General features: G+C 65.7%; 56 protein-coding genes and 1 tRNA gene (1 of these 57 running past the window's edge). 39 read left to right on the forward strand and 18 right to left on the reverse strand.

Going from position 1 to position 55,627, the window contains the following annotated elements:
- Positions 1 to 110 precede the first annotated feature (110 nt).
- Positions 111 to 2,165: a capsular polysaccharide biosynthesis protein gene (locus D580_RS0107925; RefSeq protein WP_231363521.1), complete on the forward strand. Its 2,055-nt coding sequence runs from the start codon at positions 111 to 113 to the stop codon at positions 2,163 to 2,165.
- 103 nt (positions 2,166 to 2,268) lie between these two features.
- Here D580_RS0107925 and D580_RS16165 read toward each other — a convergent pair whose 3' ends face one another.
- A complete protein-coding gene (locus D580_RS16165) occupies positions 2,269 to 2,553 on the reverse strand; it encodes a type II toxin-antitoxin system RelE family toxin (protein ID WP_081617259.1) in 285 nt (94 codons plus the stop codon).
- The gene (locus D580_RS15335; protein WP_038043402.1) at positions 2,543 to 2,794 is read right to left on the reverse strand and encodes a type II toxin-antitoxin system Phd/YefM family antitoxin; all 252 of its coding nucleotides are present in this window, start codon (positions 2,792 to 2,794) and stop codon (positions 2,543 to 2,545) included. The genes D580_RS16165 and D580_RS15335 overlap by 11 nt, the downstream gene beginning before the upstream one ends.
- Positions 2,795 to 3,139: 345 nt before the next feature.
- Between D580_RS15335 and D580_RS16170 the strand changes: the two genes are divergently transcribed.
- From D580_RS16170 to D580_RS0107950, 5 genes are all read left to right on the forward strand, one after another.
- Positions 3,140 to 3,421: a type II toxin-antitoxin system Phd/YefM family antitoxin gene (locus D580_RS16170; protein ID WP_231363522.1), complete on the forward strand. Its 282-nt coding sequence runs from the start codon at positions 3,140 to 3,142 to the stop codon at positions 3,419 to 3,421.
- Positions 3,421 to 3,849, forward strand: a complete 429-nt coding sequence (locus D580_RS0107935) for a type II toxin-antitoxin system VapC family toxin (protein ID WP_018953874.1) — start codon at positions 3,421 to 3,423, stop codon at positions 3,847 to 3,849. The genes D580_RS16170 and D580_RS0107935 overlap by 1 nt, the downstream gene beginning before the upstream one ends.
- Before the next feature lie 249 nt (positions 3,850 to 4,098).
- Positions 4,099 to 4,638 carry an REP-associated tyrosine transposase gene (locus tag D580_RS16175; RefSeq protein ID WP_081617260.1) on the forward strand — a complete coding sequence of 180 codons (540 nt, stop codon included), beginning with the start codon at positions 4,099 to 4,101 and terminating at the stop codon, positions 4,636 to 4,638.
- 195 nt (positions 4,639 to 4,833) lie between these two features.
- A complete protein-coding gene (locus tag D580_RS0107945) occupies positions 4,834 to 5,073 on the forward strand; it encodes an antitoxin (protein WP_026289815.1) in 240 nt (79 codons plus the stop codon).
- A complete protein-coding gene (locus D580_RS0107950; RefSeq protein WP_018953877.1) occupies positions 5,070 to 5,492 on the forward strand; it encodes a type II toxin-antitoxin system VapC family toxin in 423 nt (140 codons plus the stop codon). Before D580_RS0107945 ends, D580_RS0107950 begins: the two co-directional genes overlap by 4 nt.
- A 237-nt stretch (positions 5,493 to 5,729) precedes the next feature.
- Here D580_RS0107950 and D580_RS0107955 read toward each other — a convergent pair.
- From D580_RS0107955 to motA, 4 genes are all read right to left on the reverse strand, one after another.
- Positions 5,730 to 5,804, reverse strand: a tRNA-Val gene (locus D580_RS0107955).
- Between the two features lie 68 nt (positions 5,805 to 5,872).
- Positions 5,873 to 7,957, reverse strand: coding sequence for a SulP family inorganic anion transporter (locus D580_RS0107960; RefSeq protein WP_018953878.1), 2,085 nt, complete (start codon positions 7,955 to 7,957; stop codon positions 5,873 to 5,875).
- A 484-nt stretch (positions 7,958 to 8,441) separates the two neighbouring features.
- Positions 8,442 to 9,314, reverse strand: a complete 873-nt coding sequence (gene motB, locus D580_RS0107965; RefSeq protein ID WP_018953879.1) for a flagellar motor protein MotB — start codon at positions 9,312 to 9,314, stop codon at positions 8,442 to 8,444.
- 6 nt (positions 9,315 to 9,320) lie between these two features.
- Positions 9,321 to 10,178 carry a flagellar motor stator protein MotA gene (motA, locus tag D580_RS0107970; protein WP_018953880.1) on the reverse strand — a complete coding sequence of 286 codons (858 nt, stop codon included), beginning with the start codon at positions 10,176 to 10,178 and terminating at the stop codon, positions 9,321 to 9,323.
- A 158-nt stretch (positions 10,179 to 10,336) separates the two neighbouring features.
- Between motA and D580_RS0107975 the strand changes: the two genes are divergently transcribed.
- The 3 genes from D580_RS0107975 to D580_RS0107985 all read left to right on the forward strand — a co-directional run bounded on the left by D580_RS0107975 (position 10,337) and on the right by D580_RS0107985 (position 14,010).
- A complete protein-coding gene (locus D580_RS0107975; protein ID WP_018953881.1) occupies positions 10,337 to 11,767 on the forward strand; it encodes an HDOD domain-containing protein in 1,431 nt (476 codons plus the stop codon).
- 209 nt (positions 11,768 to 11,976) lie between these two features.
- Positions 11,977 to 13,548 carry a PAS domain-containing methyl-accepting chemotaxis protein gene (locus D580_RS0107980; RefSeq protein WP_018953882.1) on the forward strand — a complete coding sequence of 524 codons (1,572 nt, stop codon included), beginning with the start codon at positions 11,977 to 11,979 and terminating at the stop codon, positions 13,546 to 13,548.
- Between the two features lie 39 nt (positions 13,549 to 13,587).
- Positions 13,588 to 14,010 (forward strand): gamma-glutamylcyclotransferase family protein, encoded by a 423-nt coding sequence (locus tag D580_RS0107985; protein ID WP_018953883.1) that lies wholly within the window; start codon positions 13,588 to 13,590, stop codon positions 14,008 to 14,010.
- Between the two features lie 240 nt (positions 14,011 to 14,250).
- On the opposite strand, the gene ispG is transcribed toward D580_RS0107985, so the two are convergent.
- Positions 14,251 to 15,480, reverse strand: coding sequence for a flavodoxin-dependent (E)-4-hydroxy-3-methylbut-2-enyl-diphosphate synthase (gene ispG / locus D580_RS0107990; RefSeq protein WP_026289816.1), 1,230 nt, complete (start codon positions 15,478 to 15,480; stop codon positions 14,251 to 14,253).
- Between the two features lie 279 nt (positions 15,481 to 15,759).
- Here ispG and D580_RS0107995 point away from each other — a divergent pair, with 279 nt between their 5' ends.
- The 23 genes from D580_RS0107995 (at position 15,760) to D580_RS0108105 (ending at position 35,301) form a co-directional block, all read left to right on the forward strand.
- The gene (locus tag D580_RS0107995; protein WP_018953885.1) at positions 15,760 to 16,263 is read left to right on the forward strand and encodes a flagellar basal body-associated FliL family protein; all 504 of its coding nucleotides are present in this window, start codon (positions 15,760 to 15,762) and stop codon (positions 16,261 to 16,263) included.
- Positions 16,264 to 16,270: 7 nt separating this feature from the next.
- Positions 16,271 to 17,251, forward strand: a complete 981-nt coding sequence (gene fliM, locus D580_RS0108000) for a flagellar motor switch protein FliM (protein ID WP_018953886.1) — start codon at positions 16,271 to 16,273, stop codon at positions 17,249 to 17,251.
- A 27-nt stretch (positions 17,252 to 17,278) separates the two neighbouring features.
- On the forward strand, positions 17,279 to 17,755 hold the full coding sequence (fliN, locus tag D580_RS0108005; RefSeq protein ID WP_018953887.1) for a flagellar motor switch protein FliN: 477 nt from the start codon (positions 17,279 to 17,281) through the stop codon (positions 17,753 to 17,755).
- 6 nt (positions 17,756 to 17,761) lie between these two features.
- Complete coding sequence (gene fliO, locus D580_RS0108010; protein ID WP_018953888.1) at positions 17,762 to 18,214, forward strand: flagellar biosynthetic protein FliO; 453 nt, start codon at positions 17,762 to 17,764, stop codon at positions 18,212 to 18,214.
- Positions 18,215 to 18,222: 8 nt separating this feature from the next.
- On the forward strand, positions 18,223 to 18,954 hold the full coding sequence (gene fliP, locus D580_RS0108015) for a flagellar type III secretion system pore protein FliP (RefSeq protein WP_026289817.1): 732 nt from the start codon (positions 18,223 to 18,225) through the stop codon (positions 18,952 to 18,954).
- Positions 18,955 to 18,966: 12 nt separating this feature from the next.
- On the forward strand, positions 18,967 to 19,236 hold the full coding sequence (gene fliQ / locus D580_RS0108020) for a flagellar biosynthesis protein FliQ (RefSeq protein ID WP_026289818.1): 270 nt from the start codon (positions 18,967 to 18,969) through the stop codon (positions 19,234 to 19,236).
- Positions 19,237 to 19,256: 20 nt separating this feature from the next.
- Positions 19,257 to 20,030 carry a flagellar biosynthetic protein FliR gene (gene fliR / locus D580_RS0108025; RefSeq protein WP_018953891.1) on the forward strand — a complete coding sequence of 258 codons (774 nt, stop codon included), beginning with the start codon at positions 19,257 to 19,259 and terminating at the stop codon, positions 20,028 to 20,030.
- A gap of 3 nt (positions 20,031 to 20,033) precedes the next feature.
- Positions 20,034 to 21,188: a flagellar biosynthesis protein FlhB gene (gene flhB, locus D580_RS0108030; RefSeq protein ID WP_018953892.1), complete on the forward strand. Its 1,155-nt coding sequence runs from the start codon at positions 20,034 to 20,036 to the stop codon at positions 21,186 to 21,188.
- Positions 21,189 to 21,191: 3 nt separating this feature from the next.
- Entirely contained in the window at positions 21,192 to 23,285 is a 2,094-nt protein-coding gene (gene flhA, locus D580_RS0108035) for a flagellar biosynthesis protein FlhA (RefSeq protein WP_018953893.1), read from the forward strand.
- 127 nt (positions 23,286 to 23,412) lie between these two features.
- Complete coding sequence (flhF, locus tag D580_RS0108040) at positions 23,413 to 24,687, forward strand: flagellar biosynthesis protein FlhF (protein ID WP_018953894.1); 1,275 nt, start codon at positions 23,413 to 23,415, stop codon at positions 24,685 to 24,687.
- 34 nt (positions 24,688 to 24,721) lie between these two features.
- The gene (locus D580_RS0108045) at positions 24,722 to 25,570 is read left to right on the forward strand and encodes a MinD/ParA family protein (protein WP_196799730.1); all 849 of its coding nucleotides are present in this window, start codon (positions 24,722 to 24,724) and stop codon (positions 25,568 to 25,570) included.
- A 5-nt stretch (positions 25,571 to 25,575) separates the two neighbouring features.
- Positions 25,576 to 26,301, forward strand: coding sequence for an RNA polymerase sigma factor FliA (locus tag D580_RS0108050; protein WP_018953896.1), 726 nt, complete (start codon positions 25,576 to 25,578; stop codon positions 26,299 to 26,301).
- Between the two features lie 122 nt (positions 26,302 to 26,423).
- Positions 26,424 to 26,804, forward strand: coding sequence for a chemotaxis response regulator CheY (gene cheY, locus D580_RS0108055; RefSeq protein WP_081617262.1), 381 nt, complete (start codon positions 26,424 to 26,426; stop codon positions 26,802 to 26,804).
- Between the two features lie 20 nt (positions 26,805 to 26,824).
- A complete protein-coding gene (locus tag D580_RS0108060) occupies positions 26,825 to 27,586 on the forward strand; it encodes a protein phosphatase CheZ (RefSeq protein WP_018953898.1) in 762 nt (253 codons plus the stop codon).
- Positions 27,587 to 27,622: 36 nt separating this feature from the next.
- A complete protein-coding gene (locus D580_RS0108065; RefSeq protein WP_018953899.1) occupies positions 27,623 to 29,653 on the forward strand; it encodes a chemotaxis protein CheA in 2,031 nt (676 codons plus the stop codon).
- A gap of 66 nt (positions 29,654 to 29,719) precedes the next feature.
- Positions 29,720 to 30,805 (forward strand): protein-glutamate methylesterase/protein-glutamine glutaminase, encoded by a 1,086-nt coding sequence (locus tag D580_RS0108070; protein ID WP_018953900.1) that lies wholly within the window; start codon positions 29,720 to 29,722, stop codon positions 30,803 to 30,805.
- Between the two features lie 31 nt (positions 30,806 to 30,836).
- Positions 30,837 to 31,577, forward strand: a complete 741-nt coding sequence (locus D580_RS0108075; protein WP_018953901.1) for a flagellar motor protein — start codon at positions 30,837 to 30,839, stop codon at positions 31,575 to 31,577.
- Between the two features lie 47 nt (positions 31,578 to 31,624).
- Entirely contained in the window at positions 31,625 to 32,542 is a 918-nt protein-coding gene (gene motD, locus D580_RS0108080; protein ID WP_018953902.1) for a flagellar motor protein MotD, read from the forward strand.
- Entirely contained in the window at positions 32,542 to 33,330 is a 789-nt protein-coding gene (locus D580_RS0108085; RefSeq protein ID WP_018953903.1) for a ParA family protein, read from the forward strand. Before motD ends, D580_RS0108085 begins: the two co-directional genes overlap by 1 nt.
- Positions 33,327 to 34,061, forward strand: a complete 735-nt coding sequence (locus tag D580_RS16180) for a chemotaxis protein CheW (protein ID WP_081617261.1) — start codon at positions 33,327 to 33,329, stop codon at positions 34,059 to 34,061. The genes D580_RS0108085 and D580_RS16180 overlap by 4 nt, the downstream gene beginning before the upstream one ends.
- Positions 34,062 to 34,156: 95 nt before the next feature.
- The gene (locus D580_RS0108095; protein WP_018953905.1) at positions 34,157 to 34,636 is read left to right on the forward strand and encodes a chemotaxis protein CheW; all 480 of its coding nucleotides are present in this window, start codon (positions 34,157 to 34,159) and stop codon (positions 34,634 to 34,636) included.
- Positions 34,637 to 34,690: 54 nt separating this feature from the next.
- On the forward strand, positions 34,691 to 34,897 hold the full coding sequence (locus D580_RS0108100) for a hypothetical protein (RefSeq protein WP_018953906.1): 207 nt from the start codon (positions 34,691 to 34,693) through the stop codon (positions 34,895 to 34,897).
- The gene (locus D580_RS0108105) at positions 34,894 to 35,301 is read left to right on the forward strand and encodes a DUF2802 domain-containing protein (RefSeq protein ID WP_018953907.1); all 408 of its coding nucleotides are present in this window, start codon (positions 34,894 to 34,896) and stop codon (positions 35,299 to 35,301) included. The genes D580_RS0108100 and D580_RS0108105 overlap by 4 nt, the downstream gene beginning before the upstream one ends.
- Positions 35,302 to 35,369: 68 nt before the next feature.
- On the opposite strand, the gene D580_RS0108110 is transcribed toward D580_RS0108105, so the two are convergent.
- Positions 35,370 to 35,723 carry an EscU/YscU/HrcU family type III secretion system export apparatus switch protein gene (locus D580_RS0108110; RefSeq protein ID WP_419581642.1) on the reverse strand — a complete coding sequence of 118 codons (354 nt, stop codon included), beginning with the start codon at positions 35,721 to 35,723 and terminating at the stop codon, positions 35,370 to 35,372.
- Positions 35,651 to 36,892 carry a flagellar hook-length control protein FliK gene (locus D580_RS0108115; protein WP_018953909.1) on the reverse strand — a complete coding sequence of 414 codons (1,242 nt, stop codon included), beginning with the start codon at positions 36,890 to 36,892 and terminating at the stop codon, positions 35,651 to 35,653. The genes D580_RS0108110 and D580_RS0108115 overlap by 73 nt, the downstream gene beginning before the upstream one ends.
- A 383-nt stretch (positions 36,893 to 37,275) precedes the next feature.
- On the opposite strand from D580_RS0108115, the gene D580_RS0108120 reads away from it, so the two are divergent.
- Entirely contained in the window at positions 37,276 to 37,752 is a 477-nt protein-coding gene (locus D580_RS0108120; RefSeq protein ID WP_018953910.1) for a low molecular weight protein-tyrosine-phosphatase, read from the forward strand.
- Positions 37,753 to 37,822: 70 nt separating this feature from the next.
- Here D580_RS0108120 and D580_RS0108125 read toward each other — a convergent pair whose 3' ends face one another.
- The gene (locus tag D580_RS0108125) at positions 37,823 to 40,669 is read right to left on the reverse strand and encodes an Rne/Rng family ribonuclease (RefSeq protein WP_018953911.1); all 2,847 of its coding nucleotides are present in this window, start codon (positions 40,667 to 40,669) and stop codon (positions 37,823 to 37,825) included.
- Positions 40,670 to 41,107: 438 nt separating this feature from the next.
- Between D580_RS0108125 and D580_RS0108130 the strand changes: the two genes are divergently transcribed.
- The 3 genes from D580_RS0108130 (at position 41,108) to D580_RS0108140 (ending at position 43,953) form a co-directional block, all read left to right on the forward strand.
- Positions 41,108 to 42,079, forward strand: a complete 972-nt coding sequence (locus D580_RS0108130) for an RluA family pseudouridine synthase (protein ID WP_018953912.1) — start codon at positions 41,108 to 41,110, stop codon at positions 42,077 to 42,079.
- A gap of 163 nt (positions 42,080 to 42,242) precedes the next feature.
- The gene (locus tag D580_RS0108135) at positions 42,243 to 42,929 is read left to right on the forward strand and encodes an HAD family hydrolase (protein WP_038043412.1); all 687 of its coding nucleotides are present in this window, start codon (positions 42,243 to 42,245) and stop codon (positions 42,927 to 42,929) included.
- 88 nt (positions 42,930 to 43,017) lie between these two features.
- Positions 43,018 to 43,953 carry a S49 family peptidase gene (locus D580_RS0108140; protein ID WP_018953914.1) on the forward strand — a complete coding sequence of 312 codons (936 nt, stop codon included), beginning with the start codon at positions 43,018 to 43,020 and terminating at the stop codon, positions 43,951 to 43,953.
- A 216-nt stretch (positions 43,954 to 44,169) separates the two neighbouring features.
- Here D580_RS0108140 and D580_RS0108145 read toward each other — a convergent pair whose 3' ends face one another.
- The 7 genes from D580_RS0108145 to D580_RS0108175 form a co-directional block, all read right to left on the reverse strand.
- Positions 44,170 to 44,913, reverse strand: coding sequence for a CsiV family protein (locus D580_RS0108145; RefSeq protein ID WP_155999778.1), 744 nt, complete (start codon positions 44,911 to 44,913; stop codon positions 44,170 to 44,172).
- A 29-nt stretch (positions 44,914 to 44,942) separates the two neighbouring features.
- A complete protein-coding gene (gene mfd, locus D580_RS0108150) occupies positions 44,943 to 48,416 on the reverse strand; it encodes a transcription-repair coupling factor (RefSeq protein WP_038043414.1) in 3,474 nt (1,157 codons plus the stop codon).
- 165 nt (positions 48,417 to 48,581) lie between these two features.
- Positions 48,582 to 48,779, reverse strand: a complete 198-nt coding sequence (locus tag D580_RS0108155; protein ID WP_012637927.1) for a YgaP family membrane protein — start codon at positions 48,777 to 48,779, stop codon at positions 48,582 to 48,584.
- A 173-nt stretch (positions 48,780 to 48,952) separates the two neighbouring features.
- Entirely contained in the window at positions 48,953 to 49,624 is a 672-nt protein-coding gene (locus D580_RS0108160) for a Crp/Fnr family transcriptional regulator (protein WP_026289819.1), read from the reverse strand.
- Positions 49,625 to 49,771: 147 nt separating this feature from the next.
- A complete protein-coding gene (locus tag D580_RS0108165) occupies positions 49,772 to 50,647 on the reverse strand; it encodes a carbon-nitrogen hydrolase (protein WP_018953918.1) in 876 nt (291 codons plus the stop codon).
- Positions 50,648 to 50,795: 148 nt separating this feature from the next.
- Positions 50,796 to 51,830, reverse strand: coding sequence for an agmatine deiminase family protein (locus D580_RS0108170; protein WP_018953919.1), 1,035 nt, complete (start codon positions 51,828 to 51,830; stop codon positions 50,796 to 50,798).
- Positions 51,831 to 51,839: 9 nt separating this feature from the next.
- Positions 51,840 to 52,139 carry a hypothetical protein gene (locus D580_RS0108175; RefSeq protein WP_026289821.1) on the reverse strand — a complete coding sequence of 100 codons (300 nt, stop codon included), beginning with the start codon at positions 52,137 to 52,139 and terminating at the stop codon, positions 51,840 to 51,842.
- A 163-nt stretch (positions 52,140 to 52,302) separates the two neighbouring features.
- Here D580_RS0108175 and sfsA point away from each other — a divergent pair, with 163 nt between their 5' ends.
- The 3 genes from sfsA to lolD all read left to right on the forward strand — a co-directional run bounded on the left by sfsA (position 52,303) and on the right by lolD (position 55,031).
- Positions 52,303 to 53,016, forward strand: a complete 714-nt coding sequence (gene sfsA / locus D580_RS0108180) for a DNA/RNA nuclease SfsA (protein ID WP_018953921.1) — start codon at positions 52,303 to 52,305, stop codon at positions 53,014 to 53,016.
- A 73-nt stretch (positions 53,017 to 53,089) separates the two neighbouring features.
- Positions 53,090 to 54,337: a lipoprotein-releasing ABC transporter permease subunit gene (locus D580_RS0108185; protein WP_018953922.1), complete on the forward strand. Its 1,248-nt coding sequence runs from the start codon at positions 53,090 to 53,092 to the stop codon at positions 54,335 to 54,337.
- A 1-nt stretch (position 54,338) separates the two neighbouring features.
- Positions 54,339 to 55,031, forward strand: a complete 693-nt coding sequence (lolD, locus tag D580_RS0108190; protein ID WP_018953923.1) for a lipoprotein-releasing ABC transporter ATP-binding protein LolD — start codon at positions 54,339 to 54,341, stop codon at positions 55,029 to 55,031.
- A gap of 203 nt (positions 55,032 to 55,234) precedes the next feature.
- Here lolD and D580_RS0108195 read toward each other — a convergent pair whose 3' ends face one another.
- Positions 55,235 to 55,627: the 3' portion of a DUF2062 domain-containing protein gene (locus D580_RS0108195; protein ID WP_018953924.1), read on the reverse strand. It continues 132 nt past the right edge of the window; the window shows 393 of its 525 coding nt (coding positions 133–525); its start codon lies off the right edge, out of view; it ends in the stop codon at positions 55,235 to 55,237.

Raw genomic sequence — 55,627 nt, forward strand, 5'->3', positions numbered from 1 at the left:
CCTAACTCCTAACTCCTAACTCCTAACTCCTAACTCCTAACTCCTAACTCCTAACTCCTAACTCCTAACTCCTAACTCCTAACTCCTAACTAACAACGAGCGTACATACCTTGGTTGCTGTTCTCGGCGTCTGTTCCCGGAAGTTGAGCCGCGATGGCGCCGCGGCGGCGTTGCTGGGGGCGCAGTTGAAATATGTCGCACCGGGACGGGCCCCCGCCGGGGTTTCGGCCATGGTCGGCTGGGGTCGAAAGACGCCTGCACTTTGCGCCCGCGTCCTGGCCGAGAAGCACGGCCTGCCTTTCATCTCCGTCGAGGACGGCTTCCTGCGCTCCTTCGGTCTCGGCGTGACAGGTGCGCGGGCCCTCTCGGTGGTGGTGGATGATCTGGGCATCTATTTCGATGCCCGTTCTCCCTCGCGGCTGGAGCAGTTGCTGGAAAAAGGGGACTTCGGAGCCGAGCTGATCCGGGATGCCGAACGCGCCCTGGAGCTCCTGCGCTCCGATCACCTGACCAAGTACAACACGGGCACGGACGTGCCGCCGGGGACCTTTGCGCCCGGCGTTCCCCGCGTTTTGGTGGTGGACCAGACGGCAGGCGATGCGTCCATCGCCGGGGGGTTGGCCGCCGCAGATTCGTTTGCCCGGATGCTCGACGCGGCGGTGACCGAAAATCCCGGTGCGGAGGTGTGGATCAAGACCCACCCAGATGTGCTGGCCGGAAAACGCGAGGGGTGCCTTGGCGGGGCGCGCGCGCGTTCCGATGTCCGCTGGATCTCGGAGGACTGGCATCCCCATTCGCTGCTGGCCCATTTCGACCGCGTCTACGTGGTGAGCTCCCAGATGGGTCTGGATGCCCTGATTGCGGGGCGTCCCGTCACCTGCTTCGGTGTGCCGTTCTACAGCGGCTGGGGGCTGACCGACGATCGTGTGACCTGTGAGCGCCGCACCGCAAGGCGCAGCCTCATCGAACTGATCGCGGCCGCCTACCTGCTCTATCCACGCTACCTTGATCCAGAAACAGGCGGGGCGGGGGATTTTTTCCAGGTGGCCCGTTTCATCCGTCGCCAGAAGGCGGTCCGAGCAGGGTTCCCGAAGCGGGTCTTCTGCGTCGGATTCGAGTTCTGGAAACGGCGCTACGTGCGTCCATTCCTGCCGGCGGATGAGGTGCGGTTTTCGCGCTCCGTTGCCGCCCTTGCCCGGTCGGATGTGACGGAAAAGGATGTGCTGCTGTGCTGGAGTGCGCCATCCCCGGAACTGCTTGAATGTGCGGAGACGATGGGCATCCCGCTGTGGCGCATGGAAGACGGGCTCTATCGGTCCGTGGGTCTGGGTTCCGATCTGATCCGGCCGATGTCGCTGGTCGTCGACAAGCGGGGCTTGTACTTCGATCCGCGCGGGCCATCCGATCTCGAGCAGCTGCTCGATGCGGGCTGCTTCACGCCGGAGGAGCTGGAGCGGGCCCGGGAGGTCCGCGAACTGATCCTCAGGCATGGCCTGACCAAGTACAACATCGAGCCCCGCGAACCCGTGAGCTGGCCGAGCGGCGGGAGGCCGGTGGTGCTCGTGCCGGGCCAGGTGGAGGACGATGCGTCAATCATGTACGGCTGCGAGTCGGTGCGCACGAACCTGGGACTGCTGGAGGCGGCGCGGGCGGCCTGCCCGGAAGCGTTCATCGTGTTCAAGCCCCATCCCGACGTGGCGTCCGGCAACCGACGCGGGTACGCGCCTGAGGCCACGGCGTTGCGCCATGCGGACCTGATCGAAACGCGGGCGAGTGTCGTTTCGTGCATAGAGGCGTCGGACGCGGTGCACACCATGTCCTCGATGGCGGGTTTCGAGGCATTGCTGCGTGGGAAGAGGGTGGTGGTCTATGGTCGGCCCTTCTATGCGGGCTGGGGACTGACGGAGGACAGGCTTTCGATCCCTCGGCGAACGCGCAAGCTTACGCTGGAGGAGTTGGTCGCAGGTGCTTTGTTGCGGTATCCCCTGTATTGGGACTGGGAGCTTAAGGGGTTTACGAGCTGCGAGGTGGTGTTGCGGCGTTTGATTGAGGAACGTGACGCGTTGGCTGCAACGGGTGAGCTTGAAAGACTCAGGACAGGTTGGTTGCGACGACAAGGGCGTAAAATTCGTGCGCTGCTGGCTGGTCTCAGGTCGGTCGCTTGATGGGTGCGCTGCGCTTCACCCATCATACGGGTTCGGTTGGGTTTGTAGGATGGGCAAAGCGATAGCGTGCCCATGCGGTTATGTTCAGTCTGCTTCGCTGCAATCAGGTACGCTTTCTGAGCGACGCGTAAACTTTGCCTTTTTCTCGTTTCCCAACGGCAAGAACATATACAAGTAACTCGTCATCCACAACTTCGTACACTAGCCGGTAACCTGCTGAGCGAAGTTTGATTTTGTACACCGAGTCGTAACCGCTTAACTTATCCGCAGGCACTCGGGGATTGTCTAATCGTTCTGCCAACTTCTTCTTGAATTGGCTCCTGATAGGTGCGCCAAGCTTTTCCCATTCTTTGAGCGCGGCTGGAAGAAACCGCAGCTTATAGATCATCCAACGACACCGCTATTGCTTGGTCTTTGTCACCACGGCGTTCCTCGACAAGCTGCGCGAGCTCGTAGTCTTCGAGCATGTCTATCAGTGCTTCGTAGGTTTCCGCAGGAATGAGGTAGGCTGCTGGTTTGTTGTGATTTAGCACAGCGATGGGCGATCCGCTGGCCTGGGCAAGCAATGCGGATGGATTTTTCTTTAATTCTGAAATGCTTACGGAGAAATCTGCTAAAACTTGACGCATATTAATAGACCACTATTTAGACCTAATTATGGGTTTTATGTTAGTGCAAATTGAGCGGCGGTACAATCAGCGGCGCAACACAACAATGACAATCTGATGGGCGCGCTGTGCGCTTCGCCCATCCTACGGGTTCGGGGTGTTTGTTGGTTTGTAGAGATGGGCAAAGCAGAGCGTGCCCATGTGGTTATGGAACCCGATGGGCGCGCTGCGCTTCGCCCATCCTACGGGACTGGATTTGGGATATTGGTCGGGTGTAGGTGGACAAAGCACCGCGTGCCCAGGCGGCCCCGAGACGTTTCCCTGGCCTTGTATCGCAACCTGTAGGTTTGCCAGGAGTTATAAGGTGTGTACAATAAACGTGTACACATTGCCGGGTCCAAGGTTATCGCAATGAAAACGATCAATGTTCGGGAAACCAGGGAAAGGCTTTCTCACCTCTTGGATGCTGTGGCTACCGGTGAGGAGATTGTCATTCTTCGACATGGAAAGCCTGCCGCTCGCTTGACAGCGCCACAACCTGAGCCGGTTCGCTTCCTCGACCGCTCCTCGCTCAGGAGCGCGTTGCCGCCGTCCAAGGAAAATGCCGCCGCTGTAGTACGTCAGCTTCGGGACGAAGAGCGTTACTAATGCTTTACTTTGATACCAGTGCTTTGTTGCCCTATTACCGCCAGGAGCAGGCCAGTGAACAGGTTCAGGCACTGTTGCTCGCTCAGTCGGAGCCAGTGCTCATCAGCCATTTAACTGAGGTGGAAGTTGCCAGTGCCTTGGCGCGATGGGTGCGTGTGGGGGAACTGAATGAGCCTGATGCCAACCGGATTGAAAGTGCGTTTTGTGATGATGTTCGCCAAGGACGTTTTGTGCGTTGTCCTATTGATACCGCACATTATCAACGCGCCATCCATTGGATTGGCATGCACAAGACAAGCCTGAGTACCCTGGATGCGCTTCACCTCGCCTGTGCCGAGTATTATCAGGCCTGTTTGATCACAGAAGATGATGCGCTATTGAAAGCTGCTTCCTTCTTTGGTTTGGATGCCAAGCGTGCGGATGGTTAGAAATATAATGGGCGCGCTGTGCTTCGCCCATCCTACGGATTCGGCGTGTTGGTTGGATTTGTAGGATGGGCAAAGCGATAGCGTGCCCATGCCGGTAAGGTCTGATGGGCGCGCTACGCTTCGCCCATCCTACGGATTCGGGGTGTTGGTTGGATTTGTAGGATGGGCAAAGCAAAGCGTGCCCATGAGTCTTGAGGCCCAATATCCACCATAATCTAACTACCCACTCAGCAGACAAGGAGGTCTGTTATGACTGGCTATCGAAGGCTTTATATCCCCGGCGGTTGTTACTTCTTCACGGTTGTCACGCAGGATCGCAGTCCCATTCTGACTGCACCTGCCGCGATTCATCGGTTACGCGAAGCGGTCCGCAGGACCATGGCTGCGCATTCGTTTCAGATCGATGCCATGGTGATCCTCCCTGATCATATTCATGCAGTATGGCGCCTTCCGGATGGTGATCAGGATTTCCCCGTGCGCTGGCGCAAGATCAAACATTTCTTCAGCATTGGCCAGGCTCCAGGTTTACAGCGGAAATCTTTGGCAAGACGCAGGGAGAAGGGTGTCTGGCAGCGCCGGTATTGGGAACATGCCATTCGGGATGAACTGGATTGGCGACGGCATGTTGATTATGTGCATTACAACCCTGTGAAGCACGGCTATGTGGCCAGTCCTGGGGATTGGCCACACAGTTCATTTGCCAAGGCTGTGCGTATGGGGTGGTATCCCGAAGGGTGGGGGACTTCGGTACCCGTGGTATTGAAGGGCATGAGGTGTGTGGGGGAATGATGATGGGTGCGCTGCGCTTCACCCATCCTACGGGTTCGCCGAATTTGTTGGATTTGTAGGAGGGACAAAGCAACGCGTGCCCATGCGGTCGAGGAAACCAGATGGGTGCGCTGCGCCCATCCTTCTCTGCTCGGTTTGCCATTCCATGGATTAAGGCATATGCTAAGCATATGCCATTTTGGGTGGAGGATTCTCATGTCTGCAGAGCGTCATGTCAGGTTGTTTCGTAATGGACGTAATCAGGCCATTCGGATCCCCCGGGAATTTGAACTCGATGTGCAGGAGGCGATTATCCGACGCGAGGATGATCGCTTGATTATCGAGCCCGTACGGAGAGTGAGTTTGTTGGCCGTGTTGGCAACCTTGCCGCCAATCGAGGAGAAATTTCCGGATGTCGATGCGGGGTTGCCGGCGTTGGATGATATTGATCTATGAGTTCGCCGCGTTATTTGCTGGACACAAATATTATTTCGGAGCTGGTTCGCCATCCGCAGGGCGTTGTGGCCAAGCAGATTGCCGCAGTTGGCGAAACAGCGGTGTGTACATCGATCGTGGTAGCCGCCGAATTGCGGTTTGGGGCGGCGAAGCGGGATTCGGTACGCCTGACAAATCAGGTGGATGCAATCCTGGGGGCGATGGATGTATTGCCGCTTGATGCGCCAGCCGATAGCGCATATGCGCGATTGCGAGCGGCGCTTGAGAAATCCGGTCGGCCGATCGGTCCTAACGATATGTTGATCGCCGCACATGCCCTGGCTGCGGAGTGTGTTCTGGTTACGGCTAATGCGGATGAGTTTTCCCGGGTGCCGGGTTTACAGGTGGAAAATTGGCTTGCCGGTTTGGTTGGTGAATAGTGCGCATGATGGGTGCGCTGCGCTTCACCCATCCTACGGGTTCGGCATGGTTGATGGGCTGTAGGATGGGCAAAGCAACGCGTGCCCATGCGGTCGAGGAAACCCGATGGGTGCGCTGCGCTTCACCCATCCTACGGGATGATCGTCACGTTGGCGTCACGTTCATCGGTTGTTGTTCTGCTGAAACAAAAACGGCGACTCGGATTGTTCCGTAAGTCGCCGTTTTTGCATCATTTTTGGTGGGCGGTAGTGGGATCGAACCACTGACCCCTGCCGTGTGAAGGCAGTGCTCTACCGCTGAGCTAACCGCCCAGAAAGCGCTGCATCATAGCCATAGTTCCGGCTTGCGTCAATGCCTCCGCTAGGGTGCGGGCGCCCGATCAGGCGCCCGCTTTTTCCTCGCCGGATGTGCTGGCTTTTTCTTCCGCCTCGATCCACTCCTGCACCGCCTTGATGGAGGCGTCGGTGGAGCGGAACACGTACTTCTCGCCGATCACGTCGTACAGGCCGGTGCGCTTCATGAGGTCCAGGACCTGGGCCTTGACGCCGGCGATCACCAGGGTCACGTCGCGTTCGCGTAGGCGGCGGGCGAGGCCACGGATGGACTCCTCACCGGAGGCGTCGATCTCGTTGATGCCCTTGGCCACGATGACCAGGTAGCGGGCGTTGGGATGGCGCGCGGCCAGGTTGAGGATGGCGTCCTCGAAGAAGGCCACGTTGGCGAAGTAGAGCGAGCCGTCGAAGCGCATGATGCAGACCTTCTCGGTGGTCTGAAGGCCGTAGAGCTGGGCGTCGCGCAGGGTGCCGTCCTCGTAGCGGGCTAGTTCGGAGACCCGGGGGTGCATGCGCCGGTACAGGAACAGGATGATGGCCAGGCCCGCTCCGGCAATGATGCCGAAATCCAGGTTCGGGGCCGCGGCCAGGGTGACGATGAAGGTGATGATGGCAGCCACACCGTCGTGCTTGTGCGCCTGCCAGGCGTGGTGCACGGCGTGGAAGTTCACCAGGCCCACCACCGCCATCATGATGATGGCTGCCAGCACTGCCTGGGGCAGGTGGTAGAGGAGGGGGGTGAGGAACAGCAGGGTGGCCAGTACCACCAGGCCGGTGATTACCGAGGACAGGCCGGTCTTGGCGCCTGATGTCAGGTTCACCGCCGAGCGGGAGAAGGAGCCGCTCACGGGGTAGGCCTGGCTGGCGCTGCCGACGATGTTGGCCAGGCCCTGGCCCACCAGTTCCTGGTTGGGATCCAGGCGCTGGCCGGTCTTGGCGGCCATGGCCTTGGCAATGGCGATGGCCTCGGTGAAGCCCACCAGGGCGATGACGAAGGCGGAGGTAATCAGGGCCGTGAAGGTGCTCCAGCCGAGGCTGGGTATGCTTAGGCTGGGCAGGCCCTGGGGCACGTTTCCGACCACGGCGCCGCCGCCGTTGAGCAGCACGCTGTCCTCGCTGCTGCGTGCGATGCGCCAGGTGGGGCCGCGGGTTTCAGCGCCCTCGGGGACGGTCTCGCGCTGGTAGTAGAGGGTGGGCTCACCGGGCACGGCGCGCAGTTCCAGGTCGCGCAGGCGACGCTCCAGCAGGGTGGCCCGCTCGCGTACCTCCTGGGCCTCCAGGCGGGTGCGGTCCATCTCGTAGCGCAGGTTCAGGGCCTCCATGCCTTGCAGGCCGCGCAGTTCCTGTTCTGCCCGACGTACTTCATCCTCCAGCAGGTCGGCCCGCTGGTCGTATTCCTTGGCCTCGCGCACCAGTTCGCGCACCTCGGCGTCCGCCAGCGCGTCCAGGGGCACCTGCAGCTTGCGCTCGAAGCCGGTGGCCCAGCTGATGATGATGGCCACCGCCACCACCAACAGCACGCCTGGGAAGCGAGGGTAGTACTTTTTCAGTGCCCACATGGCGACGATGGCGCCGACGCCCATGGCCAGGGTGGGCAGGTGGGTGTCACCGACGCGCAGCAGCATGTACCAGATGTTGACCATGAAGGCATGGTCGGTATCCAGGGGCAGGCCGAAGATCTTGTTGAGCTGGGACAGGCCGATGATGATGGCCGCGGCATTGGTGAAGCCCACGATCACCGGGTGGGAGATGAAGCTCACGAGGGCACCCATGCGGAACACGCCCATGGTCAGCTGGATCAGGCCGACCAGCAGGGCCAGCACGATGGCGAGCGCGATGTATTCCGACGAACCCTCCGCCGCCAGGGGGATCAGGGCGGCGGCGGTGAGCAGGGAGACCACGGCCACCGGGCCGGTGGCCAGCTGGTTGGAGGATCCCCACAGGGCGGCCACCATGACTGGCAGGAAGGCGGCGTACAGGCCATAGACCGGGGGCAGGCCAGCCAGCTGGGCATAGGCCATGGACTGGGGGATGAGCACCAGGGCCACGGCGATGCCGGCCATCAGGTCGGCCCGGACGTTCGTTCCGGTCAGGGGAAACCAGTTCAGGAAGGGAAAGATGCGCTTGATCATGGAAGGAAGTCGCCTGGTTATTTTGAATTCTTTTGCACAGCCCCCGGCCATCGCGGGTCAAGCGCGACGCGCCAGGGACGTTTCCGGGTCCAGGAGCCTGTCGGGCTTAGGTTACACCTACTGCGCCGGTGGGAGAGCGAGGCTCGCTACGGGCACCTAAGTCTGACCGGCTCCTAGGCCGGTGAATCTTTCAGTGTTCTGTGGACGCTCGACCCTCTGCGGGGCCTTGTCTGCCGTGGTGCCTGGCTTCTAGCCAGGGGGCGCGGCTCGGTGTCGGCATCGCGCTTGCGCCGCGCAACGGCCCTTGTCCGAGGGGGCGGGAGCCACTGTGCGCAGCGCCCGGCACATGTCCCGAGCACATCGTGGGCGCACATATTAACAAAATCTGATCTAAGGCTGAATCGGCGGGACCGGTCGCCCGCCGGACCGGGTCAGGTTCGTAGGATGGGCACGCTGCGCTTTGCCCATCCTACGGGGGTGCGGGTCAGTCGCGCAGTTCATAGACTGCGGCCTCGCTTTCCTTGGCAATGGCCGCCTCGGTCTCCCGGGTCATGACGATGATGCTGATGCGCCGGTTGATGGGGCTCTCGGGGTTTGCCTTGTCGAACAGCACCGTGGAGGCCAGCCCCACCACCCGGCCGATCTTGGCCTCCTCCATGCCACCGGCCACCAGGGCGCGCCGTGCGGCATTGGCCCGGTCCGTGGACAGCTCCCAGTTGCTGTAGTTGGGGCGCAGGAACGGGCGGGCATCGGTGTGCCCGGTGATGCTGATCTTGTTGGGCACCTGGTTGATGAGTCCGCCTAGCTCCTGGAGGATGGCGGCCGAGTAACTGCGCAGCTGGGCGCTGCCCAGGTCGAACATGGGGCGGTTTTCCTTATCCACGATCTGGATGCGCAGGCCCTCGGGTGTGATGTCCAGCAGCAGCTGGTCCTTGAAGGGCTCGAGCGCCTGGCTGCGCTCGATGGCCTCTTCCAGGGCCTGCATCAGGGCTTCCAGGCGTTCCTTCTCCTGCTGCGCAGCCAGCTCTTCAAGGGTCTCGGCGTCCAGGTCAGCCAATTGCTCGGGGGCCATGTCAATGGCGCCTTCGAAGTCGATCAGCGACGGTGAGGTGCCGGTACCAGCTTCAAAGGCGGGGGTGGGGCTGGCTCCCATGAAGGCTGAGGGGTTCTGAAAGAACTCGGAGATGGCGGCCTTCTGCTCATCGTCGGTGAAGCCGAGGATCCACAGCAGCAGGAAGAACGCCATCATGGCGGTGGCGAAGTCGGCGAAGGCGATCTTCCAGGCCCCACCGTGGTGGCCGCCCTTCTTGATGATCTTCTTGACGACGATCGGCTGCTTTTTGTCATCCAGCGCCAAGGCGCATCACTCCTTGGTGCCGCGCAGATGCTGTTCCAGTTCCTGGAAGCTGGGGCGCAGGGTGGAGGCCATGGTCTTGCGGCCGAACTCCACCGCCACCTGGGGGCTGTAGCCCTGCACGTTGGCCAGGATGCAGGCCTTCAGGCAGGCGTAGAACTTGGCCTCGTCCTCGGCGCGGCGCTCCAGGGCCGTGCTCATGGGGCCGACGAAGCCATAGGCCAGCAGGATACCCAGGAAGGTACCCACCAGGGCAGCGGCCACCTTGCCGCCGATCTCCTCGATGGGGCCACCCAGGGAGTCCATGGTGTTCACGATGCCGAGCACCGCCGCCACGATACCGAAGGCGGGCAGGGCATCCGCCACCCGCTGCACCGCATGCCCGGGCTCGCCCACCTCGTGATGATGGGTCTCGAGCTCGATGTCCATGAGGTTGTCCAACTCGAAGGGGTTCATGCTGCCGCTGACCACCAGGCGCATGTAGTCGGAGATGAACTCCACCACGTGATGGTCCTTAAGGATGCTGGGATATTTCTGGAAGATCGCGCTCTCGTGGGGCTCCTCGATGTCCGGTTCGATGCCCATCAGGCCTTCCTTGCGGGCCTTGGTGAACAGGTCATAGAGCAGGGCGAGCAGGTCCAGGTAGTGGCTTTTCTTGTACTTGGGGCCGCCCATCAGGGCGGGGATGCCCTTGAAGACCTTGATGATGGTCTTCATGGAGTTGGAGATGACAAAGGCGCCTAGTGCGGCACCGCAGATGATGACCACCTCGTAGGGCTGCCAGATGGCCAGCAGCTGTCCGCCATGGGCAACGAAGCCGCCGAACACGGCGACCACGACGATGATGGCGCCAAGGATCAGGTTCACGAACAGACTCTCCCGTGTCGTTGATGCGTTTGGGGCGCACAGGCCGGTGGATCGGCTTGAGTGTCCCGGCGCCGGAGCCAATAATACCCAACAAACCCTCACGGCGGGTACCGGTCAGATGCGGTTTTCCACCCTCCGTCGCTTACGGAACATGCCCCTTGGACAAGCCGATAACCCCTGCCGTCTCGCATCTTGCCGGTGAAGCGGCGGCCGCCAGTCCCGACGAACTCCCCCTGCTCAAGGGCACCGCGGCCCGGGTGGCGGAGCTCTCGGGCGACAGCCGAAGCTCGGTGAAGACGCTGGCCGCCGCCGTGATGGGCGATCCCGCCCTTGCCCTGCGCCTGCTGCACAAGGCCAATGCCGTGCCACACCGGCATTTTCGCAATGAGGTCTCCACCCTGGAGGACGCCGTGCGCATGCTCGGCACCCAGGCGTTGATCCGCATGGCCACGGATGCGCCGGTGGCCGACGAGCGCCTGGATGCAGCCAGTCTGCCGCGCTACCGACGCAGTGCCGGGCAGGCCCTGCTGGCCGCGCGCCTGGCCACCGAGTGGGCCGAGAGCCGCCATGACATGTCACCCCCGGAGGTGGCCCTGGCCGCCCTGATGTACAACCTGGGAGAGCTCTTTCTGCTGGCCCATGGCGATCGGCGTATCGGCCGTTACCTGGAACTGGTGGGCGACAGCCACGTGCTGCCCCACGAGGCGGAATATGTCTCACTGGGCGAGAGCCTGGAGGAGCTGGGGCTGGTGCTGGCGCGGCACTGGAAGCTGCCGGAGATGGTGCGTGAATCCATGCGTGCCCGGAACGCGCAGCACCTGCGCACCCTGGGCGTGATGCTGTCCGCGCAGATCGCCCGGGACGCCCTCTCCGGGTGGCGCCATCCCATGCTGACGGCGGACCTGCGCCTGGTCGGGGCCTTCCTGGACGAACCCGCCAAGCGGGTGGTCGAGCGCATCAACGACGTGCTGGAAGGCTTCAACGGCGATGCGGCCTATTACGGACTGGAGCCGTTGCCGGCGCTGGTGCTGGACGAACAGGGCCGGAGCATCGCCCAGGACGAGACCTGGCAGGCCCATTTTTGTCTTGCACCCAGGGCCGACGATTTCGCCGCCTGCCTCAAGGCCCTGCGTGGCGGGGCCGCGGACAGGACCCAGGTCCTCAAGGCCCTGGTGCGCGGCCTGCACCACGGGCTGGGGCTCAACCGCGTGGCCTTCGCCGCCCTGTCGGCGCAGCGGGAATACCTGGTGGGGGAGCATCTCCAGGGCACGGACTTTGAGCCCGAGTTCAACCGTTTCCACCTCCCCCTGGCGGAGGCCGGCCTGTTTGCCCGCCTGATGGACAAACCCGCCGCCTTCTGGCTCAAGGCCGACAACCAGGCCAAGGCCTGGCCCCAGGTGCCGGAGCGGGTCCGGGATCTGGTGGGGGTGCGCAGCTTCTTCGCCATGTCCCTGTTCGTGGGGGACAAGCCCCTGGGGCTGGTCTATGCCGATCGCCGCAGCAGCGAGTGCGAACTGGACGCGCGCAGCTACGAGGCCTTCCGTCTGCTGGTGCGCATGGCCGGGCAGCGCATCGAGCAGCTGCTGTAGGCTCAATGGCAGTGAATTCCAGATGAGCGGATATACCGGACTGACCCGCATCAATACCCTTCCCCCGGCCTTCTGTAATACTGCGCTCCTGATTCAAGAATCCTGATCGGCGGCCGATTCATTCTGATAGGGCGCCATCGCGCAACATCCCTTAATCCTGATCATGGCCAGCCCCGTGGGCGGTCAAGCAGCCCTTTTGCGGAGAAGACATGAAGAAAAACCTGCCCGTGACCGGTAAGGAGATCCCCATTCCCCAGGGGAGAACCCTTATTTCATCCACCGACCTCAAAGGGATCATCACCTACGCCAACGACACCTTCGTGCAGGTGAGCGGCTTCAGCTGCGAGGAACTGCTGCACAAGAACCACAACGTGGTGCGTCATCCGGACATGCCGCCGGCGGCCTTCGAGGATCTCTGGAAGACGGTAAAATCCGGCAAGGCCTGGATGGGCATCGTCAAGAACCGCTGCAAGAACGGCGACCACTACTGGGTGGATGCCTACGTCACCCCGGTTTACGAAAACGGCCAGATCGCCGGCTACGAGTCGGTGCGCGCCATCCCGCGCCGGGAGGACATCGGCCGTGCCGAGCGTCTCTACCAGAAGCTCTGGAAGGGCAAGGTGAATCTGGCCCGGCGTTTCTACCATGGCGTGATCCCGCGCATGGTGGCCGGTCAGTTGCTGATCCTGCTGGTGGCCTTCCTGCTCGTCTCCGCGGGCCTGGGCCTCGCAGGCACCCTGGGCGTGTTCGCCGGCGCGGGTGTGCTGTCCGCCGCCCTGGCCGTCTGGTTGCTCAACCCCGTGACCCGGGTCGCGGCACAGGCGCGCAAGATCGTCGACAACCCGGTGATGGAGGCGGTCTACACGGGCCGCCGCGGCGAGGCAGCCCAGATAGAGACCGCGCTGCATTTCCTGGAGGCGCGCCTGCGCACGGTGCTGGACCGCATCAGCGTGAGTGCCGAGGACCTGGAAAAGGCCGGTCGCGAGACCTCCAGCACGGTGCACGAGACCGTACAGGGTATCGACCGCCAGCGGGGCGAGACCGATCAGGTGGCCACCGCCATGAACGAGATGAGCGCCACGGTGCACGAGGTGGCCTCCAACACCGCGCTCGCCGCCGAGTCCGCGCGCCAGGCGGACAACGAGGCCCGCGCCGGCAAGGCGGTGGTGCACGAGACCGCCCGCGCCATCGAGAAGCTCGCTGACGAGGTGGAGCAGACCGCCCACGCCATCGAGAAACTGGAGAAGGACAGCGACGAGATCGGCAAGATCCTGGACGTGATCCGGGGCATCGCCGAGCAGACCAACCTGCTGGCGCTGAACGCCGCCATCGAGGCGGCCCGGGCCGGCGAGCAGGGCCGGGGCTTCGCGGTGGTGGCCGACGAGGTGCGCACGCTGGCCAGCAAGACCCAGGAATCCACCCACACCATCCAGGAGATGATCGAGCGCCTGCAGGCCGGCGCCCATCAGGCGGTGCAGGTGATGGAGTCCAGCCGCAACCAGGCCCGCAAGGGCGTGGAGCAGGCGGAGGAGGCGGGCCAGTCCCTGGACCGCATCGCCGAGGCGGTGACCCGCATCAACGACATGAACGCCCAGATCGCCACCGCCGTGGAAGAGCAGAGCGCCGTGGCCGAGGAGATCAACCGCAACGTGGTCAACATCCGCGACGTGGCGGAGAACAACAACGAGATCGCCGCGCGCACCGAGTCGTCCAGCGAGCGGCTGGTGAGTCTCTCCCGGGATCTGCATGCCCTGGTGCTGCGCTTCGGGGCAAGCCGATAATGCCGTGAGGCGTGAGGCGTGAGGCGTGAGGCGTGAGGCGTGAGGGAGTATCTGTTCGTCTATGGCACCTTGATGGGGGAGACGCCGGATGCCGGTGTGAACCGCCTGCTGCGCAGGTACTGCGAGGACGCGGGGGAGGGCTGGGTGCCCGGGCGGCTGTATCGCCTGGGCTGGTATCCGGGGCTGGTGCTTGAGACCCGCTCGAGGGCCAGGCGGGTGCCGGGGCGCTTGCTCAAGCTCAAGGCACCGGCACGCTGCTGGCCGGTGCTGGATGCCTACGAGGGCTATCGGCCCGAGGCACCGGCGCACGGCGAGTACCGGCGCTGCAGGGTCCGGGTAGAGCGAGTGCCCGGCGGTCGGCCGCTGCTGGCCTGGGTCTATGTCTACCAAGGGCCGCTGTCACGGGGCGAGCCCATCGAGCGCTGGCCACCGCCTGTGCACGCCCGTGTCATGCCGTCGTGAATGAGAAACCCGGGTTTGCCGCAGAGGCGCGAAGACGCAGAGTTAATCTGGGAAAAATCGACAGGATTAACATGATTAACAAGATTTGAGACTTTGTCTCGCAACGATCAGTGTTCGGGTTTTTTGCAATCCCATAAATCATGTTAATCTTGTCAACATTTCTGTTTTCTCAGTGACGCGATGGGCGCGCTGCGCTTCGCCCATCCTACAGGCTACGCCTCACCCTTCACGCCTGACCCCTCACGCACGGCCATACGTGCGCTTCACATACGCATCCACCAGGGCCTGGAATTCCTCGGCGATGTGATCGCCTTTCAGGGTCACGGTCTTTTCCCCGTCCTCGTAGACCGGCGCCACCGGTACCTCGCCGGTGCCGGGCAGGCTGATGCCGATGTTGGCGTGCTTGCTCTCGCCGGGGCCGTTCACCACGCAGCCCATCACCGCCACGGTCATCTCCTCCACGCCGGGATAGGTCTTGCGCCAGTTGGGCATCTGGTGGCGGATGTAGGTCTGGATGTCCTGGGCAAGCTGCTGGAAGTACTCGCTGGTGGTGCGTCCGCAGCCGGGGCAGGCCACCACCGAGGGCAGGAAGCTGCGCAGGCCCAGGCTCTGCAGGATCTCCTGGGCGACGATCACCTCCTGGGTGCGGTCACCGCCGGGCTCCGGGGTCAGCGAGATGCGGATGGTGTCACCGATGCCCTGTTGCAGCAGCACGGCCAGCGCGGCGGTGGAGGCGACGATGCCCTTCACGCCCATGCCCGCCTCGGTGAGGCCCAGGTGCAGGGGGTAGTCGCAGCGGCTGGCCAGCTCGGTGTAGACCCGGATCAGGGGCTGCACGCCGCTGACCTTGGCGGAGAGCACGATGCGGTCGTGGGGCAGGCCGATGGCCTCCGCCTGGGCGGCGCTGTCCAGGGCCGAGGTGATCAGGGCCTCGCGGGTGACCTCGTCCAGTGCCAGGGGCTCGGGACGGGCGGCGTTTTCGTCCAGCAGGCGCGCCAGCAGGGCCTGGTCCAGGCTGCCCCAGTTCACCCCGATGCGCACCGGCTTGTCGTAGCGGCAGGCGATCTCGATCATCTGCGCGAACTGGGTGTTGCGCTTGGCACCGCGCCCCACGTTGCCCGGGTTGATGCGCAGTTTCGCCAGGGCCTCGGCGCAGGCGGGATGCTTGGTGAGCAGCTTGTGGCCGTTGAAGTGGAAATCCCCCACCAGGGGCACCGGGATGCCCATGGCGTCCAGGCGCTCGCGGATTTCGGGCACCGCCGCGGCCGCTTCCTCTGTGTTCACCGTGATGCGCACGATCTCCGAGCCGGCCCGGGCCAGTTCCGCCACCTGCACGGCGGTGCGTACCGCGTCGGCGGTATCGGTGTTGGTCATGGACTGCACCACCACGGGGGCGTCGCCACCCACGGTGACGTTGCCCACCCGGACGGGGACGGTGCGGTGTCGATTCACGGACGGTGTCTGGCTCATGGCGGCGGGTGTCGCAGGGGTTGGAAAGGCAGGCATTCTAACGTATTTACCGCCGGACTCGGCCAGGGTGCCCTGCCGGTTCGGGCCCGGATCCTGTGATGCCAGGCGGTTGCGAATGCGTCGGGTTTCCGGCGGGTGCCGCCGGGCGGGGACGTCAAAAGCCTGTCACGGCATTCGGGGCTATGCTCCAATCTATTGAATCTCATCGGAATATTTTTCGATTATCCGTTGGCACGCGGATTGCTAGTTACCACTCACTCAAAGGAGCGCTTGCAAGACATGGCCAAGAGAGACGAACTCAATCTGGACGTAGATACCCCGCCTGCCAAGGGCGGCAAGATGAAGCTGATTCTGATCGTGGTCCTGGCGGTGCTGCTGGGCGGCGGCATTGCGGGTGGTGTGCTGTTCTTTCTCATGGGGGGTGAGCCCAGGGAGGAGGTCGAGGCCGGTCCGGCCGTGCTGCCGCCGCCCATCTACAAATCCCTGGAACCGGCCCTGGTGGTCAATTTCCAGGGCCCGGGCCGGATCCGCTACGTGCAGGTGGGCGTGGTCATGTCCGCCCGGGATCCCAAGGTCATGGACGCGGTGGACGCGCACATGCCGGTGATCCGCAACAACCTGATCATGCTGCTGAGCGGCAAGACCTACGAGGAACTCAACACGCGCGAGGGCAAGGAACAGGCCCGCGAGGAGGTGCTCGACACCATCCGCCGCGTGCTCGAGGAGCGTACCGGCGAGGCGGGGATCGAGTCCGTCTACTTCACTTCATTCGTGATGCAGTAGGAAGCCCATGGCCCAGAGTGACCTGTTATCCCAGGAAGAGATCGATGCCCTGCTGCACGGCGTGGACAGCGGGGACGTGGAGACCGAGTCCGATCTCCAGGCCCACGACGGCGTGGCGCGGGGCTACGACTTCACCAGCCAGGACCGCATCGTGCGCGGTCGCATGCCCACCCTGGAGATGATCAACGAGCGCTTCGCGCGCCAGATGCGCATCAGCCTGTTCAACCTGCTGCGCCGCTCCGCGGAGATCTCCGTGGGCGGCATCAAGATGACCAAGTTCTCCGAGTACGTGCACACCCTGTTCGTGCCCACCAGTCTGAACATGGTCAAGATCAAGCCCCTGCGCGGCACCGCCCTGTTCGTGGTGGACCCGAAGCTGGTGTTCATCCTGGTGGACAACTTCTTCGGCGGCGACGGCCGTTATCATGCCAAGATCGAGGGCCGTGAATTCACCCCCACGGAACTGCGCGTGATCCGCATGACCCTGGACCAGGCCTTCACGGATCTGAAGAAGGCCTGGGCGCCGGTGATGGACCTGGAGTTCGAGTACATGAATTCCGAGGTCAATCCCCAGTTCGCCAACATCGTCAGCCCCACCGAGGTGGTGTGCGTCTCCTCCTTCCACATCGAGCTGGACGGCGGTGGCGGCGACCTGCACGTGACCATGCCCTATTCCATGATCGAGCCCATGCGAGAACTGCTGGACGCGGGCATCCAGAGCGACCGATCCGACGTGGACGAACGCTGGATCCGCGCCCTGCGCGACGAGGTCAAGGCGGCGGAGGTGGAGCTGTCCTCGATGCTCACCGAGACCACCCTGAGCCTTCAGGACGTCATGCGCCTGAAGCCCGGCGACATCATCCCCATCGACCTGCCCGAGCAGGTCCTGCTGCGAGCCGAGGGCATCCCGGTGCTGCGCGGCAAGTTCGGTGTCTCGGACGGGCACAACGCAATCAAGGTGACCGAGCGCATCCGGCGCGCGGACTGACATTTTTACAGGCGGGAGTCAGCAGTCATGAGTGACGACAAGAAACCGGAAACCGATCAGGACGCCATGGCCGACGACTGGGCCGCCGCACTGGCGGAACAGGCCGAGACCGAGGCCAAGCCCCAGGATCAGCCCGAGGACAAGCCCGCCAAGGGCAAGGGTGCCAACGCCGAGAACGAATCGGTGCAGAAGGCCAGCTTCGATTCCCTGGCCTCGGAGAGCCGCGGTCCGGCGACCCAGGAGGACGTGAACTTGGACGTGGTGCTGGACATCCCGGTGACCATCTCCATGGAGATCGGCCGCACCCGGATGCCCATCCGCAACCTGCTGCAGCTCAACCAGGGTTCCGTGGTGGAACTGGACCGGCTGGCCGGCGAGCCCCTGGACGTGTTCGTCAACGGCACGCTCATCGCCCACGGCGAGGTGGTGGTGGTCAACGAGAAATTCGGCATCCGCCTCACCGACGTGATCAGCCCCACCGAACGGGTCAAGAAGCTCAAGTAAGCCGCGATGCTGCCACGTTCCTGCCTGTCCCGTTTCTTCATCCGCCTGCTGGCGGTATCCGCGCTCTGCCTGCCCGCCACGGTGCTGGCCGAGGGTGCGGGCTCGCCCCTGGCCGGCGGCGGCGCCGCCTACCTGGCGCAGCTGGTGGTGGGCCTGATCATCGTGCTGGCGGCCATCGTGGTGCTGGCCTTCTTCATGCGCCGCATCACCGGCGTGCAGTCCCGTCTGGGCAGCGAGTTCCGGGTGGTGAGCGGCATCTCACTCGGTGCCCGTGAGCGCATGCTGCTGGTGCAGGTGGGTGACAAGCAGCTGCTGGTGGGCGTGGCGCCGGGGCGGGTGCAGACCCTGCACGTGCTGGATGAGCCCATCGCCACCGAGCTGCCCAAGGCCCCGAGTGCCTCGGAATCTCCCTTCGCCAGCCGGCTGCGCGCCGCCCTGAACCGGGGACAGTCCTCGTGAAGCTGCTCATGTCTTTGCTGGGCGTCGCGGCCCTGTGGCTGCTCGCCGGGCCGGCGGCCGCCCAGGGCCTGGACGTGCTCAACGTGACCACCGCCCCCGACGGGTCGCAGACCTACTCGGTCACGTTGCAGATCCTGATCCTGATGACGCTGCTGAGCCTGCTGCCCTCGGCGCTCATCATGATGACCTCCTTCACCCGCATCATCATCGTGCTGGCCATCCTGCGCCAGGGCCTGGGCACCACCCAGACGCCCTCCAACCAGATCCTCATCGGCCTGGCCCTGTTCCTGACCCTGTTCGTGATGACCCCGGTGTTCGACCGCATCCACGTGGAGGCGATCCAGCCCTACATGGAGGAGTCCTTGTCCATGGAGGAGGCGGTGCAGACCGCCAGCCAGCCCATCCGACAGTTCATGCTGGCCCAGACCCGGGAATCGGACCTGGCCATGTTCGCGCGTATCAGCGGACGCCAGGGCTTCGAGTCCCCGGAGGACGTGCCCTTCACCCTGCTGATGGCCTCGTTCCTGACCAGCGAGCTGAAGACCGCCTTCCAGATCGGCTTCATGCTGCTCATCCCGTTCCTGATCATCGACCTGGTGGTGGCCAGCGTGCTGATGTCCATGGGTATGGTGATGCTCTCGCCGCTGATCATCTCGCTGCCCTTCAAGATCATGCTGTTCGTGCTGGTGGACGGCTGGGCGCTGATCATGGGCACGCTGGCCGCCAGTTTCTTCACCTAGGAGTTTGCAGACATGACACCCGAAATGGTCGTTGACCTTGGACAGCAGGCGCTGATGGTGATCGTGCTGCTGAGTGCGCCGGTGCTGCTCACCGCCCTGGTGATCGGTCTGGCCATCGGCATGATCCAGGCCGCCACCCAGATCCAGGAGATGACCCTGTCCTTCATTCCCAAGCTGCTGGGCATGTTCGCCGCGCTGCTCATCGCCGGGCACTGGATGCTGGACCTGGTGGTGGATTACACCCTGCGCATGTACGAAAGCATCCCGGCGCTGATCGGCTAGCAGAGGCACACGGGCGAACCATGCACTTCACCAGCGCCGAAATCACCGCCTGGATCGGGTCACTGCTGTGGCCCTTTCTGCGTATCGGCGCCATGCTGCTGGCCGCGCCCCTGTACGGCGCGGGTACCGTGACCGTGCGCGTGCGGGTGGCCATCGCCTTCATCCTCGCCCTGGTGGTGGCGCCGCTCATTCCGCTGCCGCCGGCGGTGGAGCCCCTGAGTCTGGCCGGGCTGGTGATCAGCGTGCAGCAGATCCTCATCGGGCTCACCATCGGCTTCGTGCTGCAGATGGTGTTCGCCGCGCTCACCCAGGCGGGCGAGGCCATCGCCCTGTCCATGGGTCTGGGCTTCGCCTCCATGGTGGACCCCCAGTCCGGCGTCCAGGTGCCGGTGGTGTCCAGCTACTTCGTCATCATGTCCACGCTGCTGTTCTTGGCCCTGAACGGCCACGTGGCCCTCATCGAACTGACCTTGCTGAGCTTCCAGGCACTGCCGGTGGGCGTGGAAGGTATCACCCGCGAGGGACTCTGGGCCCTGGTGAGCTGGGGCAGCACCATGTTCCTGTTCGCCCTGCTGGTGGCCCTGCCGGCGGTGGCCTCCATGCTGCTGGTGAACCTGTCCATGGGCGTGATCACCCGCGCCGCGCCACAGCTCAACATCTTCGCCGTGGGCTTTCCCATGATGATCCTGCTGGGCTTCATCCTGCTGATGCTCACCACCCCAGTGCTGCTGCCCCAGTTCACGGAACTGCTGGCCAGCGGCTTCGACCTGATGGGCATCCTGACGAGGCAATAGGCCATGGCTGAGAACGACGACAGCTCGCAGGAGAAAAGCGAACAACCTACCCCCAAACGCCTGCGCGAGGCGCGGGAGAAGGGGCAGGTCGCCCGTTCCCGGGAGCTCAACACCACCCTGGTGCTGCTCGCCGGGGCCGGCGCCATGCTGGTGCTGGGCGGCGGCATGCTGTCGCGCATCCAGGAGCTGGTACGGCGCAGCTTCACCCTGGAGCGGGAGGTGATCTTCGACACCGGCATGATGCACGCCCTGCTCACCCTGCGCATCAGCGAGGCGTTGCTCATGCTGCTGCCCCTGTTCGGCATCCTGCTGGTGGCGGCGGTCGCCGGGCCCATCGCCATGGGCGGCGGAGGCTTCTCCGGCAAGGCCCTGGCGCCCAAGTGGAACAAGCTCAATCCCATTGCCGGGCTCAAGCGCATCTTCTCCTGGCAGGGACTGATGGAGTTCGGCAAGACGCTCGCCAAGTTCATGCTCATCGCCGCCATCGCCGGCTCCCTGCTGTGGGGGCTGTCCGGTTCCCTCATGGGCCTGGGTTACCAGTCCCTGGAGCAGGGCCTGGGTCGCGCCGCCTGGATCGTGGGCTGGACCTTCCTGCTGCTGGCCGCCTCGCTGATCCTGGTGGCGCTTATCGACGTGCCCTTCCAGTTATGGAATCACAACAAGCAGCTGCGCATGACCAAGCAGCAGGTCAAGGACGAGTACAAGGAGACCGAGGGCAAACCGGAGGTCAAGAGCAAGATCCGTCAGACCCAGATGGAGATCGCCCGCCGGCGCATGATGGCCGAGGTGCCCAAGGCGGATGTGGTGGTCACCAACCCGACCCACTACGCCGTGGCCCTGCGCTACGACCAGAATGGCTCCGGTGCCCCGAAGGTGGTGGCCAAGGGCGCCGACCTGGTGGCCGCCGAGATCCGCGAACGGGCCCGCGAGGCCGGCGTGCCCCTGTTCCCGGCACCGCCCCTGGCCCGCGCCATCTTCTACAGCACCCGCCTGGATCAGGAGATCCCGGCGGGACTCTACGTGGCCGTGGCCCAGGTGCTGGCCTACGTCTACCAGCTCAAGGCCGCAGGACGGGCCGGGGCCCGCGCCCCCGTGCCGCCCGGCGACCTGCCCGTACCCGATGAACTGTTGCGGCGCGCGCCGCCCGGGGAGTACTGATCCATGGCTGCCTTTCTCGACAGTCTGAAGAACGTGGGGCGTGCCGGCATGGTCACGCCGTTGCTGCTCATGGCCATGCTGGCCATGATGGTGATCCCGCTGCCGCCGCTCGCGCTGGACGTGCTGTTCACCTTCAACATCGCCCTGTCCCTGGTGGTGATCCTGGTGGCCATCTACACGCCACGGCCCCTGGAGTTCGCGGTATTCCCCACGGTGCTGCTGGTGGCGACCCTGTTGCGCCTGGCCCTGAACGTGGCCTCCACCCGTGTGATCCTGCTCAACGGCCACACCGGCACCGACGCCGCCGGCAACGTGATCCAGGCCTTCGGCGACTTCGTGGTGGGCGGCAACTATGCCGTGGGTCTGGTGGTGTTCCTGATCCTGGTGATCATCAACTTCGTGGTGGTCACCAAGGGCGCCGGGCGCGTCTCCGAGGTGAGCGCGCGCTTCACCCTGGATGCCATGCCCGGCAAGCAGATGGCCATCGATGCCGACTTGAACGCCGGCATCATCACCCAGGACGAGGCCCGCAAGCGCCGCGAGGAGATCGCCCAGGAGGCGGACTTCTACGGTTCCATGGACGGTGCCAGCAAGTTCGTGCGCGGCGACGCCATCGCCGGCATCCTGATCCTGGTGATCAACATCATCGGCGGCCTGACCATCGGCACCCTGCAGCACGGCATGGCCCTGGCGGATGCCGCCACCAACTACGTGCTGCTGACCATCGGCGACGGCCTGGTGGCCCAGATCCCCTCCCTGCTGCTGTCCTCGGCCACCGCCATCATCGTCACCCGCGTGTCCGCCGCCCAGGACATGGGCAAGCAGGTGTTCCAGCAGATGTTCGCCAGCCCCCGTGCCCTGTACGTGGCCGCCGGCGTGGTGGGTTCCCTGGGCCTGGTGCCGGGCATGCCCAACATGGTGTTCCTGTCCCTGGGCGCCCTGATGGCCGCCAGCGCCTATCTCACCGCCCAGCGCCGCGCCGCGGAGGAGGCGGCCCTGCTGGAGCCGTCCATCGAGGCGGCCGCCGCCGCGCCCAGCCCCGAGACCAAGGAACTGTCCTGGGACGACGTGCCGCCCGTGGACCTGGTGGGCCTGGAGGTGGGCTACCGGCTCATCCCGCTGGTGGATCGCAGCCAGGGCGGCCAGCTCATGGGCCGGATCAAGGGCGTGCGCCGCAAGCTCTCCCAGGAGCTGGGTTTCCTGATCCAGCCGGTGCACATCCGCGACAACCTTGATCTGGGTCCCAACAGCTACCGCATCGCGCTCATGGGCGTCACCGTGGGCGAGGGCGAGGTCTTCCCGGACCGGGAGCTGGCCATCAATCCGGGCCGGGTGTTCGGCCAGATCGCCGGCACCCCCACCAAGGACCCCACCTTCGGCCTGGACGCCGTGTGGATCGATCCCGCCAGCCGCGAGCAGGCCCAGGGCCTGGGCTACACGGTGGTGGACGCCGGCACCGTGGTGGCCACCCACCTGTCCCAGCTGCTCAAGGAGCATGCCCACGAGATGCTGGGCCACGAGGAGGTGCAGCACCTGCTGGACGTGCTGGGCAAGCACTCGCCCAAGCTGGTGGAGAACCTGGTGCCCAAGACCCTCTCGCTGGGGGTGGTGCTCAAGGTGTTGCAGAACCTGCTCGCCGAGCAGATCCCCATACGCGACATGCGCACCATCGCCGAAACCTTGGCGGAACACGGTGCCAAGAGTCAGGATCCCGGCGTTCTCACCGCCGCCGTGCGCGTGGCCCTGTCCCGCTCCATCGTGCAAAACATCATCGGTACCGCGCCGGAGCTACCTCTGATCGCCCTCGATCCCTCCCTGGAACAGATCTTGCAGAAGTCCTCCCAGGGCGCCGGTGGCGGCGGTCTCGGCATCGAGCCGGGGCTCGCCGAACGGCTGCAGAAGTCCATCGCCGAGGCGGCACAGCGCCAGGAGATGGCCGGAGAACCCTCGGTGGTGGTGGTCTCCCCGGATATCCGCGCCTGGATGTCCCGGTGGCTCCGCTCGGCGGTGCGCGGCCTGCACGTGCTGGCCTACACCGAGATCCCGGACAACAAGCGCATCCGGGTGGTGGCCACGGTGGGACGGGAAGGCAAGTAGGAAGGTTGAATTGGGAAGTGAGAAGTAATGGCAAACATAGCGAGCGAGGTGTGAATCGGCAGGCTGGGGGTTGTTCCCACTTCCCGATTCACACTTCTCACTTCAAAGAACGATCGAGTGACATGCGATGAAGATCAGACGATTTTTTGCACGGGACATGCGCCAGGCCATGCGGATGGTGCGCGAGGAGCAGGGCGACGATGCGGTGATCCTCTCCAGCCGCAAGGTGGAGGGGGGCATCGAGATCGTCTCGGCGGTGGACTTCGACGAGGAGCTGCTGAGCGACATGAGCCGAGAGCCGGCACCTGCCGCTGCGAAGGCCGCGCCCGAGCCGCCCCTGGCCGCCCTGCGCGAGGCGGCCCCGGAGGTGGTGGAGCCCATCATGATCCCGACCCCCGCACCCGCCCCCGAGGCGCGCCCACGCCGTGAGCCCGCCCGGGAGATCGTCTGGTCCCAGGATCCGGCCCTGGTCGCCATGCAGCAGGAGATCGAGACCCTGCGGGGCATGCTCCAGGACCAGCTGGCCAGCTTCGCCTGGAACGACCTGAAGCGTCGTGATCCACACCGCGCACAGCTGATCAAGCGTCTCGGCGCCCTGGGTCTCGACGAGGCCCTGGCCCGCGAGATCGCCGAGGGCGTGCGCCAGATCCAGAGCCCGGAGCAGGCCTGGCGCGAGGGGCTCTACGGTCTGGCCACCCGGATTCCGGTGGCCGGCGAGGCCCTGCTCGAAGGGGAGGGTGTCATCGCCCTGGTGGGACCGAGCGGCGTGGGCAAGACCACCACCGTGGCCAAGCTCGCGGCCCGTCACGTGCAGCGTCACGGGCGCGGCTCCATCGCCCTGGTGACCACCGATGCCTATCGCATCGGCGCTTATCGTCAATTGCAGACCTTCGGTCAGATCCTCGGCGTACCAGTCCATTTGGCGCAGACAGGGCGCCAGTTGGGCGATATCCTATTGGGGCTTGGCGACAAGCAACGGATCTTCGTGGATACCGCCGGCATGAGCCAGCGGGACCTGCGCCTGGCGGAGGAGTTGGCTGGGCTTGCGGCCATACCGCGGCTGCGCACGCTGCTGGTGGTGGCCGCCAATGCCCAGCAGGCGGTGCTGGAGGAGACCTTCCGCGCCTTCGCTCACCTGCCGCTCACCGGCGCCGTGCTCACCAAGGTGGACGAGGCCGCCAGCCTCGGTCCGGTGCTCTCCGCCCTGAGTCACGGCGATCTGCCCCTGCTCTACGTGAGCGATGGGCAGCGGGTACCGGAGGACCTGCAGCCGGCCCGGGTGCAGCGCCTGGTGAGCCGCGCGGTGTCCCTGGCCTCGGACCGACAGCAACGCGCCCGCGGGCATCGCCCGTCCATGGCGCCCCGGAAAGTGAATCGACACGCCCATGCCCAGATACAATGACCCGATCAACGATCAGGCCGAAGGCTTGCGCCGCATGAGCGCACCCCGCCCCGTGCAGGTGATCGCGGTGGCCAGCGGCAAGGGCGGCGTGGGCAAGACCAACGTGTCCGTGAACCTGTCCGTGGCGCTCGCCCAGGGCGGGCGCTCGGTGATGCTCATGGACGCGGACCTGGGGCTCGCCAATGTGGACGTGCTGCTGGGCCTGCAGCCCCGGGCCAATCTCTCCCACGTGCTCAAGGGTGACCTGGGCCTGGACGAGATCCTGGTGGAAGGGCCCGCCGGCATCACCATCGTGCCCGCCGCCTCCGGCGTGGCGCGCATGGCCGGGCTGGATCCGGCCGAGCACGTGGGCATCATCCGCGCCTTCAGCGAGCTGAGCCGTCCGGTGGACGTGCTCATCGTGGACACCGCCGCCGGCCTGCACGACAGCGTGCTGAGCTTCTGCCGCGCCGTGCAGGAGGTGCTGGTGGTGGTCTGCGACGAGCCGGCCTCCATCACTGACGCCTACGCCCTGATCAAGGTGCTGAGCCGGGATCATGGCATCAACCGCATGCGCGTGGTGGCCAACATGGTGCGCGGGCCCGACGAGGGCCGGCAGCTGTTCGCCAAGCTGGTGACCGTGTGCGACCGGTTCCTGGACGTGACCCTGGACTACGCCGGGGCCATCCCCCATGACGAGTATCTGCGCAAGGCCGTGCAGCGCCAGAAGGCAGTCACCGAGGCCTATCCGTCCAGCCCGGCTGCGCGCGCATTCAAGGAATTGGCCCGTAAGGCCGATACATGGCCCATACCCGCCGGTGGAAGCGGGCGCATCGAGTTCTTTGTTGAGCGCCTGGTGGGTTCGGGCTCTAATGACAGGGAGGCCCTGTCATTAACGGACTAGCCGCCATGTACTCGAGCGAACTCCTGGACCGCAACCGCCTGGTGGATGCGCATGTGCCGCTGGTCAAGCGCATTGCCTACCACCTGCTGGGGCGGCTGCCCTCCAGCGTGCAGGTGGACGACCTGATCCAGGCCGGCGTGGTGGGCCTGCTCGAGGCGGCCCAGCAGTACGATGCAACCCAGGGGGCCAGCTTCGAGACCTATGCGGGGATCCGCATCCGTGGCGCCATGCTCGACGAGGTGCGACGCTCCGACTGGACGCCGCGCTCGGTGCACCGCAACGCGCGCCGGGTGAGCGAGGCCATGCGCCTGGTGGAAAACCGCCTGGGCCGTGAGGCACAGCCTGCGGAGGTGGCCGCGGAACTGGGCGTGAGCCTGGACGAGTACCAGCACATGGTCAGCGATGCCGCCTCCTGCAAGGTGTTGAGCTTCGAGGATATCTTCGAGCCGGACTCCGAGGGCGAGGACCTGCTGCCCGGGGACGAGCCGAGCCCCTTCGAGGCCCTGCAGTCCGATGGTTTCAGGGCGGCGCTGGCACGGGAGGTGGGCGCGCTGCCGGAGCGTGAGCGGCTGGTGATGTCGCTCTACTACGACGACGAGCTCAACCTGCGCGAGATCGGCGAGGTGCTTGGTGTCAGCGAATCCCGGGTCTGCCAGCTCCATGGCCAGGCCCTGGTGCGGCTGCGGTCACGCATGAGCGACTGGACCGGTCATTCGGGTGAGCAGGAATGAATTATCGACCTGCGCGGCAGTGATGCCGCGCGGGGCGTGAGATTGGATCACTTCAACCCCCGGTACCCCCAGGGTCAGCCGGATGCAATCTGAATTAGGCGGAGGTCAGTGTGGACAAGAACATGAAGATCCTGATCGTGGACGATTTCTCCACGATGCGACGCATCATCAAGAACCTGCTTCGGGATCTCGGCTTCAACAACACCAGCGAGGCCGATGACGGCAGCACGGCCCTGCCCATGCTGCAGAACGGCAATTTCGACTTCCTGATCACCGACTGGAATATGCCCAACATGCCGGGCATCGACCTGCTCAAGGCCGTGCGCGCCGACGACAAACTCAAGACCATGCCGGTGCTGCTGGTGACCGCCGAGGCCAAGCGCGAGCAGATCGTCGAGGCCGCCCAGGCCGGGGTCAACGGCTACATCATCAAGCCGTTCACCGCCGAAACCCTGCGCGAGAAGATCGAAAAGATCTTCGAACGCATCAACGCGGGGGGCTGAGCGTGATGGACACGCCTGGAGTGGAGGAGAAGGCCGCCGAGCTCAAGGCCCAGCAGCTGGAGAAGGCCCGTCAGCTGGTCAGCCATATCGAGGCCGGTGACGAGGAATCTGCCGCCCGGCTGATCGAGGAGCTGGGTCGCATGCACGAGAGCCTGCTGTTCCAGGAACTGGGCAAGCTGACCCGTGACCTGCACGAGGCCCTCAATGCATTCCGTCTGGACTCGCGTCTCTCCGAGCTGACTCAGACCGACATCCCGGACGCCAAGGAACGACTCAACTACGTGGTCAGCCTGACCGAGGATGCGGCGCACCGCACCCTCAATGCCGTGGAGGCGAGCCTGCCCATGTCGGAGCAGCTCTCCAGCCGGGCCGGCGATCTGGCCCAGAGCTGGCAGCGTTTTCGTGCGCGCGAGCTCTCCGCCGAGGAGTTCAGGCAGCTGAGCGGCGAACTGGGTGAGTTCCTGGCCGTGGTGCACGGCGATGCCGAGGCGATCCGCCGTAACCTGTCCGACGTGCTCATGGCCCAGGACTTCCAGGACCTCACCGGCCAGGTGATCCGCCGGGTCATCAACCTGGTGCAGGACGTGGAGCAGAACCTGGTGGGCCTGGTGCGCATCTCCGGCGAGCGTCTCTCCACGCCGGACCAGAAAAAGATGCAGGAGAAGCGCGCCGAGGATCAGAACAAGGGCATGGGGCCGGCGGTGCCGGGCACGGCCGGTGCCAGCGACGTGGTCAGCGGCCAGGACGACGTGGATGACCTGCTTTCCAGCCTGGGATTCTGAGCGCGTTGCCAAGCGCATAACGAGAAGGGGTAGGGGATGAGTCTGGATACCGATGACGAGATTCTGCAGGACTTCCTGGTGGAGGCCGGGGAGTTGCTGGAAGGACTCAACGAGCAGTTGGTGGAACTGGAGCGCAACCCCACCGACCGCGACCTGCTCAATGCGGTGTTTCGCAGCTTCCACACCATCAAGGGCGGTGCGGGCTTCCTCAATCTCACCCACCTGGTGGCGGTGTGCCACCGGGCCGAAGACGTGTTCAACGTGCTGCGCCAGGGCCAACGTCAGGTGGATGGCGCGCTCATGGATGCGGTGCTGCAGGTACTGGACGTGGTCAACCGCATGTTCGGCGAGATCCGCGGCGGCGTCGAGCCGGGACCCGCGGATCCCGAGCTATTGACGCGTCTGGAATCCATGACCGGGCCCGCGGACGCCGCGCCTGCACCGCCTCCCGTCGCCGAGGCGCCTCCGCCCGCCCCCGAGCCTGCCCCGCCTGCATCCGCCAGCCCTGCCGTGCCGGCCGGCGATGGCGACATCACCGACGAGGAGTTCGAGGCCCTGCTCGATGCCATGCAGTCCGGTGGCAGCGCGCCCGCCCTGGCCTCAGCACCGGCCGCTTCGCACAAGAGCGACGAGATCAGCGAGGACGAATTCGAGCACCTGCTGGACGAACTGCATGGCAAGGGCAAGGCGCCTGCCGAGAGCAAGGCCGCAGCCCCGGCCGCAGGCAAGTCCGCGGACCCCGATCTGATCAGCGAGGACGAGTTCGAGAACCTGCTGGACGAACTGCACGGCAAGGGCAAGGCCCCGGTCGTGGCGTCTGCCAAGGCCGCGCCCGCCGCTGCTGCGCCTGCCCCTGCCGCCCCCCCCGCGGCTGCCGCCGCCCAGGCACAGCCCGCCGCAGAGACCTCGGTGCGCGTGGACACCAAGCGTCTGGACGACATCATGAACCTGGTGGGTGAACTGGTGCTGGTGCGCAACCGGCTGGCGACCCTGCGCTCCAAGATGTCCGATGAGCAGGTGGCCAAGGCCGTCAGCAACCTGGACATCGTCACCGCCGACCTGCAGGCGGCGGTGATGAAGACCCGCATGCAGCCCATCAAGAAGGTGTTCGGGCGCTTCCCCCGAGTGGTGCGCGACCTGGCCCGCAGCCTCAACAAGGAGATCGATCTGGAACTGCGCGGCGAGGAGACCGACCTGGACAAGAACCTGGTGGAGGCCCTGGCCGATCCGCTGGTGCACCTGGTGCGCAACGCCGTGGATCACGGCATCGAGTCCCCCGAGGAGCGGGTGGCCGCCGGCAAGTCCCGCACCGGGCACGTGGTGCTGTCCGCCGAGCAGGAGGGCGATCACATCCTGCTGACTATCGCCGATGACGGTAAGGGAATGGACCCGGACGTGCTGCGCGTAAAGGCGGTTGAGAAGGGGCTCATGGATGAGGATGCGGCCCAGCGCATGAGCGACCAGGATGCCTTCAACGTCATCTTCATGGCGGGCTTCTCCACCAAGGACGCCATCTCCGACATCTCCGGGCGCGGCGTCGGCATGGATGTGGTGAAGACCCGTATCGCACAACTGAACGGCACCATCGAGATCGATTCCAAGAAGGGTCAGGGCAGCACCCTGCGCATCAAGGTGCCGCTGACCCTGGCCATCCTGCCCACCCTCATGGTGGTGCTGGGTAACCAGCGTTTCGCCCTGCCGCTGGCCAATGTGAGCGAGATCTTCGACCTGGATCTGTCCCGCACCAACCACGTGGACGACCAGGAGGTGATCATGGTGCGCAACCAGGCCCTGCCGCTGTATTACCTGCGCCGCTGGCTGGTCCGCCACGATGCACCCGTGGCGAACCGCGAGACTCAGCACGTGGTGGTAGTGTTCGTGGGCAACCGGCGCGTGGGTTTCGTGGTGGACAGCCTGATCGGCCAGGAGGAGGTGGTGATCAAGCCCCTCGGCGCCTCGCTGCACGGCCTGCCGGGTTTCGCTGGGGCCACCATCACCGGCGATGGCGGCATTGCCTTGATCCTGGACGTGCCCAGCCTGCTCAAGGCCTATGCGCGGCGTTTCTGATGACAGCATCCATGCCGCGTGACGCGCGTGCGACACGCAAGCGGCAACATTGAGGAGATGGTTTAGATGGCGGTACGTGCACTGGTGGTGGACGATTCGGGATTCTTCCGACGTCGTATCGTCGAGATCCTCGATGCTGATCCGGGCATCGAGGTGGTGGGTACGGCCGCCAACGGTCAGGAGGCCATCGACGAGGCCGCCAAGCTGCGTCCCGACGTGATCGTCATGGACATCGAGATGCCCGTGATGGACGGCATCACCGCCGTGCGTCGCATCATGGCACGCCAGCCGACCCCGATCCTAATGTTCTCCTCGCTCACCTTCGAGGGGGCCAAGGCCACCCTGGATGCCCTGGATGCCGGTGCCGCTGACTTCCTGCCCAAGCGCTTCGAGGACATCTCCCGGGACCAGCAGGAGGCACGCCAGGTGCTTTGCCGGCGGGTCCGCACCCTCGGCATGCGCCGGGCCCGTCCTGCCCCGGCAGTGCCCGGTACGGCGGCCACGGCCACGGCAAGACCCGCCACCACGGCCCCCGCGACGGGTGCCGTGCCTGCGCGCGTCGATCGCAGCCCGGTACGCATGCGGGATTTCCGCGCGGTGCTGATCGGCACCTCCACCGGCGGACCGGTGGCGCTGCAGAAGGTACTCACCGCACTGCCGGCCAATTTCCCCTTGCCCCTGCTGCTGGTGCAGCACATGCCGGCCAGCTTCACGCCGGCCTTTGCCCAGCGCCTGGATTCCCTGTGCGCGATTCGCGTCAAGGAGGCCGCCGACGGTGATGTCTTGCAGCCGGGCCTTGCCCTGCTGGCACCCGGCGGCATGCAGATGGTGGTGGAGTCCCGGGGCGGTCAGCAGCGGGTACGAATCGTTGAGAGCGAAGCGGGCCAGCACTACCGTCCCTGCGTGGACGTGACCTTCAAGTCCGCCGCGCCGGTGTTCGGCGGCCAGGTGCTGGCGATCATCATGACCGGCATGGGCGCCGATGGCCGCGAGGGCGTGCGTGCGCTCAAGCAGCTGGGCGCCAAGGTCTGGGCCCAGGATGAGGAGAGTTGCGTGGTCTACGGTATGCCAGCCGCGGTGGCCGAGGCCGGCCTGGCGGACCGTGTCCTGCCTCTGTCCCAGATCGGGCCCCTGATGGCCAACGGTGTCTGATGCCTGAGTCATATCACAACGAGATGAGCCCATGGACATCCTGAGTCTCATCGGCGTGTTGCTGGCCCTGGTGGCCATCATCGGCGGCTCCATCGCCAAGGGTAGCGGTCTCGAGGCCCTGTGGAACGCGGCTGCCTTCGTGATCGTGGTGGTGGGCACCATCGCAGCCGCCCTGATGCAGACCCGGCTCAAGGTGTTCATGCACGCGCTCAAGATCTTTCCCTGGGTGTTCATGGCGCCGCGCATCGAGACCGAGGCGGCCATCCAGAAGCTGGTGAACTGGAGCCAGATCGCGCGCAAGGAAGGCCTGCTGGGACTTGAGACCCTCGCCGAGCAGGAACCGGACCCGTTCTCCGCCAAGGGCCTGCAACTGCTCGTGGACGGCACCGAACCGGAGGCCATCCGCAACATCCTGGAGGTGGATCTCAACACCCGCGAGCAGTTCGACCTGCAGGGTGCCAAGGTCTACGAAAGCATGGGGGTCTATGCGCCCACCCTGGGCATCATCGGTGCGGTCATGGGTCTGATGGCGGTGATGCAGAACCTGGCTGATCCGAGCCGCCTGGGCGCGGGCATCGCCGCCGCCTTCGTGGCCACCATCTACGGCATCGCCTCCGCCAACCTGTTCTTCCTGCCCGTGGGTAACAAGCTCAAGAACACGGTGCAGAGTCAGAGCGCGTATCGGGAGATGATCATCGACGGGATCATCTCCATCGCCGAGGGCGAGAATCCGCGCAACATCGAAACCAAGCTCAGGGGCTACATGCTCTGAGGCCGGATCCGATCCTGCCCCGGGCGCGACCCCGAGACTGACACGATATGTCGAGACGCAGCAGAAAGCATCACGAGGAGCACGTCAACCACGAGGCGTGGGCGATCCCCTATGGGGATCTGATCACCCTGTTGCTGGCCTTCTTCGTGGTGATGTACGCCATCTCCTCGGTGAACGAGGGCAAGTACCGGGTGCTGTCCGATTCCCTGGTCGCCGCATTCCGGGCGCCACCCAAGTCCACCGAGCCGATCCAGATCGGCGAGGTCGGCCGGCCCGCGCCAGAAATGGAACAGCAGCAGACCCGCAGCCTCGCGCCGCTAGATCTGGGGGCGGCACCCGCGCAGCCGGGCGTCATTGACCGGGGCATGGATGACCTGCTGCGCGATGCGGAACTGGACGCCGACGAACTGCAGGCCGCTGCCGAGGGCATGAGCCGTCTGGCGGACGAGATCGAGCGGGCGATGCTGCCGCTCATGGACGCGGACCTGATCCGCATGCGCCGGGATCGTTTCTGGATCGAGGTGGAGATCAACACCAGCCTGTTGTTTGCCAGCGGCAGCGCCCAGCTGTCCAGCGAGGCCGTGCCGGTGCTGCAGCGTCTGGCCACCATCCTGCGGGATTTCCCGGCGCGCATCCAGGTGGAGGGGTTCACGGACACGGTGCCCATCAACACGCCGATCTTCCCGTCCAACTGGGAACTCTCCGCGGCCCGGGCCGCCAGCGTGGTGAACCTGTTCAGCCGCAATCAGCTGGACCCGACGCGCATGGCCGCCATCGGTTACGGGGAGTATCGCCCCATTGCCGACAACGACACCGCTGAGGGACGTCGCCAGAACCGGCGCGTGACTATCGTCGTACTGGCCGAGCGCCGGCCACGCACGGATCGAGCCGTCGAGGCCGAGGATCTGCGCGATGACCTCAACGAGATGGTCGATCCCCAGGACCGCAACGGAGGCACGTTCTGATGCGCGTCTGGGCCGTGGCCAATCAGAAAGGCGGCGTGGGCAAGACCACCACCGCGGTGAGCCTGGGCGGACTGCTGGCTGCCCGCGGCGAGAACACCCTGCTGGTGGACCTGGATCCCCACGGATCGCTGACCGCCTATTTCGGCATGGACCCGGAGAGCGGTACCGCCGGTGTCTATGACCTGTTCCGCCAGACCACGGCCGGCAGCGTGCATCCCGAGACCCTGGTGCACGAGACCCGTTTCCCCCACCTGCACGTGATGCCCGCCTCCACCGCCATGGCCACCCTGGACCGGCAGCTGGGCGGTCGCGAGGGCATGGGCCTGGTGCTGCACCGCGCGCTGACCGCGATGTCGGACCGGTTTGACACCGTGATCCTGGATTGCCCGCCCATGCTGGGTGTGCTCATGGTCAATGCCCTGGCTGCCTGCAACCGGCTGCTGATCCCCGTGCAGACCGAGACCCTGGCACTCAAGGGCCTGGAACGCATGCTGCACACCCTGGACATGATCCAGCGTTCCCGGCGCATGAAGATGGATTACCTGGTGGTACCCACCATGTTCGATCGTCGTACCCGGGCCTCGGTGCAAAGCCTGCGTAAACTTCGCGCCGAACATGCCGATACCCTCTGGGAGGGCATGGTGCCCGTGGATACCCAGTTTCGCGAGGCCAGCACGGTGGGCATCCCCCTGCCGCTGATGCAGCCCGATGCGCGGGGCGTGGAGGCCTACGACTGGCTGCTACGTCGCCTGGAACGAGATGAAAAACAGCACAGGGCCGCCTCATGAACCCACAACGGGACCCGGTACTCCTGGAGGAGCGCGAGGCGCTGACCCGCTACCTGGACAGCCTGCTTCAGGAGATCCCTGAAGCACCCCAGGAATCAGAGTCGCAGGCGCGTACCGAAATGCCTGTACCCGCGCCTGTGAAGGCTCCGCCGACGCCGCCTGTGGCCGAGGTCAGGACCGAGGTGCCTGCCCCCGTACAGGCACCCGTCGTCGAACCGTCGCAGGCACAGTCTCCGTCGCCCGAGGTTGGCCCGCCGGAATGGGGGCGTGAACGGTTCCAGTGTCTGGGCTTGCGGCTTGCCGGCCTGACGCTGGCGGTACCGCTGGTGAAGCTCAACGGCATCATCGAGATGCCCGATGAGATCACGCCCATGCCCGGCCATCAGCCCTGGTTCCTGGGCCTGGTGAGGCACTTGGATCGACAGGTCAAGGTGGTGGATATCGCCCGCATCGTGCTGCCGGAGGGACGCGAGTACGCCCCCATCGAGGCGCGGCACGTGGTGCTCATGGACGACAGCCAATGGGGTATCGCCTGCGAGGGCATCACCGAGGTGATGACCCTGGAATCGGACGCGGTGCGCTGGCGAAGCAGTCGTGGCAAGCGTCCCTGGCTGGCCGGAACGGTCATCGAACAGATGTGTGCCATACTGGACGTGGACATCCTGGCCAGAGATCTCGCCACCGGTCAGTGGAGTGTATCCACCGCGCCCGCCCCGGCCCGAAGGCGCTGATGCATCGGGCACCGCTGCCGGATTTCGCAATGATAACAAGCCAGGGGTTCGTCCCCTGATCATCCACAGGACATGAGAAGCCAGAGGACAACACGATGAAACAGGAAGCCAAGGCCAGCGCCCGGGGACCGACCGCCCAGTACGTGACCTTCCGCCTCGCGGAAGAGACCTATGCGATCAACGTGATGCAGGTGCAGGAAGTGCTGCGTGTCAGCGAGATCGCGCCGGTGCCGGGTGCTCCCCATTATGTGCTGGGTATCGTCAACCTGCGCGGCAACGTGGTCACCGTCATCGACGCCCGTCGTCGCCTGGGCCTGGAGCCCCGGGAGCCCGATGATGCCTCGCGGGTGGTGATCATCGAGGTCAGCAACCAGGTGGTGGGTATCCTGGTGGACAGCGTGGCCGAGGTCATCGAACTTGGCGCCGCCGAGATCGAGCCCGCGCCCAATGTCGGCAACGACGAGAGTTCCAAGTACATCCAGGGCGTGGCCAGCCGCGACGGCGAGCTGACCATCGTGGTGGATCTCAACAAGCTGCTCTCGGAAGAAGAGTGGGCGGAGATGGCCAGTCTGTAAGCCCGGCCCGAAACCGCCCGCAGGATCCTTACAGGATCCGGGAGGTTGAAAGTCATGGTGGATTTCGATCCGGTGCCCCCCGTGCACCCCAGCTGGCCCAGCCGGCCGGTACCCGAGGAGGGCGACGAGAAGGGCAGGTATCCGCGCTCACCCACACCCGAGCCCAGGGACGAGGACGAGGAACAGGCACCGGAGGAGGAGACGCCGCGTCGACCGCCTCCCGATGATTCGACCGGTCGTAACATTGACGAGTACGTATGATCACTCCCCTGATGCTGCTGGCCGTTGCGGCCCTGGTATTCGCCGCCATCGCCGCAGGTGTCGCCCTGTGGGCCATGGTTCGGGTGCGCCGTCTCGGCCGCCGGGTGATGATCCAGGAGACCGCCCTGCTGTCCCTGCGCGGCGCGCTGAGCGCGGTGTGCTCCAGCGAGATGGCCACCGACCAGAGACAGGCGGAGGTGGAGCGCCGGCTTCGCCAGCTGGCGGAACAGCAGGAGCAGCTGCTGCTGCGAGATCCAGACCAGGGCCCCTACCAGCATGCCATGCGCCTGGCCTCCCAGGGCGCCAGCCGCGAGGAACTCATGAAGACCTGCGGCCTGACCCGCGGCGAGGCAGACCTGCTACTTGCCCTGCATGGTGGCAGCGGAGTTGCCCGCAAGGGGTGATGCATAAGCTGTGAGGGGTTCGATGGGCGCGCTGCGCTTCGCCCATCCTACCAAGCACTTCCCACTCCTCACTTCTCACTTCTGTACGGCGTTCTCCCGCTCAGGAAATACACGAACGCCAGCACTTCGGCGACCGCCACGTAGAGGTTTTCCGGGATTTCGTCGCCCAGGGGGACCTGGGATAGCGCCGCAGTGAGCAGGGCGTCCTCGTGCACGGGCACATCGTGTTCGCGGGCGATCTCGAGAATGCGTTCGGCCACCTGGCCGACGCCGCTGGCGGTGATACGAGGGGCGTTGCGGCCGCTGTAGTGCAGGGCCACGGCCTTGCGGGGTGGTTTGCGGCGTTCGCTCATGCGTGATCGTCCAGCAGGGGGCGCTGGGGCCTGGCCTCGGTCGGGGCAGGGGGGGCGCCGGCATGGCAGCCCAGGTCCTTCACCTCGAGACGCCGGTTCTCCAGGGACTTCATCAGGCGCGGCAGCTCGGCGCGGATGCGTCCCACGGTCTCCTCGTTCTCCGCCCAGAAACGGGTGCGTACCTGATCGCCGGTAACAGAGATGCGTACCCGCACAGGCCCCAGTTCCGGCAGGTCCAGGGCGAACTCTGCCCGCCAGCTGGCCTGTTCTTCAGCTTCCGGCTGATCCGGTTCTCGTTCCAGCAGCAGGTGCACCAGGTCGATGCCGTTGCCGCTTCGCAGGGGCAGTTCCATCAGCCAGCGGGGAAGCCCCGACTCCGAACTCTCCGCGCTGCTCCACTGGTGCAGTGCGAGCCGGGCCAGTGCCGATTCGGCCCGGCTGCGCAGGGTCTCCAGCAGCGCCTCGCGACCCAGCAAGGCCGGTGGGGTCTCGATGCGGGGCTGGGGCGAGGGTAAGGCGCCGGGTCTGGGCGGCGGTGTGTCCACGGGGCGGGTGCCTGGCAGGGCGGCGGACGGCGGGCCGGGAAGCGCGCGCAGCCGGGTGGCCAGGGACAGCAGGGCAGACTTGAGATTGGCGGCCGGGCCGGCGGCGCTGCCTGCCGCGACGGCGGCAAGGCCGGCCTCGTGGAACAGGCCCGAGGCCTGCACGGCCTGCCGCAGGCCCTCCGGGCGGGTGGCCTGATCGGCGGTGGGCAGTTGCCGGAAAAGCTGCTCGACGGCATCCCGGACACCGGGGGGCAACTCCGCGAGACGCGCGGGCTGTTGCTGCAGGGCCCAGAGGGCGGAGAGCAGGGCGGTCTGACCGCCCTGAGCGGGCAACAGGCTGGACAGCCAGCTGGCGGCCCCGGGGAGCGCGATGCCCGGGGCAGGGTGGGCTGGGGCAGGGCGGGCGGAGGCATCGGCTGCGACAGCCGGCAAGGCTGCGCCGCCGCGCTCCACCAGGGCCAGTACTGGCTGAGCGCCGGCGCGCACCACCTGCAGGGTCAGGCGGTTGCCCTCGGCGGGTGTCTGGGGGAGTTTCAGGGCGAGTTCCAGGCCGCCAACCCGCACCAGGGTGCCCTCGCCGGGCGGGGCAGGTTTCACCACGGTGGCCTGCAGCAGCTGACCCACCTGCCAGTCGAGACCGGCGGGACGGGGTGAGGCCAGGGTGACTTTCAGGGCCGGCGGGGGGATCTGCATCAGGCTAGTGTCCTGTCTGGTAAATATCTTGCCATTTAGCGCGGCTGCGCGGGCATGTGGCAAGGCACGCTTGTGCAGGAATGGCCACACCCATTTCAAGCAAGCGTAACACCGCCACATGCCCGCACAGCCACGCCCGGAGGGAGCCCCGCAAATGCGCCAATGCGGCGTTGCACACCTTGCCAAGGGCTTGCCATTGCCTGCAGTGTGCGCCTTGCCTTGGCGCTTTTGCGGGGCTCTGAATGGCAAGATAGTTACCAGACAGGACACTAGTATACTGCGCGGTGGCCGTGCGGGGCAGTCAGGATCCATGCCCTTGCAAAGCCGGGGCCCTGGTGTCATGGTGACGCGCGACTCACAAACCCGACAGGATTCGATCAACGATGGTGAATGTGCTGTTTGTCTGCATGGGCAATATCTGCCGCTCTCCCATGGCCCACGGCGTGTTCGAGCGGCAGGTGAATGAGGCGGGTCTGGGCCACCTGGTGCGCGTGGATTCGGCTGGCACCCATGCCTATCACGTGGGATCCCCGCCCGATGAACGCGCCCAGCGCACCGCCATGAGCCGCGGTGTGGATCTGAGCCGGCAGCGGGCGCGCCTGCTGGAGGCCGATGATTTCGAGCGCTATGACTACGTGCTGGTCATGGACGAGGAGAACCTGCACAACGCGCTGCGCATCTGCCCCGAGGGGTATCGGGACCGGGTGCGCCTGTTGCTGGAATTCGCCGAGGCACGTGACGAGCGGGAGGTTCCGGATCCTTACTATGGCGGCAATGCCGGGTTCGAACGGGTGTTCGACATGGTCGAGGATGCGGTGGAGGGGCTCATGGCCCATCTGCGCCGGCAGCACGGTCTCTAGCCCGCATATTTCACCAAGGCGGCCATTTGGCCGCCCTGTTTGCTTTTACCTGACGATCAGGAATCCTTGATCAGCCCGGAGTCTGCTCCTTTGGCTTCTCCGACGCGCCCGATTCCCGGGACGCTGCCTTGTCGGTGCTTGTGGGTGCAGACACCGGTGCAGATGCCGGTGCCGGGGACGCGGCTGAAGGCGCGGGTGCCTGAGCCGCTGGTGCGGGTGGCCGATTGCCGGATTCACCACCGCCGCCCTGGGCCGAAGCGGGACGCGCCTGGTCCGAGGGCGGGGCCTCGCGGGGTGCGCTGCTGGCCGCGGGCGCTACCGGTTTTGGTGTCGCCGGAGCGGGTGCCGGGCTGGGGGCGGGTGCGATCTGGCCGCTTGGAGCCGCAGCCGGGGGCCTGGTCACCGGTGCAGGCGACGGTGCAGCGGCGCCGGCCGCAGCGGCCGGCGCCTCGCTCCGGGGTGCCGGCTTGGGGCCTGCCTCGCCGGAGGGCTGGGTCGATGCCTGGCCTGTGCCTTGGCCCGTGCTCTGGGTCTGGGGCTGGCTCACGGGTTGTGACGGGGGCTGGCTACTCGAACCCGACGGGGCCGCAGGCTGCTCGGCGGCAGGCCTGCTTTCCCGGGCCGGGGCGCGGGATTCACCGCGTTCACTCGCCTGGGGCTTGTCAGACTCGCTGCGGGGACGCTCGGCGGGCTTGCGCTCACCGCCCTGGCCGGCTTCGCCAGAGGGGGCGGCGCCACGGGATTCCCCGCCGTTGCCGCCCTCGTCACCCTGACGCTGCTGGTCAGCGCCGCGCTCGCCACCGCCGCGGCGGCGGCGCCGTCCGCCGCGCCGCCCGCGGCTGCGGCCACCACCTTCTCCGCCGGTTTCCTGTCGCTCTGCGCTGCTGTCAGCGGTCTGGCTTGTCTCGCGGACAGGTTTCTCGCGTGCGGGTTTTTCGATGGCAGGCTTCTCGGCGGCCGGTGCCTTCTCGGCAGTGGGCTTTTCCAGAGCCGGTCTTTCCTGCGCGGGTTTTTCCTGGCTGGGGCGGGGGCGGCCTTCGCCCGTATCCTCGCGGCGACGATCCCGGGTGCTGCTGCGACGACGACCGCGGCCGCCGCGTTCAGCCTCGCTGTCCCGGGTATCACGTCCGCCACGGCCGGTGCTGCTGCGCCGGGTGCGGGACTTGCTCTCTTCGGTTTCCGTCTCGGCCTCGCTGCGCGGGGCTCCGGCGAACAGGCTGCTCCAGATGCGCGCGAAAAAGCCGGGCTGGGCCACGGGCACCTGTGCCCGTGCGGGGGCCTCCACGGGTTCCGGGCTCACCGGTGCCGGGGTGGCGGGGCGGATGGTCTGCACCGCGGCGCGTTCCACCGGAGCGCTGAGCGGGCGCACCGTGATGGGCTCGGGCAGTTCCTCCTCGGGCAGCATCTGGTAGCTGCTCTTGCCGCGCAGTTCCTCGGGCATCTCGTCCACGCGGATCCGGCGCACGTTGAAGTGGGGCGTGACCATGTCCGGGGTGGGCACCAGGGTGACCATCACGTCGTGGCGGCGCTCGATGCCGTTGACCGCATCGCGCTTCTCGTTGAGCAGGAAGGTGGCGACATCCACCGGCAGCTGCGCGAGCACGCGGCCGGTCTTGTCCTTCATGGCCTCTTCCTCGATCAGGCGCAGCACCGACAGGGCCAGGGACTCGACGCTGCGGATGTGGCCATGGCCGCTGCAGCGGGGACAGACGATCTGGCTGGATTCGCCCAGGGAGGGGCGCAGGCGCTGGCGGGACATCTCCAGCAGGCCGAAGCGGGAGATGCGTCCCACCTGCACCCGGGCGCGGTCCATTTCGAGCGCGTCGCGCAGGCGGTTTTCCACCTCCCGCTGGTTCTTGGCGGGACCCATGTCGATGAAGTCGATGACGATCAGGCCGCCCAGGTCCCGCAGGCGCAGCTGGCGGGCGATCTCATCGGCCGCCTCCAGGTTGGTGTTGAGCGCGGTCTCCTCGATGTCGCTGCCCTTGGTGGCGCGGGCGGAGTTCACGTCGATGGAGATCAGGGCTTCCGTATGATCGATGACGATGGCACCGCCGGAGGGCAGGGAGACCTCCCGCTGGAAGGCCGCCTCGATCTGGCTCTCGATCTGGTAGCGGTTGAACAGGGGCACATGCTCTTCGTAGAGCTTGAGCTTGCGCAGGTTGTTGGGCATCACCTGCTGCATGAATTCCTGGGCCTGCTGATAGACCGCCGGGACATCGACGATGATCTCGGCGATGTCATTGCGCAGGTGGTCGCGCAGGGCGCGGATGATGACGTTGCTTTCCTGGTAGATCAGGAACGGACCCTTGCGCTTCTCGGCGGCCTCGGTGATGGCGGCCCACAGGGTCTTGAGGTATTCCAGGTCCCACTGCAGCTCTTCCACGCCACGGCCGACGCCCGCGGTGCGGGCGATCAGGCCCATGCCCGGGGGGACTTCCAGCTGGCTCAGGGCCTCGCGGATCTCGCTGCGGTCCTCGCCCTCGATGCGCCGGGAGACGCCGCCGGCACGGGGGTTGTTGGGCATCAGTACCAGGTACCGGCCGGCCAGGCTGATAAAGGTGGTCAGTGCCGCGCCCTTATTGCCGCGCTCTTCCTTTTCCACCTGGACGATGAGTTCCATGCCCTCCTTGACCAGGTCCTTGATGGATCCCTGGGGGCTGTCCTCATCGCCGGCGCCGGGCAGGCAACTGCGGGCGATTTCCTTTAGGGGGAGGAAGCCATGGCGCTCGGCGCCATAGTTGACGAAGGCGGCCTCGAGGCTGGGCTCAACCCGCGTGACGACGGCCTTGTAGACGTTGGCCTTTTTCTGCTCCCGGGAGGGGACTTCGATGTCCAGGTCGTAGAGTTTCTGGCCATCTACCATGGCCACACGCAGCTCTTCGGGCTGCGTGGCGTTGATCAGGATTCGCTTCATGTAGGGTTTCTCGGAGGGTCGGGGTCGCCACACCGCCAGGGTTGCCGGGATCTCCGGCTTCTGTCTCCACGGGGTCGAGCGTGCGGGCGCGCATCAACAACAGCGCGCACAGGCACCACCATGAGAGCGTCAGTCCCATGGGTCTACCGGTGATGGAGGGGTGGGCAAGGTTGATCAATGAGAGCGCTCGGTTGCTATGCGTTCTTGCTGTGATCCCGGACGGTGAGGCCTGGCGCGGGGCCGGGAGATCGCCGTCCGGGGAAAATCGGTCGGTCACGGGGGGGAGGGCGTTTCGAAGGACACCGCAAGGAATAAGCCGGCGCGGAGGAAAACTGCCGATCTATCCCACGTGACACTTCATGATACCAATCTGCAACAATGCGTTCAAACCCTTGATGGATCGGTTATTATCCCGATCCGCCTCAGCCACCCCGCGCCATGAAATCAGCCGATTCCCCACCCTCCAAAGTCACCCTGGTCCGGGTCGGATCCGGTCAGGCCGGCCAGCGCCTGGACAATTTCCTCCTGGGGCAGCTCAAGGGGGTGCCCAAGAGCCATGTCTATCGCCTGCTGAGGAAGGGGGAGGTACGGGTCAACAAGGGACGGGCGAAGCCCGATTACCGCGTCCAGGAGGGGGACCAGGTGCGCATCCCGCCGGTGCGCCAGGCCGCGAGCCCCCCGGATGACAGCCAGATGCCCCTACCCAGGGACCTGGCTGAGACCCTGCGCCGGGCGGTGCTGCTGGAGGACGAGGACCTGCTGGTGCTCAACAAGCCGGCGGGGCTCGCTGTGCACGGCGGCAGCGGGGTGAAACTTGGGCTCATCGAGGCCATGCGACGCCTGCGGCCCCAGGCCGAATTCCTGGAACTGGCCCACCGGCTGGACCGGGAGACCAGCGGTTGCCTGGTGCTGGCCAAGCGCAGGGAGGCCCTGCTGGCCTTCCACGAGGCGCTCAAGTCCGGCGGGGTGGACAAGCACTACGTGACCCTGCTGGCCGGTGTCTGGCAGGGCGGCCCGCGCCGGGTCTCCGAGACCCTGGCCCGCAAGGGCCCCCGCACCCAGGTGCGCAAGGTGGAGGTCGACGAGGACGGCAAGCACGCCGAGAGTTTCTTCTTCCCGCGCCGGCATTTTGTCGACGCCACCCTCATGGGGGTTGAGATCGGCACCGGCCGCACCCACCAGATCCGGGTGCACGCCGCCCACGAGGGCTTCCCCGTGGCCGGCGACAGCCAGTACGGCGATTTCGAGTTCAACCGGCGCATGAAACGCCTGGGGCTCAAGCGCCAGTTCCTGCACGCCGAGACCCTGAGGTTCCAGCTGCCCGGCCATGAACGTCTATATAAGATCCACGCCCCCCTGCCGGCGGATCTGGAGGCGGTGCTGGAACGGCTCGAGCCTTTGGATGTCTGAAAGCGGGTGAACTTCTGCCGCAGAGACGCGGAGACGCTGAGAACTCCATGAATCAAGTCTGTGGGTATACAGGAACGACTGCGATTCAACAGAACCGCGGTCATTTCATCATTCATTTCTCTGCGGCTCCGCGTCTCTGCGGCAAACGCACCTTATGAGCATCATGTCATCCAGACCCTACCAACTCCTGGTGTTCGACTGGGACGGAACCCTGATGGATTCCGCCGCCCGGATCGTGTCCTGCCTGCGCGGGGCGATTGCCGATACCGGTGCCGAGGACCGGGACGAGCACGCACTGCGGGACATCATCGGTCTGGGGCTGGAGGAGGCCATCGCGACCCTGTATCCGGGTTCGGATGCAGGCTTCGTGCATGAATTTCGCACCGCCTACCGGGTGCATTTCCTGGAACGGGATGCCACGCCTTCGGCCCTGTTCCCGGGCATGGCGGAACTGCTGGCGGACCTGGAGTCGGCGGGCTACTGGCTGGCAGTGGCCACGGGTAAGTCGCGGCCGGGACTGGAACGGGTGCTGGAAGAGACCGGGCTCGGCCGGCATTTTCTCGCCACCCGCTGCGCCGATGAAACCTTTTCGAAACCCCATCCCGCCATGCTCAACGAGATCATGGATGAGCTTGGGCTGATGCCCGCCGACACGCTCATGATCGGCGACAGCGAGTACGATATGCTCATGGCCAGCAACGCCGGTACTGACCGTCTCGGCGTGACTTATGGGGTGCATGGTGGGCAGCGATTGGCCCGGCACGCACCGGTGGCCCTGATGGATGATCTGCGGCACTTGCCCCAGTGGCTCTCTGGGAGTGGGAAGGGTGAATTGGGAAGTGCGAAGTAAGCCTGGTGCTTACGGCATTCCGCGATGGCCCAGAGTCTTTTTCCCACTTCCCCATTCCCACTTCTCACTTCAAAAAAGGTTTGACTCTATGTCTCAAGACAACTGGGAACGTGATGCTCTGAAACAGATCGCCCTGGCGGGCATCCAGGAACAACGCCGGGCACGGCGCTGGGGGATCTTCTTCAAGCTGCTGGGCTTCGGCTATTTGTTCCTGCTGCTGATCATCTTCATGAGCGGCCCCATGGGTCCCGGGGCGAAGAAGCCCGGTCCGCACACCGCCCTGGTGGACATTCAGGGGATCATCAGCGAGAGCAGCCAGGCCAGCGCGGACCTGGTGACCCAGGGTCTGCGCCAGGCATTCAGGGACAAGAACACCGTGGCGGTGATGCTGCGGGTGAACAGCCCCGGCGGCAGTCCGGTGCAGTCCGCCTACATCAACAACGAACTGCGCCGTTTGAAGGCCGAGCATCCTGACATGCCGGTGTATGCCGTGATCAGCGACGTGGGTGCCTCGGGCGGTTACTACGCCGTGGTGTCGGCGGATTACATCTATGCCGATGCCTCCAGCGTGGTGGGTTCCATCGGCGTGCGCATGGATGGCTTCGGCCTGGTGGAGGCCATCGACAAGCTGGGCATCGAACGACGGCTCATGACCGCCGGCGAGAACAAGGGCCTCCTGGACCCCTTCCTGCCCGTCGATCCCCGTGAAAAGGCCCACGTGCAGCGACTGCTGGACAACATCCACGCCCAGTTCGTGGACGCGGTGAAGACCGGCCGCGGTGACCGGCTCAAGGGCAGTGATGAGGAGTTGTTCAACGGCCTGATCTGGACCGGCGACGAGGCCCTGGCGCTGGGCATCATCGACGGCCTGGGCAGCCCCGGTTACGTGGCCCGCGAGGTGATCGGCCAGGAGAACATCGTGGACTTCACGCCCCGCCAAGACATCTTCCGCCGCCTCGCGGACAGCTTCGGCGCCGCCATGGGCCGGGCGATCGTGAATCTCAGCGAACCGGTGATCAGGTGAAGGTGGTCAGAGACGTAGGATGGGTGAAGCGCAGCGCACCCATCACACCCTGTCAGCATGGGCACGCGTTGCTTTGCCCATCCTACACAGACTGAGTCAGGAATCCGGCATAAGAACGGATTTGCCGCAGAGGCGCCGAGACGCAGAGTAATGAAGGATTTTTCTCTGCGCCTCAGCGTCTCTGCGGCGAAATCTGGTTATTCCACTACCCAGCTCTCAATTCTCTATCGGCGTGATCTCCACGATGATGCCCATCATCGGGTGATCCAGGTAGTGCACTTCCCTTGAGCGCATGCGTCGGCGCTCGCTGATGTAGCTCTCCGCGAACTGACCGCCCTCCAGGGTCCACACATGGTCGCCGGGCAGTGTCTCCTGTGTGGCGCGACGGTAGAGCAGGTCGGTCTGCAGGTGCAGGAAACGGGCGAGGCTCAGGGTCACTGTGCCGTCCACCTCGTAGAGCGGGTTCGGTGCCTCGGGCTCCACGGGGGGGCGGTCCATCATGGGCGACATCACCGGGGCGATCTGCCACGGGGTGAATTCCGGCGTCTCCTCGGGCACCTTGCGGCCGAGCAGGGGGCCGGCCTGGATGCGCACCGGGATGGCGGCCTCGGGGGCAAGCCCGGGCTGTTCCCAGGCGAAGCTGGCGATCACCTCGTAGATGGGGGCCTGCTCCAGCCGGGTGACCACGTCGCGCAGTCCGAAGGGCGTGCCCGAGGCGTCCCTGAAGCGGCTTTCCGGAGGGGCCTCCCCGAGCACCAGCGCCTCTTCGAGGCGAGGTACGGAGGCGCTCTGCCAGACCTCGCTGTGCAGTGCCTGCCGGTCGGTGTGGCGCACCAGCACCATCTCCACCCGGAACATGCGCGGCTCCTGGGCCGGCGCAGGGGCGGGCAGCACGACGGCGAGACACAGGGCGGCGAGCAGGCTGTGTCGGCTCAGGTTTCGGGTCAGTCTGTGCAGCATGGGCATGTCCGTGTCGGTGCGGAGGCGCCTCAGGCGGCCTCCCGCTTGATGGCTAGAGTGTTCAGGATACGCTTGACCGCCTGGATGCGCTGCTCCAGGTCCTCCATGGGCTCGAAGAAGCGCAGTCGCTGCTCCGGGTCCATCTTGTACTTCTTCGGGTCCGACTGGATCAGCTGGATGAGCCGCGCGGGATCCAGATTGGGGGTGGCCTGGAAGCTGAAGCGACCGCCCTGGGGACCCACCTCCAGCTTGCGCACGCCCAGCGGTTCCAGGCGCAGGCGCAATTCGGTCACCGCCATCAGGTTCTTGGCCTGGGCGGGCAGCAGCCCGAAGCGGTCGATCATCTCCACCTGCAGTTCCCGCAGGGCCTCCTCGGACTGGCAGCTGGCGATGCGCTTGTAGAGGATCAGGCGCGTGTGCACGTCGGGGACGTAGTCGTCGGGCAGCAGCGCGGGCACGCCGAGATCCACCTCGGTGACCTCGGCCATGGGACGGTCCAGGTCCGGCATCTCGCCCTTCTTCATGGCCTTCACCGCACGCTCCAGGAGCTCGTTGTAGAGGGTGAAGCCGATCTCCTGGATCTGGCCGCTCTGGCCCTCGCCCAGGAGTTCGCCGGCGCCGCGGATCTCCAGGTCGTGGGAGGCCAGGGTGAAGCCCACGCCCAGGTCTTCCAGGGACTCGATGGCCTCCAGGCGCTTGACCGCGTCCGGGGTCATGGCCGAGGGGTGTGGCGTGATCAGGTAGGCGTAGGCCCGGTGGTGGGAACGGCCCACCCGGCCGCGCAGCTGGTGCAGCTGGGACAGGCCCAGCTTGTCGGCGCGGTCGATGATGATGGTGTTGGCGGTGGGCACGTCGATGCCGCTTTCCACGATGGTGGTGCACACCAGCACGTTGTGGCGCCGGTGGTAAAAGTCCAGCATCACCTTCTCAAGCTCGCTCTCGCGCATCTGCCCGTGGGCGATGCCGATGTCGGCGCCGGGCACCAGTTCGGCGATCTCCCGGGCCTTTTTCTCGATGGTCTCCACCGCGTTGTGCAGGAAGTAGACCTGTCCGCCGCGGCGGATCTCACGGGTGATGGCCTCCTGGATCAGCGCGTCGTTCCACTGGCTGATGAAGGTCTTGATGGCGTGACGCTCCATGGGCGGCGTGGCGATGATGGACAGATCCCGCAGGCCCGAGAGCGCCATGTTGAGCGTGCGCGGGATGGGCGTGGCGGTCAGTGTGAGCATGTCCACCTCGGCGCGCAGGGCCTTGAGTCGTTCCTTGTGGCGCACGCCGAAGCGGTGTTCCTCGTCGATGATGACCAGGCCCAGACGCTTGAACTTCACGTCCCCCTGGATGAGCTTGTGGGTGCCGATGACGATGTCCACGCGCCCGTCAGCCAGGCCCTCCAGCACGGTCTTCTGCTCCCTGGCGCTGCGAAAACGTGACAGGGATTCGATGCGGATGGGCCAGTCGGCGAAGCGGTCGCTGAAGTTCTGGTAATGCTGCTGGGCCAGCAGGGTGGTGGGCACCAGCACCGCCACCTGCTGGCCGCTACTGGCGGCCACGAAGGCGGCGCGCATGGCCACCTCGGTCTTGCCGAAACCCACGTCGCCGCACACCACCCGGTCCATGGGCCGGGGGGAGGCCATGTCCTCCAGCACCGCCTCGATGGCTCGTGCCTGGTCCGGGGTCTCCTCAAATGGGAAGCTGTCTGCAAAGGCCGCGTAGCCGGTGGCCTGCACGTCGAAGGACTGGCCCTGGCGGGCAGCACGCCTGGCGTAGATCTCCAGGAGCTCGGCGGCCACGTCCCGGGCCTTTTCCGCGGCCTTGCGGCGGATCTTCGCCCATTGCTCGCCGCCCAGCTTGTGCAGGGGGGCGTGTTCGGTGTCGGCGCCGGTATAGCGGCTGACCAGGTGCAGGGAGGACACCGGCACGTAGAGCTTGTCGCCGCCGGCGTACTCCAGGGCCAGGAACTCCGCTTCCTGGCCGCCCACGGCCAGTTTCTGCAGACCCAGGTAGCGGCCCACGCCGTGTTCCTCGTGGACCACCGGGGCGCCCGGATGCAGGTCGGTGAGGTTGCTGATGACCGCGTCCGCGTCCCGGGTGGGACGCTTGCGCCGGCGCTCCTGGCGGGCCCGCTCGCCGAACAGGGCGGGTTCGGTGATGACCGCCAGTCCGCAGCAGGCCATGCGCATGCCGTCCTCGACGGGCGCGACGGTGATGGCCAGGCGTACGTCGCCGTTCACAAAAGCCTGCCAGTCCTCTACCGGGGTGGGTGTCAGTCCGAAGGGGCGCAGGCTGTCGATGAGGAATTCCCGGCGTCCGGCGGACTCGGCGGCGATGAGCACGCGGCCGTCGAAGCCGTCCAGGAAGGTCTTGAGCGAGGCAGCCGGATCGGACTGGCGGATGTGCAGGCGCAGGTCCGGGAGGGCGCTCACGTCGAAGTTGACCGCACCGGCGGTGGTCTCCAGCTGCTCGGGGCGTTCCACCCGGATGCCCGGGCGCCCGGTGAGCTGGGCCTTGAGTTCCTCGGCGGTGAGAAAGATCTCCTCGGGCGAGAGGATGGGGCGCTCACGGTCGTGGCGGCGCTGCTCATGGCGGTCCGCCGCCTGGGTGAGAAACTCCGCGGCGGTGTCCTCGATGCCACCCACCTGGATCAGGCGAACGTTGCCGGGCAGGTAGTCGAACAGGGTGTCCAGCTGCTCGAAGAACAGGGGCAGGTAGTACTCGATGCCCGCCGGGGCCGTCCCCTGGCTCACGTCCCGGTAGATGACACTGGCCTGGGGGTCACCCTCGAAGCGGGTGCGGTAGCGCTGGCGGAAGCCCTTGATGGCCTCCTCATCCATGGGGAACTCATGGGCCGGCAGCAGGCGCACTGTGTCCACGGTATCGAGGCTGCGCTGGGATTCGGGGTCGAAGCTGCGGATGGACTCGATCTCGTCATCCAGCAGGTCCACTCGGTAGGGCACCTGGCTGCCCATGGGGAACAGGTCGATGAGCGAACCGCGCACGGCGAACTCGCCGTGCTCCATCACCTGGCTGACGCAGTGGTAGCCCGCCTGCTCCAGGTTGCGGCGCAGGGCGTCCCGATCCAGCCGGTCGCCGTTGGCGAGCATCAGCACACGTCCCTGGAGCCAGGCCCGGGGCGCGATGCGCTGCATCAGGGTATTGACCGGCACCACCAGGATGCCCCGGCTCAGGTCCGGCAGGCGGTAGAGGGTCTCCAGGCGCTGGGAGATGATGTCCTCGTGGGGGGAGAACAGGTCGTAGGGCAGGGTCTCCCAGTCCGGCAGGGTGAGCACCGGCAGGGTGTCGTCGCCCAGGAAGAATTCCAGTTCCCGGGCCAGGGTCTCGGCCTCCCGGGTATCCGGGGTGATCACCACACCCAGCCCCTTGTGTCCCGCCAGGGCGCGGGCCATGGCAAGGCCCCGGGCGGCGCCATAGAGGCGGCCCCAGCGATGCTGGCCGGGCTTGTCGGGCAGGGCGGGCGGGGTAAGCGGGCTGTACAGGACGGACATCAGGGGCGGTCGGATGCGGGCAAAATGGCCGCCCATTTTACTGCACCGGCGGGGCCGGTGCAGTAACAGTGGCAAGTCTCAAGTGGCTAGTGGCAAGGAAAACCGTGCCGGGTCACACATCGGTGATGATGGTGATGCGGGTTTCCTTGCCACTGGCCTCTGCCTTCAAGACTTGCAGGTCTTGAATCCGATGATGTTGTAAGCCGGGCACCAGCCGATGACGGCGGTCACCAGGGGGATGATGCCGATCCAGCCCCAGGGGGTCTGGGGTCCGACGAACACCAGGGCGATCAGCACGAGGCCCACCACGGCGCGGATGATGCGGTCGGCGGAACCCATGTTCTTCAGTGTTTCCAGGCTCATGATGTCTGTCCTCCGGTTGGGAATGACAGGGAGCATAGTCCAGGATGGGGCGGGGTTCAGTGATCTTGTCACTGCTTCGCAGGGTGAACGCGCAGGAGGCCCGACCCCGGGCCGAATGCCGAGGCTTGGGCTGTTCGGCCCGGGGTCGGGCCTCCTACGACATCTGACGGTGATCAACCCTTGGCGAGCCGCTCCAGGGCAGGGCGGTCGAGCAGGTCGATCTGGCCCCGGGAGAGGTGCACCCAGCCCTGGCGCTCGAAGTCCTTGAGGGCGCGGCTGACCACCTCCCGGGCGCTGCCCAGTTCCACGGCCAGGTCCTGGTGGGTGCAGTGCAGGGCGTCCTGGCCATGGGCCAGTTCCAGCAGGCGCTGGGCCAACCGCACGTTGAGGCGGCCGAAGGCCACCTCGTCGATCAGGGTCATCAGTTCCGCGATGCGCTGGCCATAACCCTGGAACACGAAGCGGCGAAAGCCGGGGGAAGACTCGATGCCTTCCATGAACCGGGGCGCGGGGATGGCGATGCCATTGACTTGGGTCTCGCAGATGCCTTCGGCGCCGTAGCGGTTGCCGCCCAGCAGGCAGGAGGTGGTGAGCACGCAGGACTCACCGGTCTGCACCCGGTAAAGCACGATCTCCCGCCCGCTGCTGGAGGTCTGCTGCACCCGCACCGAACCCTCGGTGACCAGCAGGTATTGTTCGCAGACGCTGCCGGGCCGGAACACCACGGCGCCTTCCGGCGCCTGGATCTCCCGCGCATCGGCCAGCACGCCGAGACCCGTGGGGTCATCCACCTGATCGAGGGTCGGGAAGTGCCTTGTCCAGTGGGGCTTTTGTGCTGCTGTCATGGGTCGGTTGTCCGATGCTGTGAAAGCGAGCCGTAATGGTGGCCAAGGTCAGCATGAAGGGCCAGAAGGGTTTTACTTCAACCAGGTTTTCTTTGCGTCCTTGGCGAAACCTTCGCGCCCTTTGCGTTCAAAGGCTTTGAATCCCGATCAATCCCGGTAACGCCTGAGCAGATCCTGGTAGGCGTCGATGCGCCGGTCACGCAGGTAGGGCCAGATGCGGCGCACCTGCTCGGCGCGGGCCATGTCCACCTCGGTCACCAGCACGGTCTCCTGGTCCGTGGGGGCCTGGGCCAGGAACTCTCCCTGGGGGCCACACACGAAGCTCGATCCCCAGAACCGGCTGCCGGCGGTCACGCCGCTGGGGTCCGCCTCGAAACCGGTGCGGTTGACGCTCACCACCGGCAGGCCGTTGGCCACGGCATGGGCCCGCTGGATGGTGATCCAGGCCTCCCGTTGGCGGGCCTGTTCGTCCTCGGGGTCTTGGGGGTTCCAGCCGATGGCGGTGGGGTAGATCAGCAGTTCCGCGCCGGCCAGAGCCATGAGCCGCGCCGCTTCTGGGAACCACTGGTCCCAGCACACCAGCACGCCCAGCCGACCCACGCTGGTGTCCACGGGCTCGAAGCCCAGGTCGCCGGGGGTGAAGTAGAACTTCTCGTAATAGCCGGGATCGTCGGGGATGTGCATCTTGCGGTAGGTGCCGGCGAGCCGCCCGTCCGTATCCAGCACCACGGCGGTGTTGTGATAGAGCCCTGCGGCACGACGCTCGAACAGGGAGCCCACGATCACCACGCCGTGCTTCGCCGCGGCCTCCGAGAGGGCCTGGGTGCTGGGGCCGGGGATGGGCTCGGCCTGGTCGAACACCTCCGTGTCCTCGGTCTGGCAGAAGTACAGGCCGGTGTGCAGTTCCTGCAGCACCACCAGCCTGGCGCCGGCGGTGGCCGCCTCGCCGATGGCCTTGAGGCTCCTGGCCAGATTGGCCTCACGGTCGGCGGTGTTGGCCTGCTGCACGAGTGCGATCTTCATGGGGCTCGTTTCCAGGGTGTGGCTTGGGAAAAGAAATTTTCGACGCAAAGGCGCAAAGACGCAAAGTTTCGCAAAGATCGATGAAGTATTGATCAAAAAACTTTGCGGACCTCCGCGTCTTTGCGCCTCTGCGTCGAGGTTATCCGCACTAGGCCAGCACGCCCTCCGGCAGCTGCATGGTGACGCAGTGCAGGCTGCCGTACTGGCGGATCAGGGTGCGGCAGTCGATGCCGATGATCTCCCGGTCCGGGAACACCTCGCCCAGGCGTTCAAGGGCGACGGTGTCCGTGGGGTCGTCGTAGGTGGGCACCAGCACCGCGCCGTTGATGATGAGGAAATTGGCGTGGGTGGCGGGCAGGCGCCGGCCGTCCTCGTCCCGGATGGGGGCGGGCAGGGGCAGGGGCACCAGGCGGTAGGGTTCGCCGTCAGCGGTACGCAGGGCCTTAAGTTCCGCCTCCATGGCCTTGAGCGGTCCATGGTGGGGATCGTCCCGGTCCTCGCAGGTGACATAGGCAATGGTGTCGGGGGTGCACAGGCGCGCCAGGGTATCCACGTGGCCGTCGGTATCGTCTCCCGCAAGAAAGCCGTGTTCCAGCCACAGTACCCGTTGCACGCCCAGGGACTGCTTCAGCACCTGCTCGATGCCGGCGCGATCCAGTTTCGGGTTGCGGGTGGGGGTGAGCAGGCAGCCGGCGGTGGTCAGCAGGGTGCCCTGGCCGTCGGATTCGATGGAGCCGCCTTCCAGCACCAGGTCCACGGTCTCCACGGGGAGGTCGCCGAAGATGCCCTGCGCCTTGAGACGCACGGTGATCCGGTTGTCCTCGTCGGCGGGATACTTGCCGCCCCAGCCGTTGAAGGTGAAGTCCAGCAGCTTGAGACGGCCATCCTCCAGCACCGTGATGGGGCCATGGTCGCGGGCCCAGGTGTCGTTGGCCGGGGCGAGTGCGGTGATCACCCGCCCCATGTCGGCGCCGGCGGCCTCGAGCCGTTGCAGGACGTGCTTGCGGTGGGCCTCGTCCTGGCAAACCACCAGCAGGCGCTCGAAACGGGTGACGGCGGCGCCGATGTTGGCGAACACCGCATCGGCATCATCAAGCAGGGTGGACCAGTCGCTACGGCCATGGGGCCAGGTGAGATGGACGCCGCTCTGGGGCGCCCACTCGGCGGGCAGGACTCGGGACATGGAGAAGACTCAGCGGGCGTCGGGGCGTTCGCCGCGCACCACGGTGTGCAGAACGAAGGGACCTTCGAAGAACACGGAATAACCGTTGTAGTCCCAGCGGCTGATGGGGGGCTCGCCCACGGCGGGATGGCGGGTCTCGGGTTCGCCGAAGCGGGCCAGCACGGTGCGTTCATGCATGCCGCGGGTGGGCTGTTCGTCCATCTCCACCACCACCGGCTTGCCGTCGATCAGCAGCACGTCGGCCGTTGCGGGCAAGCTGGCAAGCACGAGGGCCGACAGGCCGAACAGGAATCCGCGTACAATGAACATGATGCACTCCCGCATGCTGGGTAAGGTCGATGCACTGACTATAGCATTGGACCCTGCTTCAGGAAACCATCCCAGGTTGTTGAGCCGACAACATTTTTCACCGCCGGTTCCTTGACACCCGTCACGGTGTCGAACCGCACCACATCAGCGACGGAAACCCGCCATGGAGTTCGACCCTCCACTCATCGAGGCGACGCTGCTGCGCCGCTACAAGCGTTTTCTGGCCGACGTGCGCACCCCGGACGGCCGTGAGTTCACCGCCCACTGCCCCAATACCGGCTCCATGATGGGTTGCATGGAACCCGGGTCCCGGGTGTGGCTGAGCCATTCCCCGGATCCCAGGCGCAAGTACGCCCACACCTGGCAACTGGTGGAGTCAGGGGATGCCCTGGTGGGCATCAACACGGGCCTTTCCAACCGGCTGGTCGAGGAGGCCATCGGCAGAGGCCTGATCGCTGAGCTGGCCGGTTGGCCCGGTCTGCGCCGGGAGGTGCGTTACGGGGATCAGGGCAGCCGCATCGACCTGCTGCTCGAGGACGGGGATCACCGCTGCTATGTGGAGGTCAAGAACGTGACCGCCGCGGTCAGTGAGGGCGTGGCCATCTTCCCCGATGCGGTCTCTGCCCGGGGCAGCAAGCATCTGGAGGAACTCATGCTTATGGTCCGTAAAGGCCACCAGGCGGCGCTGGTGTTCTGCGTGCAGCGGGGCGACGTGCATACGGTGCGGCCCGCCGATGCCATCGATCCCCTGTACGGACAGCGCCTGCGCGAGGCGGCGCAGGCCGGTGTGCGGGTGCTGGCCTGTGGCGCCCGTGTCTGGCCCGGCGGTGTGCTGCTCGAGCGTGTGCTCGACGTGGATCTGAGCCGCGCCGGATAAAAAGCCATGAATCCATGCCCAATTCCCCGTGTCGCCGCTGTATCGGCCCGCCCGGCTGTGATTTAATCCGCGCATGTTTCGTCCCCTCGAACTCTACATCGGCCTGCGTTACACCCGCGCCAAGCGCCGCAACCACTTCATCTCCTTCATCTCCCTGATCTCCATGGCGGGGATTGCCCTGGGGGTGACGGCGCTGATTACCGTGCTGTCGGTGATGAACGGCTTCGAGAAGGAGCTGCGCGAGCGCATCCTCGGCATGGTCTCCCATGCCACCATCAGCGATTTCTCCGGGCGCCTGGCGGACTGGCAGACCCTGGCGGCACGCATCGAGGGCGAACCCCGGGTACTGGGCGCGGCCCCCTTCATCCAGGCCGAGGGCATGCTCCAGGGCCAGGGTCAGGTGAGCGGCGCCCTGATCCGCGGCATCCTGCCGGAGCGGGAGAAGCACGTGTCCCGTGTGGCCGAGCACATCAAGTTCGGCAGCATGGAGGCGCTTCGCGGCGGCGAGTACGGCGTGGTGCTGGGCAAGGAACTGGCGGCGAGCCTGGGCGCCGGGGTGGGCGACCGGGTGACCCTGGTGACCCCCCAGGCCACGGTCACCCCCGCCGGTGTGATGCCCCGGTTGCGGCGCCTCCTGGTGGTGGGCGTGTTCGAGGTGGGCATGTATGAATATGACCGTAGTACCGCCTTCATGCACCTGGACGACGCGCGCCGGGTGTTCCAGTACGAGGACAACGTCACCGGTCTGCGCCTGAAGATGGACGACATGATGCGCGCCCCCTTCATCGCCCGGGACCTGGCCGATCGTCTGGGCGGGCGCTACTGGGTCAGCGACTGGACCCGCCAGCACGCCAACTTCTTCCGCGCCGTGCGCACCGAGAAGACGGTGATGTTCATCATCCTGTCGCTGATCGTCGCCGTGGCTGCCTTTAACATCGTCTCCACCCTGGTGATGGTGGTCACCGACAAGCAGGCGGACATCGCCATCCTGCGCACCCTGGGCCTGTCGCCCGCCTCGGTGATGGGGGTGTTCATGGTGCAGGGCACCCTGATCGGCCTGGTGGGCACCGCCTTCGGCATAGCGGGCGGCGTGACGCTCGCGCTCAACGTGGAGACCATCGTGCCCGCCATCGAGCAGATGCTGGGCATGCAGTTCCTGCCCGCCGACGTCTATTACATCAGCGACCTGCCCTCGGATTTGAAGGGCTTCGACGTCATGCGGGTCGGCGTGCTGGCCTTCCTGCTCACGGTGCTGGCCACCCTTTACCCGGCCTGGCGGGCCTCCCGGACCCAGCCCGCCGAGGCCCTGCGGTACGAGTGACATGGTGGATACCGATTTCCATAACGGCCCGGTGATCGAGGCCACGGGACTGAGCCGCATCTTCGACGAGGGCGGCCTCAAGGCCCGTGTGCTAGAGCACGTGAATCTGACCGTACAGCCCGGCGAGCGGGTGGCCATTGTGGGTGCCTCGGGCAGCGGCAAGAGCACCCTGCTGCACCTGCTGGGCGGTCTTGACAGGCCCACGGCGGGCACCGTGAAGGTGTGCGGCGTGGACATGAGCCGCCTGGGTGATGCCGCCCGGGGACGGTTGCGCAACCAGCACCTGGGCTTCATCTACCAGTTCCATCACCTGTTGCCCGAGTTCACGGCGCTGGAGAACGTGGCCATGCCCATGCTCATCCGAGGCATGCATCCCACCGCCGCCGCCGACCGGGCCCGGCACCTGCTGGAGCGGGTGGGCATGACCAATCGCCTGGAGCACAAGCCCGGCGAACTCTCCGGCGGCGAGCGCCAAAGGGCGGCCATTGCCCGCGCCCTGATCACCGAGCCCCAGGCGGTGCTGGCCGACGAGCCCACCGGCAACCTGGACAGCAAGCGCGCCGAGGACATCTACCAGCTGATGATGCGCCTCAACCGTTCCTCCGGCACCGCCCTGGTGATCGTCACCCACGACATGCGCCTGGCGGAGAAGATGGACCGGGTGCTGACCCTGGTGGACGGTAGATTGGGGTGAGGGTAGATCGGCGTGAGGGGTGAAGGGTGAGGGGTGAGGCGTAAAGCACTTACCCCTCACCCCTCACCCCTCACTCCTCACTCCTCACTCCTCACTCCTCACTCCTCACTCCTTACCCCTTACCCCTTACCCCTTACCCCTTACCCCTTACCCCTTACCCCTTACCCCTTACCCCTTACCCCTTACCCCTTACCCCTTACCCCTTACCCCTCTGCCTTCTTGCCGCGCCGACGCCAGTTGATCCGGCTCAGGATGTGCAGGCGCCACAACACCCGGACGGCTACGTAACCGGCGATCGCCGCCACGGTGGCCATGATCAGGCTGCCCACCAGCAGGGGCTTCCAGATGATCAGCAGCTCCTGGGTGAACCATTGCAGGCTCAGTTCAAAGGAAAAGCCCACCCGGGGCAGGTCCAGCACCTTGCGGCCGATGGTGTAGGCGGTGTAGTAGATGGGGCCCATGGTGAGCGGATTGGTGATCCACACCAGCAAGACCGAGATGGGCAGGTTCACCCGCAACATGATGGCGATCAGGGCCGAGATGATCATCTGGAAGGGCAGGGGCAGCAGGGCGATGAACAGGCCCACCGCGAAGGC

This window comes from Thioalkalivibrio sulfidiphilus (assembly GCF_000377945.1).
Classification (GTDB): Bacteria; Pseudomonadota; Gammaproteobacteria; order Ectothiorhodospirales; family Ectothiorhodospiraceae; genus Thioalkalivibrio_A; species Thioalkalivibrio_A sulfidiphilus_A.

Excerpts from the sequence above, each read along its gene's own strand:
- D580_RS0107950 (WP_018953877.1), top strand. The coding sequence starts at position 5,070 with ATGAGTTCGCCGCGTTATTTGCTGGACACAAATATTATTTCGGAGCTG.
- D580_RS0108105 (WP_018953907.1), top strand. The coding sequence starts at position 34,894 with ATGATCACTCCCCTGATGCTGCTGGCCGTTGCGGCCCTGGTATTCGCC.
- motD (WP_018953902.1), top strand. The coding sequence starts at position 31,625 with ATGTCGAGACGCAGCAGAAAGCATCACGAGGAGCACGTCAACCACGAG.
- D580_RS0108045 (WP_196799730.1), top strand. The coding sequence starts at position 24,722 with ATGAGCGCACCCCGCCCCGTGCAGGTGATCGCGGTGGCCAGCGGCAAG.
- D580_RS0108155 (WP_012637927.1), bottom strand. The coding sequence starts at position 48,779 with ATGAGCCTGGAAACACTGAAGAACATGGGTTCCGCCGACCGCATCATC.
- D580_RS16175 (WP_081617260.1), top strand. The coding sequence starts at position 4,099 with ATGACTGGCTATCGAAGGCTTTATATCCCCGGCGGTTGTTACTTCTTC.
- fliQ (WP_026289818.1), top strand. The coding sequence starts at position 18,967 with ATGACACCCGAAATGGTCGTTGACCTTGGACAGCAGGCGCTGATGGTG.
- D580_RS0108115 (WP_018953909.1), bottom strand. The coding sequence starts at position 36,892 with ATGCAGATCCCCCCGCCGGCCCTGAAAGTCACCCTGGCCTCACCCCGT.
- ispG (WP_026289816.1), bottom strand. The coding sequence starts at position 15,480 with ATGAGCCAGACACCGTCCGTGAATCGACACCGCACCGTCCCCGTCCGG.
- fliP (WP_026289817.1), top strand. The coding sequence starts at position 18,223 with ATGTCTTTGCTGGGCGTCGCGGCCCTGTGGCTGCTCGCCGGGCCGGCG.
- D580_RS15335 (WP_038043402.1), bottom strand. The coding sequence starts at position 2,794 with ATGCGTCAAGTTTTAGCAGATTTCTCCGTAAGCATTTCAGAATTAAAG.
- D580_RS0108135 (WP_038043412.1), top strand. The coding sequence starts at position 42,243 with ATGTCATCCAGACCCTACCAACTCCTGGTGTTCGACTGGGACGGAACC.
- D580_RS0108050 (WP_018953896.1), top strand. The coding sequence starts at position 25,576 with ATGTACTCGAGCGAACTCCTGGACCGCAACCGCCTGGTGGATGCGCAT.
- D580_RS0108070 (WP_018953900.1), top strand. The coding sequence starts at position 29,720 with ATGGCGGTACGTGCACTGGTGGTGGACGATTCGGGATTCTTCCGACGT.
- fliO (WP_018953888.1), top strand. The coding sequence starts at position 17,762 with ATGCTGCCACGTTCCTGCCTGTCCCGTTTCTTCATCCGCCTGCTGGCG.
- D580_RS0108170 (WP_018953919.1), bottom strand. The coding sequence starts at position 51,830 with ATGTCCCGAGTCCTGCCCGCCGAGTGGGCGCCCCAGAGCGGCGTCCAT.
- D580_RS0107980 (WP_018953882.1), top strand. The coding sequence starts at position 11,977 with ATGAAGAAAAACCTGCCCGTGACCGGTAAGGAGATCCCCATTCCCCAG.
- D580_RS0107995 (WP_018953885.1), top strand. The coding sequence starts at position 15,760 with ATGGCCAAGAGAGACGAACTCAATCTGGACGTAGATACCCCGCCTGCC.
- D580_RS0108065 (WP_018953899.1), top strand. The coding sequence starts at position 27,623 with ATGAGTCTGGATACCGATGACGAGATTCTGCAGGACTTCCTGGTGGAG.
- D580_RS0108095 (WP_018953905.1), top strand. The coding sequence starts at position 34,157 with ATGAAACAGGAAGCCAAGGCCAGCGCCCGGGGACCGACCGCCCAGTAC.
- D580_RS0108165 (WP_018953918.1), bottom strand. The coding sequence starts at position 50,647 with ATGAAGATCGCACTCGTGCAGCAGGCCAACACCGCCGACCGTGAGGCC.
- D580_RS0108085 (WP_018953903.1), top strand. The coding sequence starts at position 32,542 with ATGCGCGTCTGGGCCGTGGCCAATCAGAAAGGCGGCGTGGGCAAGACC.
- D580_RS0108160 (WP_026289819.1), bottom strand. The coding sequence starts at position 49,624 with ATGACAGCAGCACAAAAGCCCCACTGGACAAGGCACTTCCCGACCCTC.
- lolD (WP_018953923.1), top strand. The coding sequence starts at position 54,339 with ATGGTGGATACCGATTTCCATAACGGCCCGGTGATCGAGGCCACGGGA.
- flhF (WP_018953894.1), top strand. The coding sequence starts at position 23,413 with ATGAAGATCAGACGATTTTTTGCACGGGACATGCGCCAGGCCATGCGG.
- fliR (WP_018953891.1), top strand. The coding sequence starts at position 19,257 with ATGCACTTCACCAGCGCCGAAATCACCGCCTGGATCGGGTCACTGCTG.
- fliM (WP_018953886.1), top strand. The coding sequence starts at position 16,271 with ATGGCCCAGAGTGACCTGTTATCCCAGGAAGAGATCGATGCCCTGCTG.
- cheY (WP_081617262.1), top strand. The coding sequence starts at position 26,424 with ATGAAGATCCTGATCGTGGACGATTTCTCCACGATGCGACGCATCATC.
- flhB (WP_018953892.1), top strand. The coding sequence starts at position 20,034 with ATGGCTGAGAACGACGACAGCTCGCAGGAGAAAAGCGAACAACCTACC.
- D580_RS0108140 (WP_018953914.1), top strand. The coding sequence starts at position 43,018 with ATGTCTCAAGACAACTGGGAACGTGATGCTCTGAAACAGATCGCCCTG.
- D580_RS0108075 (WP_018953901.1), top strand. The coding sequence starts at position 30,837 with ATGGACATCCTGAGTCTCATCGGCGTGTTGCTGGCCCTGGTGGCCATC.
- D580_RS0108100 (WP_018953906.1), top strand. The coding sequence starts at position 34,691 with ATGGTGGATTTCGATCCGGTGCCCCCCGTGCACCCCAGCTGGCCCAGC.
- D580_RS0107945 (WP_026289815.1), top strand. The coding sequence starts at position 4,834 with ATGTCTGCAGAGCGTCATGTCAGGTTGTTTCGTAATGGACGTAATCAG.
- D580_RS16180 (WP_081617261.1), top strand. The coding sequence starts at position 33,327 with ATGAACCCACAACGGGACCCGGTACTCCTGGAGGAGCGCGAGGCGCTG.
- D580_RS0108145 (WP_155999778.1), bottom strand. The coding sequence starts at position 44,913 with ATGCTGCACAGACTGACCCGAAACCTGAGCCGACACAGCCTGCTCGCC.
- fliN (WP_018953887.1), top strand. The coding sequence starts at position 17,279 with ATGAGTGACGACAAGAAACCGGAAACCGATCAGGACGCCATGGCCGAC.
- D580_RS0107935 (WP_018953874.1), top strand. The coding sequence starts at position 3,421 with ATGCTTTACTTTGATACCAGTGCTTTGTTGCCCTATTACCGCCAGGAG.
- D580_RS0107960 (WP_018953878.1), bottom strand. The coding sequence starts at position 7,957 with ATGATCAAGCGCATCTTTCCCTTCCTGAACTGGTTTCCCCTGACCGGA.
- D580_RS0108130 (WP_018953912.1), top strand. The coding sequence starts at position 41,108 with ATGAAATCAGCCGATTCCCCACCCTCCAAAGTCACCCTGGTCCGGGTC.
- sfsA (WP_018953921.1), top strand. The coding sequence starts at position 52,303 with ATGGAGTTCGACCCTCCACTCATCGAGGCGACGCTGCTGCGCCGCTAC.
- D580_RS16165 (WP_081617259.1), bottom strand. The coding sequence starts at position 2,553 with ATGATCTATAAGCTGCGGTTTCTTCCAGCCGCGCTCAAAGAATGGGAA.
- D580_RS0108185 (WP_018953922.1), top strand. The coding sequence starts at position 53,090 with ATGTTTCGTCCCCTCGAACTCTACATCGGCCTGCGTTACACCCGCGCC.
- flhA (WP_018953893.1), top strand. The coding sequence starts at position 21,192 with ATGGCTGCCTTTCTCGACAGTCTGAAGAACGTGGGGCGTGCCGGCATG.
- D580_RS0108120 (WP_018953910.1), top strand. The coding sequence starts at position 37,276 with ATGGTGAATGTGCTGTTTGTCTGCATGGGCAATATCTGCCGCTCTCCC.
- mfd (WP_038043414.1), bottom strand. The coding sequence starts at position 48,416 with ATGTCCGTCCTGTACAGCCCGCTTACCCCGCCCGCCCTGCCCGACAAG.
- D580_RS0108175 (WP_026289821.1), bottom strand. The coding sequence starts at position 52,139 with ATGTTCATTGTACGCGGATTCCTGTTCGGCCTGTCGGCCCTCGTGCTT.
- D580_RS0108125 (WP_018953911.1), bottom strand. The coding sequence starts at position 40,669 with ATGAAGCGAATCCTGATCAACGCCACGCAGCCCGAAGAGCTGCGTGTG.